Annotated in this window: 56 protein-coding genes and 1 tRNA gene (2 of these 57 only partly in view); 36 read left to right on the top strand and 21 right to left on the bottom strand. The window is 68.7% G+C overall.

Going from position 1 to position 54895, the window contains the following annotated elements; all coding sequences use genetic code 11:
• The 7 genes in view from ACM6LR_RS10995 to ACM6LR_RS10965 are tightly spaced (at most 21 nt apart) and all read left to right on the top strand, a layout consistent with a single transcriptional unit that may run on beyond the window.
• Window positions 1-962, top strand: the 3' portion of a protein-coding gene (locus ACM6LR_RS10995) for a C45 family autoproteolytic acyltransferase/hydolase (RefSeq protein ID WP_414938802.1). It extends 64 nt beyond the left edge of the window; the window shows 962 of its 1026 coding nt (coding positions 65-1026); its start codon lies off the left edge, out of view; the stop codon is at window positions 960-962.
• Window positions 963-982: 20 nt separating this feature from the next.
• A complete protein-coding gene (locus ACM6LR_RS10990) occupies window positions 983-1738 on the top strand; it encodes a thioesterase II family protein (protein ID WP_414938803.1) in 756 nt (251 codons plus the stop codon).
• Entirely contained in the window at window positions 1738-2661 is a 924-nt protein-coding gene (locus ACM6LR_RS10985; RefSeq protein ID WP_414938804.1) for a hypothetical protein, read from the top strand. Before ACM6LR_RS10990 ends, ACM6LR_RS10985 begins: the two co-directional genes overlap by 1 nt.
• Entirely contained in the window at window positions 2651-4876 is a 2226-nt protein-coding gene (locus ACM6LR_RS10980; protein ID WP_414938805.1) for an iron-containing redox enzyme family protein, read from the top strand. Before ACM6LR_RS10985 ends, ACM6LR_RS10980 begins: the two co-directional genes overlap by 11 nt.
• Window positions 4873-5913, top strand: a complete 1041-nt coding sequence (locus ACM6LR_RS10975) for a saccharopine dehydrogenase (protein ID WP_414943683.1) — start codon at window positions 4873-4875, stop codon at window positions 5911-5913. Before ACM6LR_RS10980 ends, ACM6LR_RS10975 begins: the two co-directional genes overlap by 4 nt.
• Window positions 5906-7036, top strand: coding sequence for a saccharopine dehydrogenase family protein (locus ACM6LR_RS10970; RefSeq protein ID WP_414938807.1), 1131 nt, complete (start codon window positions 5906-5908; stop codon window positions 7034-7036). The genes ACM6LR_RS10975 and ACM6LR_RS10970 overlap by 8 nt, the downstream gene beginning before the upstream one ends.
• Window positions 7037-7057: 21 nt before the next feature.
• Window positions 7058-8374 (top strand): ATP-grasp domain-containing protein, encoded by a 1317-nt coding sequence (locus tag ACM6LR_RS10965; protein WP_414938808.1) that lies wholly within the window; start codon window positions 7058-7060, stop codon window positions 8372-8374.
• A gap of 793 nt (window positions 8375-9167) precedes the next feature.
• Here the strand turns inward: ACM6LR_RS10965 and ACM6LR_RS10960 are convergent.
• The 4 genes from ACM6LR_RS10960 to ACM6LR_RS10945 form a co-directional block, all read right to left on the bottom strand.
• A tRNA-Pro gene (locus ACM6LR_RS10960) sits at window positions 9168-9241 on the bottom strand.
• Window positions 9242-9380: 139 nt separating this feature from the next.
• Entirely contained in the window at window positions 9381-9578 is a 198-nt protein-coding gene (locus ACM6LR_RS10955) for a hypothetical protein (RefSeq protein ID WP_414943682.1), read from the bottom strand.
• A gap of 648 nt (window positions 9579-10226) precedes the next feature.
• Window positions 10227-11243 (bottom strand): lactonase family protein, encoded by a 1017-nt coding sequence (locus ACM6LR_RS10950; protein ID WP_414943681.1) that lies wholly within the window; start codon window positions 11241-11243, stop codon window positions 10227-10229.
• Window positions 11244-11532: 289 nt separating this feature from the next.
• Complete coding sequence (locus ACM6LR_RS10945; protein ID WP_414943801.1) at window positions 11533-13701, bottom strand: glycosyl hydrolase family 18 protein; 2169 nt, start codon at window positions 13699-13701, stop codon at window positions 11533-11535.
• 269 nt (window positions 13702-13970) lie between these two features.
• On the opposite strand from ACM6LR_RS10945, the gene ACM6LR_RS10940 reads away from it, so the two are divergent.
• Window positions 13971-14573 carry an RNA polymerase sigma factor gene (locus ACM6LR_RS10940; protein ID WP_414938810.1) on the top strand — a complete coding sequence of 201 codons (603 nt, stop codon included), beginning with the start codon at window positions 13971-13973 and terminating at the stop codon, window positions 14571-14573.
• Window positions 14566-15474, top strand: coding sequence for a CU044_5270 family protein (locus tag ACM6LR_RS10935; RefSeq protein ID WP_414943680.1), 909 nt, complete (start codon window positions 14566-14568; stop codon window positions 15472-15474). The genes ACM6LR_RS10940 and ACM6LR_RS10935 overlap by 8 nt, the downstream gene beginning before the upstream one ends.
• Window positions 15475-15478: 4 nt before the next feature.
• On the opposite strand, the gene ACM6LR_RS10930 is transcribed toward ACM6LR_RS10935, so the two are convergent.
• Both ACM6LR_RS10930 and ACM6LR_RS10925 read right to left on the bottom strand, forming a co-directional pair.
• A complete protein-coding gene (locus ACM6LR_RS10930; RefSeq protein ID WP_414938812.1) occupies window positions 15479-16261 on the bottom strand; it encodes an enoyl-CoA hydratase/isomerase family protein in 783 nt (260 codons plus the stop codon).
• Window positions 16262-16296: 35 nt separating this feature from the next.
• A complete protein-coding gene (locus tag ACM6LR_RS10925; RefSeq protein ID WP_414938813.1) occupies window positions 16297-17187 on the bottom strand; it encodes a PaaX family transcriptional regulator C-terminal domain-containing protein in 891 nt (296 codons plus the stop codon).
• Between the two features lie 146 nt (window positions 17188-17333).
• On the opposite strand from ACM6LR_RS10925, the gene ACM6LR_RS10920 reads away from it, so the two are divergent.
• Window positions 17334-18971, top strand: coding sequence for an ABC-F family ATP-binding cassette domain-containing protein (locus tag ACM6LR_RS10920; RefSeq protein WP_414938814.1), 1638 nt, complete (start codon window positions 17334-17336; stop codon window positions 18969-18971).
• A gap of 28 nt (window positions 18972-18999) precedes the next feature.
• Here ACM6LR_RS10920 and ACM6LR_RS10915 read toward each other — a convergent pair whose 3' ends face one another.
• Both ACM6LR_RS10915 and ACM6LR_RS10910 read right to left on the bottom strand, forming a co-directional pair.
• A complete protein-coding gene (locus ACM6LR_RS10915; RefSeq protein ID WP_414943679.1) occupies window positions 19000-19239 on the bottom strand; it encodes a hypothetical protein in 240 nt (79 codons plus the stop codon).
• 541 nt (window positions 19240-19780) lie between these two features.
• Complete coding sequence (locus ACM6LR_RS10910; RefSeq protein ID WP_414943678.1) at window positions 19781-20728, bottom strand: methionyl-tRNA formyltransferase; 948 nt, start codon at window positions 20726-20728, stop codon at window positions 19781-19783.
• Window positions 20729-20864: 136 nt separating this feature from the next.
• Between ACM6LR_RS10910 and ACM6LR_RS10905 the strand changes: the two genes are divergently transcribed.
• Complete coding sequence (locus tag ACM6LR_RS10905) at window positions 20865-22208, top strand: lysine N(6)-hydroxylase/L-ornithine N(5)-oxygenase family protein (protein ID WP_414938817.1); 1344 nt, start codon at window positions 20865-20867, stop codon at window positions 22206-22208.
• Between the two features lie 67 nt (window positions 22209-22275).
• Entirely contained in the window at window positions 22276-22485 is a 210-nt protein-coding gene (locus ACM6LR_RS10900; RefSeq protein WP_400935820.1) for an MbtH family protein, read from the top strand.
• A gap of 108 nt (window positions 22486-22593) precedes the next feature.
• On the opposite strand, the gene ACM6LR_RS10895 is transcribed toward ACM6LR_RS10900, so the two are convergent.
• Window positions 22594-23487 (bottom strand): DMT family transporter, encoded by an 894-nt coding sequence (locus ACM6LR_RS10895; protein ID WP_414938818.1) that lies wholly within the window; start codon window positions 23485-23487, stop codon window positions 22594-22596.
• A gap of 92 nt (window positions 23488-23579) precedes the next feature.
• On the opposite strand from ACM6LR_RS10895, the gene ACM6LR_RS10890 reads away from it, so the two are divergent.
• The 3 genes from ACM6LR_RS10890 (at window position 23580) to ACM6LR_RS10880 (ending at window position 26099) form a co-directional block, all read left to right on the top strand.
• Window positions 23580-24104, top strand: a complete 525-nt coding sequence (locus ACM6LR_RS10890; protein ID WP_414943677.1) for a DinB family protein — start codon at window positions 23580-23582, stop codon at window positions 24102-24104.
• Window positions 24105-24124: 20 nt separating this feature from the next.
• A complete protein-coding gene (locus ACM6LR_RS10885; protein ID WP_414938820.1) occupies window positions 24125-24835 on the top strand; it encodes an MBL fold metallo-hydrolase in 711 nt (236 codons plus the stop codon).
• Window positions 24836-24989: 154 nt separating this feature from the next.
• Window positions 24990-26099: an LLM class flavin-dependent oxidoreductase gene (locus tag ACM6LR_RS10880; RefSeq protein WP_414943676.1), complete on the top strand. Its 1110-nt coding sequence runs from the start codon at window positions 24990-24992 to the stop codon at window positions 26097-26099.
• Window positions 26100-26531: 432 nt separating this feature from the next.
• On the opposite strand, the gene ACM6LR_RS10875 is transcribed toward ACM6LR_RS10880, so the two are convergent.
• Window positions 26532-27299: an IclR family transcriptional regulator gene (locus tag ACM6LR_RS10875; RefSeq protein WP_414943675.1), complete on the bottom strand. Its 768-nt coding sequence runs from the start codon at window positions 27297-27299 to the stop codon at window positions 26532-26534.
• A gap of 41 nt (window positions 27300-27340) precedes the next feature.
• Between ACM6LR_RS10875 and ACM6LR_RS10870 the strand changes: the two genes are divergently transcribed.
• The gene (locus ACM6LR_RS10870; protein ID WP_414943674.1) at window positions 27341-28243 is read left to right on the top strand and encodes an acetaldehyde dehydrogenase (acetylating); all 903 of its coding nucleotides are present in this window, start codon (window positions 27341-27343) and stop codon (window positions 28241-28243) included.
• Complete coding sequence (gene dmpG, locus ACM6LR_RS10865; protein WP_414938824.1) at window positions 28240-29274, top strand: 4-hydroxy-2-oxovalerate aldolase; 1035 nt, start codon at window positions 28240-28242, stop codon at window positions 29272-29274. Before ACM6LR_RS10870 ends, dmpG begins: the two co-directional genes overlap by 4 nt.
• Here the strand turns inward: dmpG and ACM6LR_RS10860 are convergent.
• A complete protein-coding gene (locus ACM6LR_RS10860; protein ID WP_414938825.1) occupies window positions 29265-29858 on the bottom strand; it encodes a TetR/AcrR family transcriptional regulator in 594 nt (197 codons plus the stop codon). The two genes, dmpG and ACM6LR_RS10860, sit on opposite strands and share 10 nt — an antisense overlap.
• 103 nt (window positions 29859-29961) lie before the next feature.
• Between ACM6LR_RS10860 and ACM6LR_RS10855 the strand changes: the two genes are divergently transcribed.
• From ACM6LR_RS10855 to ACM6LR_RS10810, 10 genes are all read left to right on the top strand, one after another.
• Window positions 29962-30882, top strand: coding sequence for an oxygenase MpaB family protein (locus tag ACM6LR_RS10855; protein WP_414938826.1), 921 nt, complete (start codon window positions 29962-29964; stop codon window positions 30880-30882).
• Between the two features lie 12 nt (window positions 30883-30894).
• Window positions 30895-31920, top strand: coding sequence for an LLM class F420-dependent oxidoreductase (locus ACM6LR_RS10850; protein WP_414943673.1), 1026 nt, complete (start codon window positions 30895-30897; stop codon window positions 31918-31920).
• 173 nt (window positions 31921-32093) lie between these two features.
• Window positions 32094-34127 carry a neutral/alkaline ceramidase gene (locus tag ACM6LR_RS10845; protein ID WP_414938828.1) on the top strand — a complete coding sequence of 678 codons (2034 nt, stop codon included), beginning with the start codon at window positions 32094-32096 and terminating at the stop codon, window positions 34125-34127.
• Between the two features lie 13 nt (window positions 34128-34140).
• The gene (locus ACM6LR_RS10840) at window positions 34141-35100 is read left to right on the top strand and encodes a sphingomyelin phosphodiesterase (protein WP_414938829.1); all 960 of its coding nucleotides are present in this window, start codon (window positions 34141-34143) and stop codon (window positions 35098-35100) included.
• A gap of 34 nt (window positions 35101-35134) precedes the next feature.
• Entirely contained in the window at window positions 35135-36439 is a 1305-nt protein-coding gene (locus tag ACM6LR_RS10835; RefSeq protein ID WP_414943672.1) for an MFS transporter, read from the top strand.
• Window positions 36436-37836, top strand: a complete 1401-nt coding sequence (locus ACM6LR_RS10830) for a pyridoxal phosphate-dependent decarboxylase family protein (RefSeq protein ID WP_414938831.1) — start codon at window positions 36436-36438, stop codon at window positions 37834-37836. The genes ACM6LR_RS10835 and ACM6LR_RS10830 overlap by 4 nt, the downstream gene beginning before the upstream one ends.
• A gap of 75 nt (window positions 37837-37911) precedes the next feature.
• On the top strand, window positions 37912-38343 hold the full coding sequence (locus ACM6LR_RS10825; protein WP_414938832.1) for an SRPBCC domain-containing protein: 432 nt from the start codon (window positions 37912-37914) through the stop codon (window positions 38341-38343).
• A complete protein-coding gene (locus ACM6LR_RS10820) occupies window positions 38333-38665 on the top strand; it encodes an ArsR/SmtB family transcription factor (protein WP_414938833.1) in 333 nt (110 codons plus the stop codon). The genes ACM6LR_RS10825 and ACM6LR_RS10820 overlap by 11 nt, the downstream gene beginning before the upstream one ends.
• Complete coding sequence (locus ACM6LR_RS10815) at window positions 38662-39354, top strand: DUF899 domain-containing protein (protein ID WP_414943671.1); 693 nt, start codon at window positions 38662-38664, stop codon at window positions 39352-39354. Before ACM6LR_RS10820 ends, ACM6LR_RS10815 begins: the two co-directional genes overlap by 4 nt.
• 33 nt (window positions 39355-39387) lie before the next feature.
• On the top strand, window positions 39388-39867 hold the full coding sequence (locus ACM6LR_RS10810; RefSeq protein WP_414938835.1) for a DinB family protein: 480 nt from the start codon (window positions 39388-39390) through the stop codon (window positions 39865-39867).
• Window positions 39868-39949: 82 nt separating this feature from the next.
• Here ACM6LR_RS10810 and ACM6LR_RS10805 read toward each other — a convergent pair whose 3' ends face one another.
• Genes ACM6LR_RS10805 through mrf form a run of 4 tightly spaced genes read right to left on the bottom strand, consistent with a single transcriptional unit; the run spans window position 39950 to window position 42712 of the window.
• The gene (locus ACM6LR_RS10805) at window positions 39950-41050 is read right to left on the bottom strand and encodes a GTP-binding protein (protein ID WP_414943670.1); all 1101 of its coding nucleotides are present in this window, start codon (window positions 41048-41050) and stop codon (window positions 39950-39952) included.
• Window positions 41047-41205: a 50S ribosomal protein L32 gene (gene rpmF / locus ACM6LR_RS10800; RefSeq protein WP_414938837.1), complete on the bottom strand. Its 159-nt coding sequence runs from the start codon at window positions 41203-41205 to the stop codon at window positions 41047-41049. The genes ACM6LR_RS10805 and rpmF overlap by 4 nt, the downstream gene beginning before the upstream one ends.
• Window positions 41205-41462, bottom strand: coding sequence for a type B 50S ribosomal protein L31 (locus tag ACM6LR_RS10795; RefSeq protein ID WP_410657886.1), 258 nt, complete (start codon window positions 41460-41462; stop codon window positions 41205-41207). The genes rpmF and ACM6LR_RS10795 overlap by 1 nt, the downstream gene beginning before the upstream one ends.
• Window positions 41459-42712 (bottom strand): ribosome hibernation factor-recruiting GTPase MRF, encoded by a 1254-nt coding sequence (gene mrf / locus ACM6LR_RS10790; protein WP_414938838.1) that lies wholly within the window; start codon window positions 42710-42712, stop codon window positions 41459-41461. Before mrf ends, ACM6LR_RS10795 begins: the two co-directional genes overlap by 4 nt.
• Window positions 42713-42796: 84 nt before the next feature.
• Between mrf and rpmB the strand changes: the two genes are divergently transcribed.
• The 6 genes from rpmB to cobA all read left to right on the top strand — a co-directional run bounded on the left by rpmB (window position 42797) and on the right by cobA (window position 45600).
• Complete coding sequence (rpmB, locus tag ACM6LR_RS10785; protein ID WP_005149951.1) at window positions 42797-43033, top strand: 50S ribosomal protein L28; 237 nt, start codon at window positions 42797-42799, stop codon at window positions 43031-43033.
• The gene (rpmG, locus tag ACM6LR_RS10780; RefSeq protein ID WP_005149953.1) at window positions 43033-43200 is read left to right on the top strand and encodes a 50S ribosomal protein L33; all 168 of its coding nucleotides are present in this window, start codon (window positions 43033-43035) and stop codon (window positions 43198-43200) included. The genes rpmB and rpmG overlap by 1 nt, the downstream gene beginning before the upstream one ends.
• Window positions 43200-43505, top strand: coding sequence for a 30S ribosomal protein S14 (rpsN, locus tag ACM6LR_RS10775; protein WP_414938839.1), 306 nt, complete (start codon window positions 43200-43202; stop codon window positions 43503-43505). The genes rpmG and rpsN overlap by 1 nt, the downstream gene beginning before the upstream one ends.
• Complete coding sequence (gene rpsR, locus ACM6LR_RS10770; protein WP_414939149.1) at window positions 43499-43732, top strand: 30S ribosomal protein S18; 234 nt, start codon at window positions 43499-43501, stop codon at window positions 43730-43732. The genes rpsN and rpsR overlap by 7 nt, the downstream gene beginning before the upstream one ends.
• Window positions 43733-43920: 188 nt before the next feature.
• A complete protein-coding gene (locus ACM6LR_RS10765) occupies window positions 43921-44328 on the top strand; it encodes an ankyrin repeat domain-containing protein (protein WP_414938840.1) in 408 nt (135 codons plus the stop codon).
• Window positions 44329-44382: 54 nt separating this feature from the next.
• Window positions 44383-45600 (top strand): uroporphyrinogen-III C-methyltransferase, encoded by a 1218-nt coding sequence (cobA, locus tag ACM6LR_RS10760; protein ID WP_414938841.1) that lies wholly within the window; start codon window positions 44383-44385, stop codon window positions 45598-45600.
• On the opposite strand, the gene ACM6LR_RS10755 is transcribed toward cobA, so the two are convergent.
• Together ACM6LR_RS10755 and ACM6LR_RS10750 are read right to left on the bottom strand one after the other, a co-directional pair.
• A complete protein-coding gene (locus ACM6LR_RS10755; protein ID WP_414938842.1) occupies window positions 45588-46148 on the bottom strand; it encodes a GNAT family N-acetyltransferase in 561 nt (186 codons plus the stop codon). The two genes, cobA and ACM6LR_RS10755, sit on opposite strands and share 13 nt — an antisense overlap.
• Window positions 46138-47025 carry an alpha/beta fold hydrolase gene (locus ACM6LR_RS10750; protein WP_414938843.1) on the bottom strand — a complete coding sequence of 296 codons (888 nt, stop codon included), beginning with the start codon at window positions 47023-47025 and terminating at the stop codon, window positions 46138-46140. The genes ACM6LR_RS10755 and ACM6LR_RS10750 overlap by 11 nt, the downstream gene beginning before the upstream one ends.
• A gap of 117 nt (window positions 47026-47142) precedes the next feature.
• On the opposite strand from ACM6LR_RS10750, the gene ACM6LR_RS10745 reads away from it, so the two are divergent.
• The 3 genes from ACM6LR_RS10745 to ACM6LR_RS10735 all read left to right on the top strand — a co-directional run bounded on the left by ACM6LR_RS10745 (window position 47143) and on the right by ACM6LR_RS10735 (window position 51221).
• Entirely contained in the window at window positions 47143-47985 is an 843-nt protein-coding gene (locus tag ACM6LR_RS10745) for a crotonase/enoyl-CoA hydratase family protein (RefSeq protein WP_414938844.1), read from the top strand.
• Between the two features lie 40 nt (window positions 47986-48025).
• Complete coding sequence (locus ACM6LR_RS10740) at window positions 48026-49729, top strand: AMP-binding protein (protein WP_414938845.1); 1704 nt, start codon at window positions 48026-48028, stop codon at window positions 49727-49729.
• Window positions 49730-50462: 733 nt separating this feature from the next.
• Entirely contained in the window at window positions 50463-51221 is a 759-nt protein-coding gene (locus tag ACM6LR_RS10735; protein ID WP_414938846.1) for a D-Ala-D-Ala carboxypeptidase family metallohydrolase, read from the top strand.
• Window positions 51222-51225: 4 nt separating this feature from the next.
• Here ACM6LR_RS10735 and ACM6LR_RS10730 read toward each other — a convergent pair whose 3' ends face one another.
• The 4 genes in view from ACM6LR_RS10730 to ACM6LR_RS10715 are tightly spaced (at most 2 nt apart) and all read right to left on the bottom strand, a layout consistent with a single transcriptional unit that may run on beyond the window.
• The gene (locus tag ACM6LR_RS10730; RefSeq protein ID WP_414938847.1) at window positions 51226-51858 is read right to left on the bottom strand and encodes an NUDIX hydrolase; all 633 of its coding nucleotides are present in this window, start codon (window positions 51856-51858) and stop codon (window positions 51226-51228) included.
• Complete coding sequence (locus tag ACM6LR_RS10725) at window positions 51855-53048, bottom strand: adenylosuccinate synthetase (RefSeq protein ID WP_414943669.1); 1194 nt, start codon at window positions 53046-53048, stop codon at window positions 51855-51857. Before ACM6LR_RS10725 ends, ACM6LR_RS10730 begins: the two co-directional genes overlap by 4 nt.
• Window positions 53045-54019 (bottom strand): hypothetical protein, encoded by a 975-nt coding sequence (locus ACM6LR_RS10720; protein WP_414943668.1) that lies wholly within the window; start codon window positions 54017-54019, stop codon window positions 53045-53047. The genes ACM6LR_RS10725 and ACM6LR_RS10720 overlap by 4 nt, the downstream gene beginning before the upstream one ends.
• Before the next feature lie 2 nt (window positions 54020-54021).
• Window positions 54022-54895, bottom strand: partial view of an adenylate cyclase gene (locus ACM6LR_RS10715; protein WP_414943667.1) — the 3' portion only. The gene runs 95 nt beyond the window's last position; 874 of the gene's 969 nt are visible here — the last part of the coding sequence; its start codon lies off the right edge, out of view; it ends in the stop codon at window positions 54022-54024.

Genomic DNA, 54895 nt, shown 5'->3' with positions numbered 1-54895 from the left:
CGCTCGCGACCGGGCTGCGGGGCTTCCTCGGCGACCGGCTCGCCCGCCTCAACGCGCTCTCGCCCGATCCGCTGACCCTCGACGCGCTGCGCCCGGACCTCGCCGCGTACGCCGACGCCATCGACGAACAGACCCCGGAACTGGGTGCGGAGATCCGCGGCCTGGCCGACGGTGCGGGCATCGCCCACGAGGAGGCGGTGCTGCTGCAGGTGCGCCGCGAGGTGCTCGGCTACCAGAAGCTGCCGACGATGGGCGACTGCACCACCTACGCGCGGACCGGAGCCGAACCGGTGCTGGCACAGACCGTCGACCTCAACGGCGACCTCGACGACCACATCGCCGTCCTGGACGTGCGAGCCGGGACGCGGCGGTCGCTGGTGCTCAGCTTCGGCGGCCTGCTCGGCTACCTCGGCGTCAACAACGCCGGGCTCGCCGTGGGGCTGAACCTGGTGCTGGCCGGGAAATGGCGGCACGGGCTGTCGCCGTATCTGGCGATCCGGCATCTGCTGGACACCTGCGACACCGTCGCCGAGGCACTGGACGCGCTGCGCGGCCTGCGGCTGGCCAGTTCGCGGTCGCTGACCTTGTGCGACGCGAAAACGACTGCCTGGGTGGAGGTCGCCGACGACGACGTCCGGGTGACCGAGGGTGCGGAATCGACGCATACCAACCATTTCCTGCATCCGGACCTCGCACCGCGCGACGAGCTGACCGTGTTCGCCCGCAACTTCTCCGTGCAGCGCCTGAAGGCCTGCCGCACGGGGCTCGACCGGCTTCCGGCGCGAGCGTCCACAGAGGACCATTTCGCGCTGCTGTCCCAGGATCCGGTGCGCGTCGCCGGGAACGGCGACATCCGCCGCGACCGAACCGTCGCCGCGGTGGTGCTCCGGCCGGGCCGGGGGGAACTGCACGTACGCCCCGGCGACCCGGCCGTCTCGGCCACCGAATCCTTCGCGCTCTGATCCCGAGAGGAGACACCCCGGTGCCCGACTGGTTCCTCACCCGCGGCGGTGATCGCCCCGCCCGGGTCTTCTGTTTCCCTTACGCGGGCGGCGATCCTCGCGCCTACCTCGACTGGCAACCGCGTCTCGACGACCACGCCGACGTCGTCGCGGTCTGCCCGCCGGGCAAGGCGCACCGCGCGCACGAACCGCTCCCGGTGTTCGACGACCTCGCCGACCGGATCGCCGACGCGATCGCCGACGAGGTCGGCCGGGACCCGCGGCCGGCGCAGCTGTTCGGCCACAGCTTCGGCGGGCTGCTCGCCTTCGAGGTCGCCCGCAGGCTGCGTGACGTCCACGCCGTCGGCCATCTCACCGCGTCCGGGATCTCCGGCCCCTCGCTGCTGCCCTCGGAACGGGTGCGCGGGATCGCCGGGCTCGAAGGCGCCGAATTCGCCGAGGCGCTGGCCTTCTTCGGACAGTTCCCGCCCGACGTCGTCGCCGACAAGGACGTGCTGGATCTGCTGCTGCCCGGTCTCAAGGCCGACTTCGACCTGGCCGTGGGCTACCGCTACCGGCCGGCGCCTCCGCTGGAGATCGGCGTCTCGGTCATCGTCGGCACCGAGGACCCGCACGTCGGCGACGCCCAGGTCGCGCCTTGGGACAAGGAGTGCGCCGAGCCGCCGGAGCAGCATCGCGTTCCCGGCGGGCACTTCTACTTCGATCCGGATCCGGAGCCGGTCGTGTCGCTGCTGCGCGCGCACGCCGAAGCCGCGACGCACGTGGAGGTGATCTGATGACGGTGTTCCTCAGCGATCCTCGATATGTGCTCGGGGAACAGGAGATCGACCACGCGGACCTGCCCGGTCTGGAAGCCAAGGCCGAGGAGTACGGGCTCGCCCTCGAACCCCGGATGTGGGGCTGGGGGAGCGTCTTCCGCACCGAACGCGGACTGGACGACCTCGCCGTCGACGCGGGCACGGAAGCCCTGCGCACCACCGGGACCGACCCGGGCGAGGTCGACGCCCTCGTGTTCTGCTCCACCTACCTGCCCGGTCCGGCGGAGGGGCACGGCGCGTTCATCCGCGGTGTGCTCACCCGGCTCGGTCTCGGCGACATCCCCGTCTACGGCGTGAGCATGGGCCGCTGCGTCAATCTGCTGTCCGGGTTGGACGTCGCCACCGCACTGGTCGCCGTCGGCCGCTTCCGCCGGATCCTGGTCGTCACCGCGGACAGGGTGTTCGACGAGAACACCCGGATCACCGGCTACGCGTTGTTCAGCGACGGCGCCGCCGCCTGCCTGGTCGGCGCCGAGAGCGACGCCTACGAGGTGCTCGGATGCGCGTCCGCCCAGGAAACCGCGTCGCTGGACTGGTCTTCGGAGATCAGTTCCGATCTCGCCAAGCAGGTCAACGAGCAGCTCCTCGGCACCCGCGGTATCGACACCCGGGACCTGGATGCCTTGCTGCACGCCAACATCTACCTGCCGCTGCTGGTGATGAAAGAACGGCAAGCCGGATTCGCCCCCGCCCAGCTGGACACCACGAACATCACCCGGATCGGCCACTGCTTCGCCGCGGACCCGCTGATCAACCTCGCCGACCGCGAGGCGGCGGGACGGGTCCGCCCCGGCGGGCACTACCTGCTGGCGTCGAGCGTCCCCGGCTCCCGCGCCGGGGTCCTGGTCCGCAAACCGGAAGGAGCGACCGATGGCCGTTGAGCCGACCCTCGTCCCCGACGACACCACGACGTCTTTGCCACGTAAGCCTTTCCACTTCACACCCGGCACCGGTGACGCCGTCGACGCGGTGATCGCCGCGGGCCCGCACGAGATCTTCCGGACCTTGTTGCAGGAGCGCGAATCCGAGGCGACACTGCTGCTCGCCCGCCGGGTCCTGCACGCTTTCCTGGGCCAGGCCCGCAGGGAGCCCGTCGAAGACCTGCCCGCGGCTGTCGCCGAACTCGTCGAACAGGCTCGCGCCGATCTCGCCCCGGTGCTGGACGCCGTCGCCACCGCCGAACCGGAGATCCGCGTGGATCTGCTGCGTCAGCGCGGCGTGCTCGCGTTGCTCGACGGCTGCTGGCTGGACACGGTCTCGCAACCGGCCACCCAGCCCGCCGTGGTGGTGAACCGCCTGTTCGCCCACCACTTCGACCTCGCCGGGGGCGGCGACCCGCTCGCATCCACCCAGCACCGCCGGGCCCGGGCGCTGGAAGACGCCGGAGCGGCGCTGCCGGACATCGCCGCCGCGGACTTCCTCGACCGTGCCGGGGCCCGGCCCGCGACAGTCCTGCTCGCCTGTTTCCCGCTGGCGCTTTCGGTGCTGCCTGGCAACTTCCTGCCCGAGGTCGTCGGCCTGCACCACGCCTTCCACCGGCTGGGCGTCGACGACAAGCTGCTGGGTACGCCGCCGCCGATCCGAGCGGGCGACCTCGACGCCCTGCTCGCCGAATACGCCGGGCAGGCGAGCCCGGAAGACCGCGAACGAGTACTGGCCGCGGTCGCGCTGACACTGTCACTCGAACGGGACCAGGCCGGCCTGCTCACCGAACTGGCCGAGTTCCGCCGCGCGCAAACGCTGGAGTCGCAGGTCGCCCAGGTGATCTCCCGGCACGCGCCGCTGGCCGGACGGCAGCACGGCCGGGTCGCGCTGGGCGAGCGGCGGCTGGTGGACGTGTTCGCCGAATTCGGCCGCGCCGCCGGTGGTGCCGACCCCGCCGTGCTCGCCGCGTTCCTCACCGACTTCCGGGAATCCCCGTACCTGGCCGAACAACCGGACGGGGACTGCTGGTTCCTCGCCGCGACCCGGTTCGGCGGGCCGATGTTCGGCATCTTCGACGAGCGGGAAGCCGCCGTGCTCGCCGAGTGGGTCGCGACCGTGCACAAGGGCGACCGGCCGTCGATCACCGTACGGCTCAACACCGTGGGCGACGACGCCGCCGCCCGCTGGTCGGCCGCGATCACCGAGGCCGCGCCGGACGACGTCGTGTTCGACGACTCGCCGCCGTCCGACGAACGCGACCTGTTCTACCGGCTGATCACCATCGAGAACCACGCCAACACGTTGCCCGTGGCGATCGAACGCGCGGAGCGGTGCTTCGCCGACGCTCAGGTGCTGTTCGTGCACGGCGCGGGCGGCCGCTACACCGACGCCAGCTTCTTCGACTACGACGCCGACGCCCTCTACGCGCGGGCGGAGAAGATCTACTGGGAGAAGCTGGTCGACCCGTACAAGCCGTTGGAGGAGGTCCCGGACGCCGACGAGGTGCTGTTCCGGCAGAGCACCTACCAGCTGACCTATCTGATCGACGGCGCCTGGCTGCACCGCGTCGGCAGGCTGGGCCGCCGCGAGCGGGAGAGCGACGGGATGCTGTTCCGCATCCACGCCGACGAGATGGGCAACGGCGACCTGCGCAAGAACCACCTCACGCTCACCCGCCGCGCGATGGTCAGCCAGGGCAGGGAGCTGCCGCATATCCGCACCGAGGAGTTCGCCGACCAGGACGAACTGCCCGACGACATGTACGGCTTCGCGTTGCAGCAGCTGTCGATGTGCTTGTTCCCGGACCGCTTCTACAACGAGATCCTGGGTTACAACCTGGCCATCGAGATGTTCGGCTCCGGCGAGATGCGGCTGCACGAGATCCAGAAGCTGCGCCACCACGGTTTCGACGACTGTTACGAACAGGCGCACCTGACCATCGACAACTTCTCCGCCGGACACGCCAAACAGGCCGCCGACATCATCGTCGCGTACCTCGACCGCGTGCGGCGCACCAGCGGCGAATCGGCCGTCGCGGGGGAATGGCACCGGATCTGGCGCGGTTACGCCTCTTTCGCCTACTTTCTGGAGCAGCCGCTGCTTCGCGACGTCGAAAACGACCTCGCGGCGGCCGAGTCCACCGAAGACGAGAGTGCGGAGCTGGTGTTGTGACCGAGTTGAAGTTGCTGATGCGCGAAGAGTTCCGGTCGACCGAGCGGCGCGCGCCGTTGTCCCCGGATTCGGCCGGGGACCTGGTCCGCGGGGGCGTCGCCGTCAGCGTGGAACGGTCGCCGCGACGGGTGTTCGCCGACGAGGAGTACGCCGCCGCGGGCTGCGCGCTCGTCCCGGCGGGAAGCTGGCCCGACGCCCCGGACGACGTCCATGTGCTGGGGCTGAAGGAATTGCCCGATCAGCCCGACGCGCTGCGGCATCGGCACATCTTCTTCGGGCACGCCTACAAGAACCAGCCCGGCGCGCGTGAGCTGTTGCGCCGCTTCACCGACGGCGGTGGGGCCCTGCTGGATCTGGAGAGCCTCGTCGACGACCACGGCCGCCGGGTCGCCGCCTTCGGGTACTGGGCCGGGTATATCGGCGCCGCGCTCGCCGTCCTGCGGCACCGCGGCAAACTGAGTAAGCCGCTGGAACCCGGCACCCGTGAGGACCTCGACAAAGCCCTGATCGCGGACGGGAAACCTGTGCGCGCCTTGGTGATCGGCGCCCTCGGCCGCTGCGGCCGTGGCGCCGGGGACGCGCTCACCGCGGCGGGCGCGGAAGTGACCCGCTGGGACCTGGAAGAGACCAAGGACCTCGACGTGACGGCCTTGCTCGACCACGACATCCTGGTCAACGCGGTACTCGCCACCGGCCCGATCACCCCGTTCCTGACCGCGGAGACACTGCGCCGCCCGCGGCGGTTGTCCATCGTCGCCGACGTCACCTGCGACGTCGGCTCGCCCGCCCACGCGCTGCCGATCTACGACGAAACCACCACCTGGGAGGAGCCGGTGCTCCGGCTCGACGGGCTGGACGTGATCGCCATCGACAACCTGCCGTCGCTGCTGCCCCGTGAGGCCACCGTGGACTTCGCCGCGGATCTGGGCCCGCATCTGACCGCCCTCGGCGATTCCGACGTCTGGCGGCGCGCCGTCACCGCGTTCACCACCGCCCGCGAAAGCCACGACCTCCATCGGAAGGAAGACCATGTCTGACACCCCGGCCGTGCACTGGGTCGGCACCGGACTGTCCACCGGACCCGGCCTGACCACCCTGGCCGAGCGGGCCCGCGTGCTGGTCTGGGGCCGCACCGAAGCCAAGGCCGCCGCCTGCCTGGACCGGCTCGGCGCTCAGGGCGAGCCGCGGGCGTTCACTCCCGAGGCGCTCGCCGCCGAGGTCACCGCGGGCGACGTCGTCGTCTCGATGCTGCCGGGCACCGAACACCCCGGGCTGCTGCGGATCTGCCTGGACAAGGGTGCGCACTTCGCGTGCAGCAGCTACGCGTCGGACGAGATCCGCGCCGACGCGGACAAGGCGTCCGGTGCCGGGCTGACCGTGCTCACCGAGATCGGACTCGACCCGGGCATCGACCATCTCTTCGCCGACGTCCTGGTCACGCGCGCGGCGCGGGCACTGGGCCAGGACTCGCGCGCCACCGCGGCGTTCACCTCCTACTGCGGCGGGGTGCCCGCGGAACCGAACGACTTCCGCTACCGGTTCAGCTGGGCGCCGCGCGGCGTGCTCACCGCGCTGCTCACGCCGGCGCACTACGTCGAGGCGGGGGACAAGCAGGTCGCCGACCGGCCGTGGGAGGTGGCGCGGCCGCTGGACCTCGACGGTGAGCGGTTCGAGGTCTATCCCAACCGCGACAGCCTGCCCTACATCCGTCAGTACGGGCTGCCGGAAACCTGGCGGCTGGACGCTTTCGTCCGCGGCACCTTGCGCTTGGACGGCTGGCTGGACGCGTGGGCGGACGTGTTCGCCGAACTGCGCGAGGGTGATTCGGACCGGATCACCGAGCTGGCCGCCGAACTCGCCGCCCGCTACCCGACGGGTGCGCAGGACCGCGACCGCGTCGTGCTGGCCGTGGAGCTTTCCGCCCGCGGCGAGGACGGGCGCGCCTGGTCCGGCCGGTACTCGCTGGATCTCGTCGGCGACCCCGGGGCCAGCGCCATGGCGCGCTGCGTGTCCTTGCCGCTCGCCCTCGGCATCGGCGAACTGCTCGACGGAAACCTGCCTGCGGGCCTGGTCCAGGGCGCACCCGATCCGGCAACCGCGGAACGCTGGCTGGATCGCCTTGCCGGGCAGGGCCTGCCGATCCACGTCACCGATTCCTGAACCGACCAGCGAGGAGGCAGTATGACCCCGTCCACCGACAAGCCCGGCGCCGTCATCCTCACCGGCTCGTTCCCGGTGATCCGGCGCAATCCGCTCTACCTCGGCGAGCTGACCCGGCGCGGCCTGCGTGTCCTGGTGATCACCGCCGAGTCCTACCGCGACCAGGCGACAGCGGCGGTCGGCGACCAGGACAACCCGGCCTCGCAGATCACCGAGATCGGCTACGTCTCCGGTGATTTCACCGTGCAGGGCGCCTTTCTCGCCGGCGCGGTCGCGCAGGCCACCGCCTGGCGAGCCAGGTACGACATCGTCGGCGCCTACGCCGTCGGCGACTACCTGGCCGAACCGACCGGCCTGCTGTGCGACGCGCTCGGCGTCCCGTCGCCCGGACTGCGCGCCAGCCGCGCGTGCCGCAGCAAGTTCCTGCAACGCTGGTACGCGCCGGAGCTGAGCCCGCCGTCGCTGACCATCCCGGCGGGCGACCGCGACACCACCGATCTGTCCGGCGTCACGTATCCGGCGGTGGTCAAACCCGCCGGCCGCGCGTCGAGTTCCGGGGTGGAGACGGTCCGCGACGAGGGTGAGCTGCGCCGTCGTCTCGCCGAGTACCCCGGGCACGAGGTCGTCCTGGTGGAGCAGAAGGTCGACGGCCCGGAGTACTCGGTGGAAAGCCTTGTGCAGCAAGGCGAAGTCATCTTCGCGTCGGTCACCGGCAAGGAGACCACCGATTCGCACGCCCGCACGTTCGTCGAACTCGCGCACAGCGTGCCCACCGCCGACGACGGCGTCCGCGACAGCGTGCTCGGCGCGAACCGCGCGCTACTGGGCAAACTGGCGTTCGCCGACGGCATCGCGCACTCCGAATGGCGGGTCGGCTCCGATGGCGTCCCCCGGCTGATGGAGATCGCCGGCCGCACTCCCGGCGACGGGCTCTTGGTGCTCTACCAACTGGCCACCGGTGCCCCGCTGGAACCGGAGATCATCCGCATCGCCCTCGGCGAGCAGGCGGCGTACCCGAGCCCGAGCCGCTACGCCCGGCAGGTCTACCTCGAGCACGAAACCGGCGAACTGGCCGACGTCCTCGTCGACTGGCCGGACGTCGACCCGGTGTGGATCGGCTCCAGCGGCGTCTGGCCGGACATCCTGCCTGGCGCCCCGGAGGACGCCCCCACCCTCCGCGCGGTCCTGGTCCACCAGCCGCGCGGCACGAAACTGAGGCCGCTGGCCAGTTCCGACGACCGCTCGGTGAGCTTCTTCATCGACGCCGTCACCCCCGGCGAACTGGACGAACTGGAGAAGAAGGTGCGGGCCGCGATCTCCCTCGACGTCCGCGCCTAGTGCTCGGGTCGTGAGTGGCGGTTCGGGTTGGCGTCAACCGCGCCTTGGCTACCTACTGCTGGGCGGTTTCGCGTGACTGGCGGGACCACCGGCCCGACCCGAGGGGTCGTGAGGGCGATTCGGGATATTGAGGGGTAAGTCAAACAGGGCATGGCGGGTTCGCGGCGGCAACGGGCTCGGTTGGGAGACCAGACCCTCCTTGACTATCCACAAAGGACACTTTCGGGACGCGGGTGTCTGATTCAAGCCATTTGCGCGGGTCTTGATCGAGCATTTGGCCACAAAATATGACCTTTGTAGATATTCAGGCCGCGCGTGAACGGGTCCCGAAGGCGTCCCTCGCCGCGTCAGACGAGGCGAGGGGAGCCTTCGGCCCACAGTCGACTCGCCCGCCAATCACGACACGTTTGCCCTTCCTCTCGATAGAGCAATGGCCGCGCATCGCGCGGCGTGGGCGGGCCAGGCAACTCGACCCGCCGATATCATTGCCATTCTCTCATGACGGCACGTGAACGTGTGGTGACAGTGCGTAGGAATTGTTCACCTCCGCGGGGAGACTGCCGCGTGCGGCGCCGACGTGGTTAATCACGCTTGATCAGCAGGATCCACCCGTTCGAAGTAGGCTCGCTGACTCCATCTTGCCTCAGTCAAGTGCGCCAGGAGCCCTGAAATCGATCTGGTCCCCACGTGGTCCCAAGCGCTTGCCTCGGTGTGCACCGTAAATCTCTTGCGGCATAACGAAAAATCCGCCTGACCCGAACTTTCGTCCAAATCAAGCGGTTCTTCGTTCCGGTCGGGCTGACAGGATTCGAACCTGCGACCCCTTGACCCCCAGTCAAGTGCGCTACCAAACTGCGCCACAGCCCGGACCCGCGCTCCGTGGAGTGCGATGTGAGTACTTTAGCGGGTCCCGAAACCGGGCTTGCAACCAGGGGTAACTGTATGTCTGACCTGCGAAAACGGACCGTGAGGGCCGCCCTGCCGCAATCAGGCGGCCCTCACGGAGTCACTGTGGGTCGTCCGCGTGCGAGAGGGTCTGCCAGGACACGAACAGGCCGTCGGGGCCCGCGGGGCGCTGGCGCAGGGTGAGGGCCTCGGTGTTGCTCATGGTGTGCCCGAGGTGGTTGTAGCCGACTTCGGTGATCGGGCCGAGGCCGAGCTTCAGGCTGCCACCGAACAGCCACGACGGGATGGCCGCGCCCATCTGGTACTTCGCGTGGAAGCCGAGGCCTTCGCGGAGGCGGTCGGCGATCTCCGGGTAGAGGTCCTGGCCCTGAATGCAAGTGGTCTCGGCGAAGTTCGCGACGGCGGCGAGACCGTAGCCGGTGTGGGTGAAGTCGCGACAGGTCTCCTGTGAGAGGCCGTTGACGAACGTCGTCTGGCTTTGCGGTATTTCGCGATCTTGTCGCGGGTGTGCAGGCCGCTGCCGATCGCGACCTCGGTCATGCTGAGTTCCCAGTTCCCGTTGCCGTGACTGCTGTTGATCACCTCGGGCAGGTACACGTTTCGGAGCATGGTGCCAAAGCGGCTCGGGTAAGTGGGCTCGACAGTCTCCGCCGCGCGCGGCAACGAGGAGGCCGACCACGCCGAGTGCAAGGGCGCGTTGCTGTTCGTGCGATCTTTCAGCACGGCGGATCAAGCGTCCATGATCCGGATCGCCTTGGTCGCGTATTTCACGTCGCGCGTGAGGTACCAGGCTAGGGAAAGTGAATACGCGGCGATCGCGTCTTGCCGTTCGTCGGTACAGCCGATGTTCGGAGTCGAATAGGGACCACATTCGACGACGGCACGCGGTTTCGGTGACCGGGACAGTGGAGCGTACGGGCTCGACATCATCGCGTCGTGGCCTGTTTCAGTGCCGCCAGGGGCCAACGAACGCCGGGCTCCCGATGGGATAACTGCCGATCAGAGTCCAGGTCGCGAGTTCGTAGGCCTGAATCATGTCGGCGCTCTGTGCCGCGACATAACAATGGTCGCCGACAACGGAGAAATGCCGCGGCCATGCGCCGGTCCTGTGGTCGGCGACAGTTACGCCGTCGAGACCGAACTCCGTGATCGTTTCGGGTCCCCGGTTCGACAAGAACAGCCGGTCTCCGGACAGTTCCAGTTGCGCCGGGAGGTTGTCGTGACCGGGCTCGAGCGTCGCGGGGACGGAGTTCTCCACGGTGAACGTGCCCGGCGGCTCTTCGCGCACCGTCACCAGCGACGCGGCCAGTTCGCCGACGACGTACGCGTGGTTCGTGCCCGGGCGCCGGACCAGCTGCCGAGGGCCGGTCCCCGCGGGCAGTGCCGACACCGCGACGGGGACCAGGTCCCCTTTCTCGCTGAGGCGGTAGCTGCGGATCTCGTCGGTGCCAAGGTCGACCGCGCTGACCAGCGTGCCGCTCTCGTCGACCACGGCCATGTGGACGTGAGCGGCTTCCTGCCGCCTGGCGTCGGGGCCGGTGCCTTCGTGCTGGACCAGCACCGTACGCACGGTGGGCAACCCGTCCGGACCCAGCGCGAACGCGGCCAGGTTTCCGCCGCCGTAGTTGGCGCAGAACAGGTACCGGCCGTCGGGAGTGATCGCCAGATGGCATGGATCCGCGCCGCCGGTCGGCAGCGAGTTCAGGGCCTCCAGGGTGCCGTCTTCGGCGACCGCCACGGCGGTGATCGCCCCTTCGGCCGTCTCGTTCACGGCGTAGAGCACTGGCAGTGTGGGATGCGGGGTCAGCCAGCTCGGCGAGTCCAGCGCGAGCGAGCCCGCCGGGGTCAGCGCCCCGGTCCGCCCGTCTCGCCAGAAGGTGCCGATACCTTCGCCGTTGCCGTCGCTCGCGGCGGTGTAGGAGCCGACGATGATCAGGATGCGGTCGTCGTTCGCAGGAGTCACAGGCACACTGTGCAGCAAACCGCGGAGAAGGTGAAGGCCCGGCGGGTCGCGGAGCTGCTGCTCTGCGCTGCTGTTGGTGATCCGGGCTTGGCATCGCTAGTGCCTGTAAGGGCCGAGTGGGGAGGATTCGGGAGGTCGAACGTCCCAAATCCTCCCCACTCGGGTGTGCGGCGGGGTATCTGATGATCGAGCTCCGCGACCGGTGTGCTCACGCAGCGACGAATCAACCGCCTGACCTGCAAGACCTCGACCCTGCCCTCATGGTAGGCAAGAAGGCCTTCAGTGATCACTACTTCAGCGAGTTGTCCACTGTGGTCATGAGGGATCCGGTGTCACCGGACATCTCCCATGCCATGACTCCAAGCAGTCCTCTGGTCTTGAGCCAGGCGACCTTCTGCTGGATGGACCAGGCGTCGTCGAAGGTCCACCATTGCCCGCCGTTGCCCGTGTAGCACGCTGTGGCCACGGCCGCGGTGTCGTGCTGGACGGTGCAGTTCGGGACACTGGCCAGGAGATTCGCGTAGCCACGGGTACCTGCTTCCTCGGGGAACTGGCCGGGCGCGGCTCCGGTCGCGCTCTGCCATTCACCGTTCTTCGCGCCGGCCGCGACCCCTTGCCACCCTCGCCCGTAGAAGGCGAGGCCGAGTGTCAGTTTCCGTGGATTGGCCCCGGCATTGGTGTAGGCGTTGATCGCCGACTCAACACTGAACTTGAAGTTGTACGGGTCGTCCGCGTCGGCGTACAGGTTCCCCTGATGGCCGGTGCGGTTCGGCTCCCACGAGTTGTCGCTGCCCGAGCCGTGGAAGTCGTAGCCCTGCACGTTGGCGACGTCGAGGTAGTCGAAGATCTTCGGGATCTCCCAGCCGCCGCTCACCTTCGCCGGGTCGGCGGGGGTGAACGCCTGCAGTTCGTACCGCTTGCCGGTGGTGGCGCCGTAGGCGTCCATCTGTGTGCGGAACTCGGCCAGCAGGGCGGTCAGGTTCGTCTTGTCGTTGGCACTCCAGTGGTTCCCGGGGTGCCCGTCGGGGCTGCCCGGCCACTCCCAGTCGATGTCGATGCCGTCGAAGATGCCCGCGGCCGTGCCCGGCCCGCCGGCGCCGCCGTACGCCTTCACGTTCCCCTTCAGGTACGTGTCGATGCACGACGCGACGAACTTCTGCCGTGACGCGGCCGTGGCCGCGACGTCGGAGAAGTACTTCGAGTAGGTCCAGCCGCCCAAGGAGATGAGAATCTTCAGGTTGGGGTTCTTGACCTTGAGCTTCTTCAGCTGGTTGAAGTTGCCGCGCAACGTTTCCCAGCCGGTGTCGCCGACACCGTCGACGGACTGCGCCGCGGACATCGGCCTCGAGTAGTCGGCTTCCGCGTCGCCCGCGCCGTCACCCTGGTTCGGGTCCTGGGGATTCGACGTCGTTCCCTTGGTGACACCCGAAAGACAGGTGTGGTTGACCGGGTCGATGTTCCCGAAGGCGTACAGCAGATGCGTCAGCTTGCTCGCGGATCCGTTGGTCACCAGGTTCTTGACGAAGAACTGGCGGCCGTAGATGCCCCACTGGACGAAGTAACCGACCCGGGCGTACCCGTTCACGATGTCGCCGGTGCGAGCGCTGACGGCGGCGCTCGCCGCGGAGACGTTGTCATAGCCGTCACGGGCTTTGACCGTGAAACTGTACGAAGTGGACGGTGAAAGACCGGTCACCGTCGCGGTCGTCCCGGTCACCGTGGTGGCGAGGGTCGTGCCACGGTAGACGTCATAGGAGACGACGCCGGTGTTGTCGGTGGAGGCGTTCCACGCCAAGGCGACGGAACTCGCCGTGACCGCGGTCGAGCGGAGGTTCGACGGTGCCGTCGGCGCCTGGGTGTCGTCGCCCGGGTTGTTGGTGGTGACCGCCAGGGCGGGGGTGGCCGGAGACTTGGCGTCCTTCCGGTCCTTGGCGACGACGGTGAAGCTGTACGCCGTGTTCGGCGTCAGCCCCGTGATCCTCGCTTCGGTGCCGGTGACCGAAGCCGCCAGCGTGGTGCCCTGGTAGACGTCGTAACGGGCGACGGGCAGCGAGCCCGGTACCGACGCGTTCCAGGCCAGCGCGGCGGTCGTGGTCGTCTTCGCCACGAGGCGCAGGTTGGCCGGCGTCGACGGCGGCGTGTCGCCCGAACCGTCACAGTTGGCGTCGTCGATCCGGCACGTGGTCGGGTTGACCGCGGAACTGAGCCTGAACGACGGGCTGTACGGGTAGGTCGAACGGCCCGGCGCGAGGGATTTGATGTAATACGCCGGAACGAGGGTGACCTGGTTGCCCGCTTGGGAAACCGTGGCGTTGGAGCCGCTCGTGGCGGTCACGCCGGCGGGGACGGTGAAGGTGATGGACCAGTCGGCGACGGTTTCGCTGCTGGGGTTGGTGACGGTGTACTCACCGGTGGTGCCGGTCAAGGTGAAGGCGGCGCGGAGGCGGCCCGCCGCCATCGCCGGACTTCCCGCGGCCACCAGGAGCCCGGCGGCGAGGAGTAGCACGGTAAGTGCGCTGAGTAGTCGTTTTCTGGTGCGTCTCATGGCGGTTCTCTCCAAAAGAGGCGGCGAGACTGACCTGCTCTGAACTGGCGCGCTGTGGTCTAGACCACACTTGAATGTAGCGCGGCTCGCATTAAAGGTCTAGACCGATTCGTCGGGCGTGAACCCATTCGACACCGGATGCGGACAACAGGGTGACACTGGCGAACGGCGAAGGGCGGTTCATGAGTTCATCGAGGGCGGATCCGAGCGATCTGGAAGACGCGGAAGTCATCGCGAGGTCGGTGACCAGTCCGGACTGGTTCTCCGCGATCTTCGACCGGCATGCCGCGCACATCCACCGCTACCTGGTCAGACGCATCGGTCCCGCCGCCGCGGAGGACGCGCTGGGGGAGACGTTCCTGGTGGCTTTCCGCAAGCGCGAGGGATATGACACCGAGCGCCGCGTCGCCCGGCCGTGGCTCTACGGCATCGCGACCAACCTGGTGGCCCAGCGGCGCCGGGACGAAGTCAGGGAACTGAAACTGCGGGAAGCCCTCGGTCCGCCGCCCGAGGAAGAGGGGCATGCCGAGCGCGTTGCCGACCAGGTGACCGCCGAGGCGATGGGAAAGCTGCTGGACTCAGCGCTGGCGGAACTGGCCGACGGCGACAGGGACACCCTCACGCTGTTCGCGGGGGAAGGTCTGAGCTACGAGGAGGTGGCCGCGGCGCTGGACATCCCGCTCGGCACCGTCCGCTCACGGCTCAACCGTGCCCGCCGGAAAGTCCGTGAGGCGCTGGAGCGTCCGGAAACCACGACTGCGAAGGAGATCGCCAACCATGGATGAGTTGAACCTGATCGCCGAGCGGACCGGCTCGGTGCCACTCGCGGAATCCGGTGTACTCAGCCCGGCGCGCGCGCGATTGCTGGCCGAGATCGCCGCCGCCGAGCCGGAAAACGTGGTGCCGCCGAAGAACCGGCGGCGCTGGGTCTGGACCGGGGTGGGGGCGGCGGGCCTGGCCGCGGCCATCACCGCCGTCGTGGCGCTCGCCCCGGCAGGACTGGAACCGCCCACAGCCACCGCGGATCCCGTGGCCGTGCTGCGCGGCGCCGCCGCCGCCGCGCTGAAAACACCGGACACGCCGCCGAAACCGGACCAGTTCGTCTACACGAAGACCAAGCAGCCCGACGGTGAGCGGGAATCGTGGCTTTCGGCGGACGGCACCCGTGACGGGTTGATCAAGATGGCGGACGGAAGTTTCTTCCCGCTTCCGGGCTGTCGGAACGGGCTGGCGCAGGCGTACAAGGGCGAAGAGCCGCTCAAGGGCGTCATGGAACCGTGCACGCCGCGGCCCCACTACCGGGCGGATCTTCCCACCGACGCGGACGCGATGTTCGCCTACCTCAATGCCGACAATGCCGACCACAGCGGTGAGAAGGGCGACTACAACGCGATGGGCAAGGACATCCTCGCGCTGGCGAACGAAAACCACCTTCCGCCCGCCGTTCGGGCGGCCCTGTTCGGCGCGGCGGCCAAGGTGCCCGGCCTGCGCGCCGTCGAACACGCCAAGGACGGGGCCGGCAGGCCCGGTGTGGGCATCACCTGGCCGCTCAGGCCGGAGGACGACCCCAAGGTGGCGAAACCGGATATGATCGTCTTCGCCGCTGACACGTTCCTGTACCTGGGCGGGAATGGGACGGCGGTGACCGCGTCCGGAGTGGTGGACGCGGTCGGCCAACGGCCGTAGCGGATCAGCGGCCGGTGAAGGTCGCCTTGCCGGGGCCGTCGGCGAGGAACGACTTCACCGCGCCGCGCAGGTCCTCGGTGTCGAAGAGACCGGCGGCGATCGTCGTGATGTGCTCGTTCGCCTCGGCGACACCGCCGTGCTCGTAGTGCTCGAGGACCTTCTTGGTGGCCGCGTGCGCCCTTGTGGGCCCGTGCGCGAGGTCGGTCGTGAAGGCGCGTACGGCCTCGTCGAAGCCGTCGATCGGGAACACGCGGTTCACCACGTTCCAGCGTTCCAGGGTCGCGGCGTCGTAGGTCGCGCCGGTCATCACGAACTCCTTGGCGCGGCCGACGCCGGCGCGGGCGGCGAGCCGCTGCGTGCCGCCCATGGTCGGGGTCAGGCCGACGACGCGTTCGACCAGGCCGAACTTGGCCCTCTCGGTCGCGAGGATGATGTCGCAGGCGACCGCGACCTCGAAGGCCCAGGTCAGACACAGGCCGTGGGCGGCGAACACGGTGGGGACCGGGAGTGCGGCGATCCGGTCGGGGATCGCCAGCATCCCATCGAAGAGCACCTTCGCCTCGGCCGCGGAGGACTGGGCGTCGAACAGGGAGACGTCGACGCCGCCGCTGACGATCTTTCCCTCGGCCCGGATGAGCGCCGCGCGTGGCGGTGTTGCCTCCAGTTCGCCGATCGCCTCGCCCAGTTCCCGCTGGAGTTCCGCGGTGTAGAGGTTCAGCGGCGGCGAAGCGATGGTCAGGACGGCGACGTCGTCGTCCTCGCGGTCGAGGCGGATCGAGGTGGCCAAGACGAGTTCCCTCCGCTAGATCGTTTTCCGTGACCCTAGCCGGAGGTGTCCGCGAGTTCGTCCCACTGGCCCTGTGCTTCTGGTCGCCATTCGACGTACTTGCGGTGGAACAGGTCCGCCGCGCGCACGCCGCTCCAACCGTCGGGGAGCAGTTTTAGCGGAAGCCGTGGATCGAGAAAGGGAAAACTACGCCATTCGTGGACGAGTTCGGTCTGTGCACGAAAAACGCCGCGTTCACCCGAAGGCCGTGAACCGGTGAAACGGTCGATGAAGTCCTCGTAGCGATCCTTGAGTTCGCTGAGATCCCAGGACCGCGCGACCATCGTCTCCTGATCGCCGACATCGCCGTAGGCGGCGGTGAACGACATAGCCTGCGCGTCGAGTCCGAGTTCCTGCACGATCTGCTGGGCTTCCCGCTGGCGGGAGAGGTCCGGGCTGACCCAGACGCCCGCCACCGGTGAACCGAACCCGGCCCACGTCAGGCGGGTGCGCAACCGGTGCCGGAGATCCCGCTTGGCTTCGGGCACCGAGACGATCAACATCAGCCAGTGGCCGTCCCAGGCCCGCTCGTCGTTGCCGAAGGCGTAAATCCGTTCCGCGCCTTCGGTCAGGAGGCGTCTTCCTGGTGGAGTGAGCGACCAGCGCACTCTTCGTCCGACGCGTTCGGAGACCACCCAGCCCTCGGCGGAGGACCTGGCCAGCGCCTGCCGTGCGGACTTCTCCTCGATGTCCAGCACTCGCAGGGCTTCGACCAGCGTGGACGTCCAGATCGGCAGATCGCGCGGCAGGACGTACTCGCCGAGGATGGTCATCAACAGCGAGCGCGCGCTGGCGTGGCTGACTTCCCGCCGCCTGCTCATCGTCGGCCTTCGGGTACCGCCTTTCTGCTGGTGGGCGACGGGGACCGGGGTGGCGGAGTCCGCCATTTGCTGTCACCGACCTCAATGCTCGGGGGTTCGTTCGGGTTCAGAAGAACAACCAGGTTACCCACGTTCCGTGATCGCTTGGATACTTGCCACTCTTCCGAGGGACCACAAGCTGTTCAATCGGTCCCCGTAGACTTACTGATCTCATGAGCGCCACACTCGTTGTCAAGGATCTCGCCGCCGGCCACGGCGACCGTGTTCTGTTCTCCGGTCTCGACCTGGTCGTCGCCCCGGGTGAAGTGATCGGTCTCGTCGGTGTCAACGGCGCGGGCAAGTCGACCCTGCTCGAGACCCTGGGCGGCCTCGTGCCGCCGGAAGAGGGCAGTGTCCGGCTGAACCCGCCGACGGCCACCGTCGGTCACCTCCCGCAGGAGCCGGAACGCCGCGAAGGGGAGTCTGTCCGTGGGTTCCTCTCACGCCGTACCGGTGTCACCGCCGCGCAAGCCGCCCTCGACGCCGCCACCGAGGCGCTCACCGCTGGTGAGCCCGGAGCGGACGACTCCTACGGTGTCGCCCTCGATCGCTGGCTCGCGCTCGGCGGAGCCGATCTGGACGATCGGGCGGGCGAGGTCGTCGCGGACCTCGGGTTGACCGTCAATCTCGACCAGCCGATGCTGTCGCTGTCCGGTGGGCAGGCGGCGCGGGCGGGCATGGCTTCGCTGCTGCTGAGCCGATACGACATCTTCCTGCTCGATGAGCCGACCAACGACCTCGACCTCGACGGCCTCGACCGGCTGGAGCGGTTCGTGACGGGGCTGCGCGCCGGGACGGTGCTGGTCAGCCACGACCGGGAATTCCTCGCCCGCACCGTGGACCGCGTTGTCGAACTCGACTTCGCCCAGCAGCAGGTGCGGACCTACGGCGGCGGTTACGAGTCCTATTTGGAGGAACGTGCCGTCGCGCGGCGGCACGCCCGCGAAGAGTACGACGAATACTCGAACACCAGGGCCTCGCTCGAATCCCGTGGTGCGATGCAGCGTTCGTGGATGGAGAAGGGCGTCAAGAACGCCCGGCGCAAGGCCACCGACAACGACAAGGTGGGCCGCAAGTTCCGCAGCGAGGCGACGGAGAAGCAGGCGTCGAAGGCCCGCCAGACCGACCGCATGATCGAACGGCTCGACGTCGTCGAGGAACCGCGCAAGGAATGGGAACTGCGGATGGAGATCGCCACGGCGCCCAGGGCGGGAGCGGTCGTGGCGACCCTGCGCGGCGCGGTGGTGCGGCGAGGCGAGTTCACCCTCGGCCCGGTGGACCTGCAGATCGACTGGGCGGACAAGGTCGCGATCACCGGGGTCAACGGCGCGGGGAAGTCGACGCTGCTCGCCGCCCTGCTGGGCCGGGTCCCGGTCGACGAGGGCGGCGCGTCGCTCGGCTCCGGTGTCGTGGTCGGAGAGGTCGACCAGGCGCGGAAGCTGTTCCTCGGCGATCTTCCGCTCTTTGAAGCCTTCGCCCGCGAGGTCCCGGAACTCGCCGACGCCGACGTGCGGACCCTGCTGGCGAAGTTCGGGTTGAAGGCCGCGCACGTGCTGCGGCCGGCGGCCACGTTGTCGCCGGGGGAGCGGACCCGGTCGGCGCTGGCACTGCTGCAGGCGCGCGGGGTGAACCTGCTGGTGCTCGACGAGCCGACGAACCACCTCGACCTGCCCGCGATCGAGCAGCTGGAGTCGGCGCTGTCGGAGTATCCGGGGACACTGCTGCTGGTGACGCACGACCGGCGGATGCTGGAGGCGGTGGCGACGACGCGGCGGCTGGAAGTGGCCGACGGGAAGGTCACCGAGGCTTGAGCAACTAGAGGACTAATTGCGGCAGGGTTCAGCCCTTGGTCGCCCCGCCGGTCCGCCCCTTCACGAACTGTTTCTGCAGCGCCAGATAGAAGATCAGCACCGGCAGCGTCGCCAGGAACATCAGCGCGAACAAGCTTCCGAGATCAGCCTGGTACCGCCCGATCGAACGGTAGATCCCGGTGGTGATCGTGGTCCCCTGGCTGGGGCCGGGGATGATCAGCGGGTCGATGAAGTCGTTCCAGATCCACACCCCGAGAAAGATCAGCACACTCGCTCCGCAAAGTGTTGTACACCACGATCACGGCCAGGATCGTGGTGACCCCGAGCGCGGTCAGGAACTGCTCGTCCTGGAAGAGCAGATAGTGGCCGGGGCTGTTTCCCATGTCCTGAAGGCCACCGCTCGACGGCGGCCTTCAGGACTTCGGCCGGGAGGCTGGCGTCACGTCCGTTCCGGTGTCACCGAGGATCACAACGGTGGGTGGTGACTCTTTCACTACCTTCAGGGTCAGGGTCCCGGCAAAGTCGCCGAGCTGCTGCTGGTGATCCGGGCTTGGCATCGCTAGTGCCTGGAGGGGCCGAGCGGGGAAGATTCGGGACGTTCACCGTCCGAAATCGTCCCCGCTCGGGGGCATGTCCGTGAACATCGGTCGATGCGGCTCCGCAACCGGTATGACCCCGCGACGATGAGCCGCCCGACCTGCAAGACCTCGACTTTGCCGAGACCCTGACCTCAGGGTAGGCAAGGAGGCCTTCACCGCCGGTGACCGCGTGCACGGGGCGGCCACACGCCACGTCGAGCAGCACGCAGGTCAGGGGCGAGCGGTGAGGTACCCGCCCATCGTGCGGAAGTAGTCGGTCGCGGCCAGTTCGGTGCCGTCCTCGGTCCGGACCCGCTCGATGACGAGCCCGTGCGACCGGCCGCGGCGCGCTTCGGGACCGGCCACGATCACGACACCTTCACCCTCGCGGATGAAGATGCGGCCCGGGGTGCCGCCGTAGTGACCCACCGACACCGAGGAGCGGACGACGCGCAACTGCTTCCCGCGGTGGTAGGTGAACGCGTTGGGGTAAGGGTCGGATTGCGCGCGCACCAGCCGCTCGATCTCGTCGGCGGGCCAGGACCAGTCGATGCGACTGTCTTCGAGGGCGCGCTTGTGGAAGAAGCTGGCCTTCGACCTGTCCTGTTTGACAGGCGTGTAGTCGCCCTTCGCGATCAGTTCGATGGCGTCGGTGGTGATCGGCGCGATGAGATCGACCGTCCGGTGAAAGAGATCGGTCGTCGTGTCCTTCGGCCCGACCTGGACGGACCGCTGCAGCACGATGTCGCCCGCGTCGAGGTCGGCGTCCATCAGGTGAGCCGTGACACCCACCTCCGGCTCGCCGTTGATGAGCGCCCAGATCAGCGGCGAGAAGCCGGCGTAGGCGGGCAGCAGCGAGTCGTGCACGTTCAGCGTGCCGTGGCGCGGCATCTCGAAGATCTCGGGCGGCAGCCAGGTACGCCAGTTGTTGGCCACGATCAGATCGACGTCGGCTTCCTTCAGCTCCGCCAGCAGTTCCGGGTCGTCGGGACGCTGACGCAGCAGCGCGCGGATCCCGTTGGCCTCGGCGAGATCGGCGACGGAGTCGGACCAGATCTTCTCGTAGGCGTGGTCACTCTTCGGGTGGGTGACGACGAGGGCGACCTCGTGCCCCGCGTCGATCAGCGCACGCAGGGTGCGGTGTCCCCAGGTCTGGTATCCGAACATGGCGACCCGCATGGGACCGGCCTCCTCCTGGTCGAGGGATGAACATCACCACTGAAAGTACTAGTTGAGCCTCACCTAACTTAGGTTAGGGTTCCCTGGTCTTATAGCGAAGTACCGAGAAGCGGCCCAGCCGCGCTAGGGGTTCAAGATGGCACGAGCAGTGGTCGGCGAACGGGTTCCGGTCTACGACGTGGTCGGGGTCGGGTTCGGACCGTCGAACCTGGCGCTCGCCATCGCCGTCACCGAGCACAACGCCGCGCCAGGAGCCGAGACCGTCACGGCCCACTTCCTCGAGCGCCAGGTCCGTTTCGGCTGGCATCGCGGGATGTTGATCGACAACGCCACCATGCAGGTCTCCTTCCTCAAGGATCTGGCGACGATGCGGAACCCGACGAGTTCGTTCAGCTTCCTGTCGTATCTGCACAGCAAGGGCAGGCTGGTCGACTTCATCAACCACAAGAACCTGTTCCCCTTGCGGATCGAGTTCCACGACTACTTCGAATGGGCGGCGGAAAAGGTCGACGACCTGGTTTCCTATGGCGCCGAAGCACTTTCCGTCACGCCGGTCTTCGATGGCGAAGAGATCGTGTTCTTCGACGTCCACGCCCGCATCGACGGTGAACTGGTGAACCTGCGCGCCCGGAATCTGGTGATGGGCACCGGGTTGCGGCCGAACCTCCCCGAAGGTGTGACGCCGGGTGCCCGCGTCTGGCACAACAGCGAACTCCTGCACCGCGTCGAGGGCATGGCCGCCGGGGAGCCGCGCCGGTTCGTCGTCGTCGGTGCCGGGCAGAGCGCGGCCGAGGTCAGCGCACTGCTGCACGATCGCTTCCCTCGGGCGGAGGTGTGCGCGGTGTTCGCACGCTACGGCTACAGCCCGGCCGACGACAGCGCGTTCGCCAACCGGATCTTCGACCCCGAGGCGGTCGGGCGGTTCTACGAGGCGCCGGAAGCGGTCAAGGAGCGCCTGATGCGCTACCACGGCGCGACCAACTATTCGGCCGTGGACATCGACCTGATCGACGAGCTGTACCGCCGCGTTTACCGCGAGAAGGTGCAGGGGATCGAGCGGCTGAAGCTGATCAATGTCTCCCGCCCCACCGAAGTCGTCGACACCGGCTCCGAGGTGCGGGTCACCGTCGAGGCGCTGGAGACCGGCGAGCGGACCCGCCTCAACGCCGATTTCGTCGTGTACGCCACCGGGTACAGCCAGGCGGATCCGACGCCGTTGCTCGGTGAGGTCGCCTCCGCGTGCCTGCGCGACGACGAGGGCAGGCTGCGCGTCGAACGCGACTACCGGATCGTCACCGAACCGCCGCTGGACGGCGGGATCTACCTCCAGGGCGGCACCGAGCACACCCACGGCATCACGTCGTCGCTGCTGTCCAACACCGCCGTCCGGGTCGGTGAGATCCTGCGATCCATTGTGGACCGGCGTGGCGCCGACGCGTCGCGGCCCGAGTACGCGGTCAGCGGATCCGGGCCCGTCTGACCCGGCCGGCACTGGACGCGCTCAGCCACCGAGCGAATACATCGGATACGCAGAAGGAGAACAAGGCATGACGAACCCGTTCGAGAACCCGGACGGCACGTACCTGGTGCTGGTCAACGACGAGGGACAGCACAGTCTGTGGCCCGAGTTCGTCGAGGTCCCGGCGGGGTGGGCCACGAAGTTCGGGCCGGCTTCGCGCCCGGAGTGCCTTGAGTATGTCGAAACCAACTGGACCGACCTGCGGCCCGCTTCGCTCGTCAAGGCCATGGAATCCTGACGTAGTCCGCGAGCGGAAAGCTCACGGCCCTGTTCTTCGCCGCGCCGGTCCGATCGCGTTCCTGGCGCTCGCCGCGCCTCGTGCTCCTGCTGGTGACGAGCGAGCTGATCACTCAGCAGGTGCTCGCCGGACTGGTGTCCCGGCGTGGGGTCGACCGAGCGGCGCGCTGACCGGTTCGATCGGGGCGGGCTCGCCGAAGCGGGCCAGCGCCAGTGCCGCCGAAACCGCGAGCGCGAATCCGACCGCCGCCACCGCCGCGAACCCGGGTCGCGTGGTGTCGCCCAGCACGAGAACCCCGATCAGGGAAGGGAAGACGGTCTCGCCGATCACCATCATGGCGGTCGAGGTGGTGACACTGCCGCGTTGCAGCGCGGTGGCGTAGAACAGCATCGCCAGCGCGCCCGCCACGGCCAGTGTGTAGGTGGCCGGGTCGCTCAGCAGGTCCAGCGGGGCGAGGCTGGTGAGCACGCGGCCGGACAGCGCGACCACGCCGAAGCACAGTCCGGCGATCAGGCCCAGCGCCGGTGTCCGGATCCGCCGTGACGCGCGACCGGCGAACATGCCGGCCGTGCCGAGCACGACGACCGCTCCGATCAGCACGAGCCGGAAGCCCATCCCGGTCGCCGACGAGCCTTCGCTCTCCGCCGACATCCCGAGCAGCGCGAGCCCGGCGCAGACGACCGCGACCGCCGTCCACTCGCGACGTCCCAATCGGACACCGAGCGTCCGCGCCGCGACCGCGGTCACGGCGAGGCTGCCCGCCAGCGCCGCCTGGACCACGAACAGCGGCAGCACCCGCAGGGCGACGAGCTGGGCGACGAACCCGACGACGTCCAGCGCGAGCCCCGCGACGAACTTCCACTGCCGCAACACCCGTACGAGAAGCTTGGGGTCGACACGGTCTTCGGCGCCCGAAGTCGCCTTCGCGGCGATCGCCTGCATCACCGAAGCGACGCCGTACGCACAGGCCGCGAAGAACGCGCACATCAATCCCCACCACATGACGCGTCAGCCTAGTGTCCTGCGGTTTCCACACGGCGGTCTCACGGGATCCGCCCCGATCACGCGAGTTCGCCGAGGTGTAGGGTGGTCGCATGTCGAACACGAGTTCGAGTGCTGCCGAGCCGGTGGCCCGAACCTGGCCGGACGGGATCGCCGAGGACGAAGCCGGGATCCAGTGGGACTTCCTGCACTTCCTTCGCGCCACCGCGGTGAACAAGGTCGCCGGGCTGACCAGGGAACAGGCGGCCGCGACACCGCTGCCGTCGTCCCCGCGGATGAGCGCGCTGGGAGTGCTCAAGCACCTGACGGCGGTGGAACGCTGGTGGCTCTCGATCGAGGCGGGCGGCGCCGAGCTGCCGTCGCTGTGGAAAGGCTCACCGGATCCCAGCTGGGACCTGACCGACGACGACGACCCGCGGTCGGTCGTCGAGGCCTACCGCGCGGAGTGGGCGCTTGCGGAGTCGTCGCTGGCCGGGATGTCACCGGGCGAGCGGGCACGACGGTCGGGGAAGTTCACCGTCCGCTGGGTGCTGGCGCACGTGGTCCAGGAGACCGCGCGGCACACCGGGCATCTGGATGTTCTTCGGGAGCTGGCCGACGGCACCGTGGGGGAGTAGAGCACCGTAAGGTGTGCGCCATGGCTGACAGGCTGTACTTCCGGCAGTTGCTCGCGGGCCGAGACTTCGCGGTGGGGGATCCGGTCGCGACGCAGATGGTCAACTTCGCCTATCTGATCGGCGACCGGGAGACGAACGAGGCCGTCATCGTCGACCCGGCGTATGCCGTCGGTGATCTGCTCGACCTGCTGGAAGCCGACGGCATGCGGCTGACCGGCGTCCTCGCCACGCATCACCATCCCGATCACGTCGGCGGCGAGATGATGGGCTTTTCGCTGCCGGGGATCGCGCAACTGCTGGAACGCGTCCAGGTCCCGATCCACGTCAACGGCGCGGAAGCCGAATGGGTCCGCCGGATCACCGGTGTCTCGGAGACCGACCTGCGCTCGCACGACCACGATGACGTCCTCGAGGTCGGCGCGGTGCCGATCCGCCTGCTGCACACGCCGGGACACACCCCGGGCAGCCAGTGCTTCCTCGTCGACGGCCGGCTCGTCTCGGGGGACACGCTGTTCCTCGAAGGCTGTGGCCGCACCGATTTTCCCGGCGGTGACGCGGAAGCGATCTACCGGAGCCTGCAGTGGCTGGCCGGGCTGGACGGGGATCCGGTTGTCTACCCGGGACACCAATACTCGGCCGAGCCGTCGGCGAACCTTTCGCGCGTGAAGGACACGAACTTCGTGTTCCAGCCGAAGTCGCTGGACGAATGGCGGCTGATGTTCGGCGGCTGAGCTCGTGACCCACCGCAAGTAGTCCTCTAGTTGCGGTCCTTGCGCGTGCAACTACCGCAACTAAAGGACTACTCGCGGCGGGGACGTGTCCAGATCGCGGGACGCGAGGCCCACCGATTGACCGGAGCCGCCTCCGAAGCCGAAGCTCGGACGGGTGACGGTCAAGCTGCATTGGTTCCTGCCCACCACCGGTGACGGCCGGACGATCGTGGAGCACTTCCACGCCAGTCGCGCCGCCGGCGCGACCGCCGCCCGTGAGCCGAGCCTCGACTACCTCGCCCAGGTCGCCCGCGCCGCCGAGGTCAACGGCTTCGAAGGGGTCCTGACCCCGACCGGGACCTGGTGTGAGGACGCCTGGCTGGCGACGGCCGCGTTGATCCGCGAGACGAGAACCCTCAAGTTCCTGGTCGCTTTCCGGCCGGGAGCCGTCTCACCGACGCTCGCCGCGCAGATGGCGGGCACCTTCCAGCGGATCTCGCGGGGACGCGTGCTGCTCAACGTCGTCACCGGCGGGGACGCGGTCGAGCAACGCCGGTTCGGCGACTGGCACGATCACGACCAGCGCTACGCCCGCACCGGCGAGTTCCTCGAGATCGTGCGCGGAGTGTGGAGCGGCAAGCCGTTCGACTTCGACGGCGAGCATCTCAAGGTCGAGGGCGCGACCACGCGAGCGGTGCCGGATCCGGTGCCGCCCATCTACTTCGGCGGTTCGTCCGCGGCCGCGCTCCCGATCGCCGCGCGGCACGCCGACGTCTACCTGACCTGGGGCGAGCCGCCCGCGCAGGTCGCCGAGAAGATCGCCAAGGTACGGGAACTCGCCGAGGAGCAGAGCCGGAAACTCCGGTTCGGCATCCGGCTGCACACCCTGTCGCATGACACGGCCGCCGAAGCGTGGGCCGAGGCGGGCAAGCTGCTGGAAGCGATCGACCCCGAGCGGATCGCCCACACGCAGAGACAGTTGTCCGCCAGCGAATCCGTGGGGCAGCAGCGAATGGCGACACTGCACGGTGGCAAGACCGTTGGTGGCGTCCGCGGTCTGGAGATCCATCCCAACCTTTGGGCGGGAATCGGGCTGGTGCGCGGCGGGGCGGGTACGGCGCTCGTCGGCAGCCATCGCGAGGTCGCCGACCTCATCGAGGAGTACCACGCGCGCGGCATCGGGGAGTTCGTCCTCTCCGGATACCCGCATCTGGAAGAGGCGTACTGGTTCGGCGAAGGCGTCCGGCCCGAATTGGTCCGCCGGGGTCTGGTCCCAGCGTTGTGAGGCGTAGACGACGACGTTGTCCCGATAGGACCGGTCACCGCGTCGAAGGTGCCACCGCAAGTGGTCGACCGGAGCGTAGTTCACGCAGCCGGTAGGACGGCGCGGGTCCCGAGACGGTGACGGCGTCCGGCCCTGAACCCAAGACGGCGACCTTGCGGTAAACGTGCCCGGTGACGCTGTCCGGACGTGGTCGGCACGGACCACTCCGGGATGTGCAGCCTGCCGAGCAGGCGCGATCGGGACCAGTACCCCCGGTGGGCCAGCCGTCCGCGGCGAGTGCGGTCCAGCTCTCGTCGTCGACCAGGACGACGGCGCCGAAGCGTTGGCCCGCAACCATTCTCGCGCCTGGGTGAGCGCGAGCCCGCCGGACAGGGGAGAGCACGTCGGGACCAGACGATGCCCGGCGAAAGCCTCGTCCGCGTGGAGAATTTCTCACAAAGTACGGGAGAGGGCCAAAGCGGCGGTCCGTACCGCGGGCGCGACGCGGTTGGTGTGCATGCGATTCGCCCAGCCGGAGATCGACAACGCCGCCACCGCGACACCTTTCGCGTCGAGTAGCGGGCTCGCGGCGCAGACGACGCCGACACCGGACTCCTCCCGCTCGAGCGCGATCCCGTCGCTGCGGACCTTCGCGAGTTGTCGGCGCAGCAAACCGGCGACGGTGATCGTCCGGACGCTGACCCGGGACAAACCGGCGTCGATCACCCGCGTCACCATGGATTCCGGAGAGAACGCGAGGATCGCTTTTCCGACACCGGTGGCGTGCGCGGGAAAACGGCCGCCGATCCGGGACGGCAACGACGGCGCGTCGGGTCCGCGCAGGATGTCGAGATAGACGACTTCGGTGCCTTCCAGTACCGCGAGATGTACGGTGTTGCGGGTCGCCTCGCGGAGATCGGCGAGGTACGGGCGCGCCGCCTCGACCAGTCCACGGCGCCGCACCGCCAGTTGGCCTATTTCGAACAGCTTCAGCCCGAGCCGCAGCGCCACGCCCTCGCGTTCGAGCAGTCCGGTGGCGACGAGGTGACCGGTGAGGCGGTGGACGGTCGACTTCGCCAGTCCGGTCCGCCGCGCCAGTTCGGAAACGCCGAGCGTTTCGTCGCCGGGCCGGAAGGCCGAAAGCAGCGCCGTGACCCGGGCGGCGACGAGGCCGTCCGCTCCGGTTCGTTCCGGGTCGTCGTTCCGCCCAGCGGCACGCATGGGTTGAGTGTGCCCTATCCGCTCGGGGAGCGTCACCTGACATGGCGCGACGGAAAGCGGTGGCCGCGATCGTCGGTCCCGGCAACATCGGAACCGACCTGCTCGCGAAGCTGAGGCGCAGCGAACACGTCGAGGTGCGCTACATGGTCGGCGTGGACCCGGACTCGGATGGGCTGGCCAAGGCCGACGAGCTGGGACTGGAGACGTCCGCGGGCGGTGTCGACTGGCTGCTGTCCCGTGACGAACTGCCGGACCTGGTGTTCGAAGCGACCTCGGCGAAGGCGCATCTGGCGAACGCACCGCGCTACGCCACCGCCGGGATCGGGGCGATCGACCTGACCCCGGCCGCGGTCGGCCCGTTCACCTGCCCGGCGGTGGGCCTGCCCGAACGGCTGGACGTGCCGAACGTCAACCTCATCACCTGCGGCGGCCAGGCCACGATCCCGATCGTGCACGCGGTGTCCCGGGTGACGCCGGTGCCCTACGCCGAGATCGTCGCCTCCGTCTCGTCACGCTCGGCGGGGCCCGGCACCCGGGCGAACATCGACGAGTTCACCGCGACGACGGCACGCGGGATCGAACTCGTCGGGGGAGCGAGCCGTGGCAAGGCGATCATCATCATCAACCCCGTCGAGCCGCCGATGATCATGCGTGACACGGTGTTCTGCGCGATCGACCCGGACGCGGACTTCGACGCGGTGACCGAATCCGTCCACCGGATGGTCGAGACCGTCCAGGCCTACGTGCCGGGTTACACGCTGAAGGCGGATCCCCAGTACGACCCGCCCCGGCCGGACTGGAGCGGGCAGGCGCGGGTCGCGGTGTTCCTGGAAGTCGCCGGGAACGGGGACTTCCTCCCGAAATACGCCGGGAACCTCGACATCATGACGGCCGCGGCCGCCCGCGTCGGCGATCTGCTGGCGACTCAGGAGGTGGCGGCGTGAAGTGGGACGAGATCGACCGTGAGGTCCGGCTGGTCGACACGAGTCTGCGCGACGGCAGTCACGCGATGGCGCACCGGTTCACCGAGAAGAACGTGCGCGACACGGTCCGGGCCCTGGACGACGCCGGAGTCTCGCTGATCGAGGTCAGCCACGGCGACGGGCTCGGCGGCTCGACGTTCAACTACGGCTTTTCCTTGGTCGACGAGCGGAAACTGATCGCCGCGGCGGTCAACGAGGCACGCCACGCGAAGATCGCGGTACTGCTCCTGCCGGGCCTCGGCACGGTCGGCGACCTGCGGGTGGCGGCGGACCTCGGCGCGGGCGCGGTCCGGATCGCGACCCATTGCACCGAGGCCGACGTTTCCGTCCAGCACTTCGGCGCGGCGAGGGACCTCGGGCTGGAGACCGTCGGTTTCCTGATGCTGTCCCATATGTCGACGCCGGAAGCGCTGGCGAAACAGGGCCGGATCATGGTCGACGCCGGTTGTCGGTGCGTGTACGTCGTAGACTCCGCCGGGGCGCTGATCCTGGAGGACGCGGGCGAACGGGTCGCCGCGCTGGTGGCGGAGTTCGGGGATCAGGCGCAGGTCGGCTATCACGGGCACCAGAACCTGAGCTTCGGCGTCGCGAACTCGGTGCTCGCCTATCGCGCGGGCGCCCGGCAGATCGACGGTTCGCTCGTGGCGCTCGGTGCCGGTGCGGGCAACGCGCCGACCGAAGTCCTCGCGGCGACGTTCGAGCGGCTCGGGATCCGCACCGGCGTCGACAAGGACGTGCTGATGGACGCGGCCGAGAACGTCGTGAAGCCCTACATCACGCGGTTGCCGGTGATGGACCGGTCGTCGATCGTGCAGGGATTCGCGGGGGTGTACTCGAGCTTCCTCCTGCACGCGGAGCGCGCCGCCGAGCGCTACGACGTCCCGGCGCACGAAATCCTCTACCGCGTCGGCGCCGCGAAGTACGTGGGCGGACAGGAGGACATGATCATCGACATCGCCCTGCGGCTGGTCGCCGAACGCGGTCAGGGCTGACGGTCGGCGCCGAGCACGAGGCGGACGCAGTGGTCGATCAGGCGGTCGCGGCTCACCTTGAGCGAGCCGTCGAGGTAGGCGATGAACACGTTGCTCAGCGCGCCGACCAGCCCGATCGAGGTCATCTGCCGCATCGCCGCGTCGCCGTGGGACAACTGCCCGCTGACCAGTTCGGCGAACGAGGGGAGGAGCGCGATCCCGCGTGTGGTCAGCGCGGGATCGGTGATCGGCGCGAGCAGGAGCACGCGGCCCTTGCGCGGGTCGTCGAGCATCAGTTCGACGAAGGCGCGGACGGCGGCCTTCGCCCGTTCGGCGGGTTCGGCCGTGTCGCTGACCGCGTCGACCAGTGCCTGCCGAGCCTGCGCGCCGATGTGCTCGTAGACCGCGACGACCAGTTCCTCGCGGTCGGTGAAGCTCTCGTAGAAGTACCGCTCCGTCAGCTTGGCGTGGCGGCACACCGCGCGGACGCTCACCCCGGCGCTGCCCTGGGTGCCGAGCAGGTCGAGGCCCGCGTCGACGAGCTGTTCCCGCCGCGCGGCCTTGCGGTCGTCCAGGGTCGTGCCTGCCCAGCTCCGGCCGGCCATGATCGGCTCCTCGTCCTGAATGCGACAGTTGACTACGGCTGTTGTCAACTTTAACCTGACAACAGGTGTGGTCAGTTTAACCAGCTCATTGAGGAGACCGGGGATGGCACAGCCGCGGCCGCTGGGACCGGATTCGCTGACCTGGAAGTATTTCGGCGACTGGCGTGGACTGTTGATCGCGCTCTGGGCCGGATCCATGCAGAACATGCACCCTGAGCTGGGCGCGGGCGTCGAGGAACATTCGCGGTTCTTCGAGGAGCGCTGGCAGCGGCTGTTCCGCTCGTTGTACCCGATCGGGGGAGTGATCTATGACGGGCCGCGTGCCCAGCGGACGGCGTCGGAGGTGCGCGGCTACCACGATCGGATCAAAGGCGTCGACAAGCACGGGCGGCGCTATCACGCGCTCGACCCGGACACCTTCTACTGGGCGCATTCGACGTTCTTCATGAGCGCGATCCTCATCGCGGACAACTTCGTCGGCGGTATCGGCGAGGCCGAGAAGCGGAAGCTGTTCGACGAGCACGTCCAGTGGTACGAGATGTACGGCATGAGCATGCGTCCGGTGCCGGAGTCGTGGGAGGACTTCCAGCTGTACTGGAAGCGCATGTGCGAGAACGTCCTGGAGGACAACAAGGCGACCCGCGACGTGCTGGAGATCAAGGACATCGCGAAGCCGCACTTCCTGCCATGGCTGCCGGATTTCGCCTGGAACCTCGTCCGCGGGCAGGTGGCGCGGAACTTCGTCTGGCTGACCGTCGGCCTGTACGACCCGCCGATCCGTGAGCGGCTCGGCTACACCTGGACCGACCGTGACGAGCGGCGGCACCGGCGGACCGGGAAGCTGATCAACGCGGTGTTCAAGCTGGTCCCGCGAGACCGTCGCTACCACCCGCGCGCTCGGGCGGGCTGGCGCCGGGAACGTGGCGAACTGGCCCCCGACACCCCATTGGTCGAGACTCCCGCGAGGAACCTTCCGCCGCTTTCGGAGCGGGGCAAACCGGAGCACTACTCACCGAACGTCTGACTAGGAGCCTCGATGAAGCTTGGTTACCACCTCGGTTACTGGTCCTCCGGTCCGCCCGAGGGTGCGCTGGACGCGGTGCTGAAGGCCGAAGAACTCGGCTTCGATTCCGTGTGGACCGCCGAGGGCTACGGTTCGGACGCGTTCACCCCGCTCGCCTGGTGGGGCGCGTCGACCAGCCGGATCAAGCTCGGCACCAACATCGTCCAGATGTCGGCCCGCACCCCGACCGCGACGGCCATGCACGCGCTGACCCTGGACCACCTCTCCGGCGGCCGGTTCGTGCTCGGGCTCGGCGCGTCCGGGCCGCAGGTGGTCGAGGGCTGGTACGGGCAGCCGTATCCGAAGCCGCTGGCCCGCACGCGCGAGTACGTCGACATCGTGCGGCAGGTCGTCGCGCGTGAGGCGCCGGTGACCCATGACGGGCAGCACTTCCAGCTGCCGCTGCGGGGCGGGACCGGGCTCGGGAAGGCGCTCAAGTCCACAGTGCACCCGTTCCGCGAGGAGATCCCGATCTTCCTCGCCGCCGAGGGACCGAAGAACGTGGCGCTGTCGGCGGAGATCTGCGACGGCTGGCTTCCGCTGTTCTTCTCGCCCAAGAGCGACGCCTTCTATCGGACTGCGCTCCAGGAGGGCTTCTCGCGCCCCGGTGCCAGGCACGGCTTCGACGAGTTCGAGGTCGCCGCGTCCGTGCCGGTGCTCGTCCACGACGACGTCGAGGAGGCCGCGAGCTGGATCAAACCGTCGCTGGCGCTCTACATCGGAGGTATGGGCGCGAAATCGGTCAACTTCCATCACGACGTCTTCGCCAGGATGGGGTACGAGGACGTCGCCGACAAGGTCCAGGAGTTGTACCTGGCCGGGCGCAAGGACGAGGCGACCGCCGCGATCCCGACGTCGTTGGTCGAGGACACCTCGCTGATCGGACCGGCGGGAAAGATCCGCGACGAACTCGCCGCGTGGAAGGAGACCGTGGTGACCACGCTGCTCCTGCGGGGTGACGCGGCGACGCTCGCAAAAGTCGCGGACACCCTTTCGTAGGGGCTGAAGGGGACTTTCCCCGCGTGCGATGCGGGGAAAGCGCCCTTCACCGCGTGAGACGCGGGGAAAGTCCCCTTCAGCTCCTTCGTGGGTTGCCAGAGTGAGCCCCATCACGTAGCGTCCCGCCCACGAACATGAAGTCCGTTCATGTTCGCGGCCGGGAGGTGCTACTCATGGCGGTGAGCCGGAGGCGGGTTCTTGCGGGTGCGGCGGCCTTGCCGGTCGCGGCAGGCGTGCTCGGCGCGCCGAGCGCTCAGGGCACGCAGGCGGCACAAACGCCGCAGCGGCAAGGTTTCCGCGTCGGTATCGGCATCTCCGACGTCACCGGTCCTGCCGCCGAGAACGGCATGATGGGTTACTCGATGCCGCAGCAGCAGACCGCCGGCATCCACCTCCGCACCCGGGCGCGGGCGTTCGTGGTCGACGACGGCGCCAAGCGGATCGCGTTCGTGACCGCCGACCTCGGCGCTCTGTTCCAGTCCGTGCACCAGGGCGTGATGCGCAAGCTCAAGGCCGCGTACGGCGACCTGTACTCCGAGCAGAACGTGCTCCTCAACGCCACGCACACCCATTCCGCGTGCGGCGGCGATTCCCATTACGCCGCCTACGATCTGGCGATCCTCGGCTTTCAGCAGGAGGTCTACGACGCCGTCGTCGACGGGATCTTCGAGGCGATCAGCCGGGCACACGCGAACGTCGCGCCCGGGTCGATCCGGCTCGGCCGTGCGGAACTGACCAAGGCGAGCGTCAACCGCTCCCGGAAGGCGTTCGACCTGAACCCGCAGGCGGACAAGGACCATTTCCCGCAGGCGATCGACCCGGCCGTCACCGTGCTGCGGTTCAGCCAGAACGGCGCCGACGTCGGCGCGATCAGCTGGTTCGCCACGCACGGTACGTCGATGAGCAACGGCAATCACCTGATCAGCGGCGACAACAAGGGTTACGCCGCCTACGAATGGGAGCACGACCACGCCGGCGTACGCTACCTCGACGGGAACCCGCGGTTCGTCGCCGCGTTCCCGCAGACCAACACCGGCGACATGAGCCCGAACCTGAACCTCTCGCCGGGGACGCCGGAGACGGAGTTCGAGAACACCCGCACCATCGGCGACCTCCAGTTCCGCGCGGCGAGGAGTGCCTTCGACGCGGCCGCCGAGGCCGTGACGGGCGGCGTCGACCATCGGATGTGTTACGTGGACATGTCCGATGTGGCGGTCGACGCGAAGTACACGCCGAACGGGCGGCCGCAGCACACCTGCACGGCCGCGATCGGGGTGTCGATGCTGGCGGGCAGCCGCGAAGACGGCCCCGGCTTGCCGCTGCCGGAAGGTGTGAAGAACCCGTTCATCGACTGGCTCGGCGGCATCGACGCGCCGATCCCGCAGGCACTCGCCGACGCGCAGGCGCCGAAGGTGGTCGCCGTCCCGTTCGGCGCGATGAAGCCGTATCCGTGGACGCCCGAGGTCTTGCCGCTGCAGATCGTCCGGATCGGACAGCTGCACCTGGTGGCCGTACCCGCCGAACTGACCATCGTCTCCGGCCTGCGGCTGCGCCGGACCGTCGCGGCGGAACTGGGTGTCCCACTGGAGAACGTGCTCGTCCAGGGCTACTCCAACGCCTACAGCCAGTACGTCACCACCCCGGAGGAGTACGACTCGCAGCAGTACGAAGGCGCGTCGACCCTCTACGGCCGGTACACACTTCCCGCCTACCAGCAGGAATTCGCCAAACTCGCGGCCGCGATGAAGGCAGGGAAGACCGTCCCGCACGGGCCGATACCTCGGGACCTGCGCGGCAAGCTGATCAACTTCCAGCCCGGCGTCGTCTTCGACAGCGCGCCCGCGTTCAAGAACTTCGGCGACGTCCTGGTCGACGCCAAGAGCACCTATGCGCGCGGTGAACAGGTCGCCGTCGAGTTCGTCACCGGGCACCCGAAGAACGACCTCCGGCGCGGAGGCACGTTCCTGGAGATCCAGCGGTTGCTCGACGGTAACTGGGTCCGGCACGCCGACGACGGCGACTGGGACACGAAGTACCACTGGGCACGGACTTTCGTCGCCGAATCGAAAGCCGTCGTCCACTGGAAGATCCCCCCGAACGCCCCGATCGGCAAATACCGCGTGGTCCACTTCGGCAACTGGAAGAACGGCTGGAACGGGGTGATCTCCGCGTTCAGCGGAACTTCGCGGACGTTCGTCGTCTCCTGAGGAAGGGTCTTTCGTGCGGAAGCTCGCCGTGCTCGCCATCGCCGCCGCCATGTTCGCCGGAACCGCCGTCCCCGCCCAAGCCGCGGTCTCGGTGAAGGTCATGGCGTTCAACATCTGGCAACTGCCGTGGGTCGCCAGTCCGAACACCGCCGACAAGCAGGCGAGGGCTCTCGCGGCGGAAGCCGTCATCCGCGCGAACGACGCCGACGTCGTCGTCCTGGACGAGGCGTTCAGCGCCCAGGCGGAGGAGACGCGGAACCGGCTGAAGGACGTCTGGCCGTACCAGACTCCGCTCGTCGGCCAGTACTGCAAGACCTCCGCGGGCTGGAACTCGGTGAACGGGAACTGCTCGAACTCGCCCATCGTGGTCAACGGCGGGGTCACCGTGCTGAGCAAGGCGCCGGTGACCGAACAACACCAGCTGGTCTTCCGCAATTCCCACTCGGGCACGGCGGATTACCTGTCCAACAAGGGCGCCGCGCTCGCCCGGCTGGTCGTGAACGGGAAGCCGCTCTGGATCGCGGGTACCCACATGCAGGCCGACGAGGGGCCGGAGACATTGCCGAAGGCGCACGAGGTCCGGATGGCGCAGCTCGGCGAGATCCGGGATCTGGTCACGAAATACGCGCCCGCGGGCGAGCCGGTCGTCATCGCCGGGGACTTGAACATCGAGTTCTGGGCGGGACAGGCGCGCAAGGACGCCCAAGGCCGGGCCCAGGTCCAGCAGGGAGAAGCCGCTCTCGGCGGCGTCCTCCGCACGACGGGCGAAGGCGCGTACACCTTCGACGCGGCGACGAACCCGCACGCCGCGAAGTCCGTTCCGGCGACCTACCGGGACTCGCTCGACTACGTCGGAGCCGTGCGTGCGGGCGGCCGCCCACTCGCCGCTGTCGGCCCGGTACAGCTCGTGCATCACGACGGTGGCACGATTCCCTCCGACCACTACCCGGTGGTGGCCAAGATCCAATACTGAGGCCTTCATCGGGAGAATCGCCTCGAGGAGGATCATGGCAGTCCTGCCAGCACGGACGAGGTACCGCTACTCGCTCGGCTCGTTCGTCACCGGCCCGTTCGGCACGGTTCCCGGCCTGCTCCTCCTGAAGTACCTCACCGACACGATGGGCGTCGCGGCGGGCGTGGCAGGCCTGATCGTGTTCGTGCCCAAGGCCTGGGACGTGCTTTTCAACCCGATCGCGGGCAGGCTCTCGGACGCGGACCTGGTCCGGACCGGCAGCCGCCGCCGATTCCTGCTCTTCGGCGGCATTGGCGTCTCGGTCTTCTTCGCGGCGCTGTTCGCACACCCGGGCTTCGGCGGCCCGGTGCCCGACGCGATCTACGTAGTCGTCATGTTCCTGTTGGGTGCCACCGCGTACGCGTTCTTCCAGGTGCCGTTCAACGCGCTGCCCGCCGAGCTGACCGATTCGGCCGAAGAGCGCACGAAGCTGACCAGCGTCCGGATCGGCTTCCTCGCCGTCGCCATCCTGATCGCCGGTGGCGGCGCGCCCGCGATCACCGAACTCGTCGGCGGCGTCTCGGGTTACCGCGTCATGGGCTTGTTCATCGCCGTAATCATCCTGCTCGCGACACTCGGTGTGTACTTCGGACTGAAGGACGCTCCCGTCGGCGCGCTGCGGCCGAACACGGTGAGCCCGCGCGAATTGTTCCGGACGCTCGCGCGGTGGCGGCCGTTCCGCTGGCTGCTCGGCATCTACTTCGTCCAGGCACTCGGCATCGGCACGGTGCTGGCCGCGATCCCGTTCTTCGCCGAGCGGATCCTCGGCAACTCCGCCTACTCGACAGTCCTGTTCGTCGGGTTCGTCGGCCCGGCGCTGCTGACCATGCCGCTGTGGCCGAAACTCGGGGCGAGCCTGGGGAAGCTGGCCGGTTTCCGCATCGCCACCGCCGCGTTCGGCGTCGGCCTGCTGGGACTTCTCGGTGCCCAGGTGTTCCCGTTCGCGATCACGATGGTGTTCGTCGCCTTCTGCGGTGTCGGGTACGCGGGGATCTCGGTGTTCCCGCTGGCGATCCTGCCCGACCTGATCAGCGACGAGGAGGAGCGGACCGGTGAGACCAGGGCCGGGGTCGCCGCCGGGGTCTGGACCGCGTCGGAGACGCTGGGACTCGCGCTCGGACCGGGGCTGTGGGGCCTCGTGCTGCAGTTCGGTGGTTACCAGTCCAGTCTCGGCGCCAACGCCGAGCAGCCCGACAGTGCGCTCACGGCGATCCTGCTTGGCACGTCCATCCTTCCGGCCGTACTGATCGTGCTGGGTATCCCGCTGCTGCGGAAGTCCGTGCTGGAGCGCCGGTCATGACCGCCGAAGACGTCCTCCGGGAGTTGCGCGAACTACGCGCGGGGGACCTGCCGACGCACGGAGGCCGGACACTCGCCTACGTCTACGACAGCGGTCTGTCCGAAGTGGACGAACTCGGCGCGGCGGCGCACGCGCTGGCGTCGTCGGCCAACGGCCTCGACCCGACCGCGTTCCCCAGCCTGCTGCGGATGGAGAACGACCTCGTCGGCACCGCCGCGCGGTTGCTCGGCGGCACGGCGGAGACGGTCGGTTCGGTGACCTCGGGCGGCACGGAGTCGTGCATGCTCGCCGTTCTGGCCGCCCGCGACGCGCATCCCGAAGTGACGTCGCCGAGCATCGTGCTGCCCACGACAGCGCACGCCGCGTTCCACAAGGCGGCGCATTTCTTCGGTGTCCGCGTAATTTCGGTACCGGTCGATCCGGTGACCTTCCGCGCGGTTCCCGAAGCGATGGCCGCGGCGGTCGATGACACCACGGTGCTCGTCGTCGCGAGCGCGCCGTCGTACGCGCACGGCGTCCTCGACCCGATCCCGGAGATCGCGGCGCTGCTGGACGGCGTCCGGTTCCATGTGGACGCCTGCATCGGCGGCTGGGTCCTGCCGTACCTGGATTTCGGTCCTTTCGGTTTCGACGTCCCCGGGGTCACCAGCGTTTCGGTGGACCTGCACAAGTACGCCTACTGCCCGAAAGGCGTGTCGGTTCTCTTGCACGCCAACGCAGGACTACGCCGCACGCACTACTTCGCCAGCGCCGACTGGCCCGGCTACACGATGCTGAACACCACGTTGCAGAGCACGCGGTCGGGTGGCCCGCTGGCGGCGGCGTGGGCGGTGGTGCGTCACGTCGGCGACGAGGGTTACGCGAAACTGGCTTCGGCCGCGCGTGAGGCGGCCGTGCAAATCCGCGCGGGAGTCGAGGCGCTGGACGGACTGCGTGTCCTCGGCGACCCGATCTCGACGCTGCTCGCCTTCACCGTGGACACCGGTGCGGGATTCGACCTGTTCACCGTCGCGGACGAGATGCGTGAGCGCGGCTGGTACGTCCAGCCCCAGTTCGCCCACGAGTCCTCGCCCGCGAACCTGCACCTGACCGTGACGGCCGCGAACCGGGGCAGTGAAACCGAATTTCTCGACAGCCTCGCCGCTTCGGTCGACGCCGCCCGTGAGTCCGGGCCGGTCGTCGTCGATCCGCAGGTGGCGGAGTTCGTGGCCGCGCTCGATCCCGCGACGCTGACCTCGGAGCAGTTCGCCGGGCTGCTGGCGGCCGCGGGTCTCGGCGGCGGCGCGGGCCTGCCGACCCGGATGGCCGAGATCAACGCACTGCTGGCCACCGCACCCGGCCCGCTGCGTGAACGTCTGCTGCTGGAGTTCCTCGGCGCGCTGTACTCGGCTTCCTGAGCCACCCTTGACGCAATCGTCTGGTTGCTATACAAAGATATGGCAACCGATTGATTGCTACTTGAGGAGGTCGTCGTGGGATTCCCCGACCGCATCGAACGCACCGTCGAGATCGCCCATCCGCCCGCGAAGGTCTGGGCCGCGTTGACCACGGCCGAGGGGCTGGGCACCTGGTTCGGGAACCAGGCGAGCATCGACCTGAGGCCCGGTGGTGACGCCGAGATGAAATGGGACGAGGGGCACAGGGCGAACATGCGCGTCGAGCGCGTCGAGGAGCCGGAGATCTTCGGCTTCACCTGGAACATCTACGGCCTGCCCGACGACGACCCGCGCCGCACCTATGTCGAGTTCACCCTCGAACCGGTCGGCGCGGGCACGCGGCTCACCGTCGTCGAGTCCGGCTTCTCCCAGCTTCCGGACGACACCCACAGCGTCGCGTTCGAAGGGAACACGAAGGGGTGGGCGGCCGAGTTGGGCGAACTGATCGAATACCTCGATGCCGTCTGACATCGAAGCGATCGCCGAACAGGTCTTCGTCGCACTGGCCGACCCGAGCAGGCGGAGCATCCTTGCCACCCTCGCCTCGGCAGGCCCCGCCACGGCGACCGATCTGGCCGAGCGGCTGCCCATCACCCGGCAGGCCATCGCCAAGCACCTCGCCGTGCTCACCGATGCCGGCCTGGTGACCCCGGAACAGGGGGAGCGGCGCCGCGTGCGCTATCGGCTGCACTCGGCCCCGATGCAGGTCGCCCAGCAGTTCCTCGCCGCGCTCGCCCGCGATTGGGACGGGCCGCTCGCGGCTCTGAAAGACCATCTGGAGGGATCATGAAGATCAACACGGTGTCCCCGGCCGAATGGGAAGAAGCGCGGCTCCGCCTGCTGGTCAAGGAAAAGGAGCTGACCCGCGCCCGTGACGCGCTCGCGGCCGAGCGGCGGCGGATGCCGTGGGCCGCGGTCGAGAAGCCGTACGAGTTCGAGGGACCGAACGGGGCGGTGAGCATGCTGGATCTGTTCGAGGGGCGCCGTCAGCTGATCGTCTACCGGGCTTTCTTCGAACCCGGCGTGGAAGGCTTCCCCGACCATGCCTGCCAAGGCTGCTCGCTGGTCGCCGATCAGGTCGCGCACGTCGCCCATCTGAACGCCCGCGACACCACGCTGGCCTTCGCCTCACGCGGACCGCAGCCGGATCTCGCGCGGATGAAGGCGCGGATGGGCTGGACGATGCCCTGGTACACGATCACCGGTGACTTCGACGTCGACTTCGGGGTCGGCGAATGGCATGGCACCAACGCCTTCATCCGCGAAGGCGACCAGGTCTTCCGGACGTACTTCGTCCACGATCGCGGTGACGAGGCGATGGGGAGCACGTGGAGCTACCTCGACATCACCGCGTTGGGGCGGCAGGAGGAGTGGGAGGATTCGCCGGAGGGGTATCCGCAGACGCCGCCGTACGAATGGTGGAACTGGCATGACGCCTACGAGGGCGCCGCGCCCGCCGGTGGCTGCTGCTCTGGCTGACTACTGATCGACTTGCGACGACAGGAGATTCGGATGGGTTCGTTCGCTGTGCCGCTGGACGACGAACGCACACAGTTCGACGCGTTCATCGAGGAACATCGCGGCGCCATCGAGACGACTCTCGACGGTCTTACCGAGGAGCAGGCCCGCCGCCGGCTCGTCACGTCGGCGACGACGTTGCTCGGGCTGCTCAAGCACGTGACGTGGATGCAGCGGGTCTGGTTCGAGGAGTGCGTCGGCGGCGCGTCCCGCCGGGAGCTCGGCCTGGCCCGGGATCCGGACGAATCCTTCCGGCTCGCCGACGACGACACCGTCGCCTCGATCACGGCGGCCCATCGGGAAGCTTGCGCCACGGCCAGGGCGGCGGTCGCGGACCTGCCGCTGGACACGGTCGTGACCGGGCACCGGATGGGGCCGCGGACGCTTCGCTGGGTGTACCTGCAAGTGCTGCGGGAGCTGGCTCAGCACTGCGGACACGCCGACATCCTGCGTGAACAAGTACTCGCCGACTGACCGCAAGTAGTCCTCTAGTTGCGGTAGTTGCACACGCAACGACCGCAACTAGAGGACTACTTGCGGTGGGGTAGCGACCAGATTAGTGGACGTGCACGGCTTCCCACGCAGGAAAAGGATCCGCCCCACCGAACTCCACAGTGGACAAACAGCCCTCGAGCGAGTCCAGCAAAGCGTTCTTCGCCAGCCCCACCCCGATGAACACGAGTTCCTGTCGCGGCGTGTCCTCGACACCCTGCGGCTCGAACCGGGCGACCGACCCGGCCTGCGACCACAGCCCGGTCACCCCGGGCCGTGAAGCCAGCGAGAAGAACCCCTTCGAGCGCAGGACCGTCCCGAACTCGCCGGAATCGAGCCTGCCGACGAAGTCCCACAACCGTTCGGCGTCGAACGCCCGCCCGGCGCGGAAGACCACGCTGGAGATCCCGTACTCCTCGGTCTCGGGGACGTGATCGCCGTTGAGTTCCGCCACCCAGCCGGGTGCTTCCTGCGCCCGCTCGACGTCGTAGCGCCCGGTGCCGAGCAGCCGATCGAGTGGGACTCGGCCGTGCGTCGAGATGATCACCTCGGCGGCCGGGTTCAGCCGCCGCAGCACCGCCGTCAACCGTTCGAGCGAAGCGGACGGCACGAGATCCGCCTTGTTGAGCAGGAGGACGTCCGCGAATTCGATCTGGTCCATCAGCAGATCGCTGACCGTCCGCTCATCCCCGTCGTACTGGTCTAGCCCGCGTTCGGTCAGTGCGTCCCCGGTCGACAGTTCTCGCTCGAAGTTCACCGCGTCGACCACGGTCACCATGGTGTCCAGGCACGCGGAGTCCAGCAGAGTGGCGCCGTCTTCACGGGCGAAGGAGAACGTCGCCGCCACGGGCATCGGTTCGGAGATCCCGCTGGATTCGATGAGCAGGTAGTCGAACCGCCCGTCCGCGCACAGCCGCGACACCTCTTCCAGCAGGTCGTCGCGCAGGGTGCAGCAAATGCACCCGTTGGTCATCTCGACGAGCCGTTCCTCGGTGCGGGAGAGGCTGTTCCCGTCCCGCACCAGCGCGGCGTCGATGTTGACCTCGCTCATGTCGTTGACGATCACCGCCACCCGAAGCCCCTCGCGATTGGCGAGGACGTGGTTGAGCACGGTCGTCTTGCCCGCACCGAGGAAGCCGGACAGCACCGTGACCGGCGTCGTCACTCTCCACCCCGATAGAAGTGCTTCATGAGTTTGCGCGGCACCAGTTTCGTCTCACCGTTCACCTTGATCGGCACCAGATCGGGCACGGCCGCCTTCCACTGCGAGCGCCGGGACCGGGTGTTGCTGCGCGACATCTTCCGCTTCGGGACGGCCATTACTTCGCACCCCCGCGGCGCCCGTATCGGCGATGGAACTTCTCGACCTGTCCCGCACTGTCCATGATCCGCTGGGTGCCGGTCCAGAACGGATGCGACCACGAGCTGATCTCGACGTTCACCACCGGATAGGTGTTGCCGTCGCTCCACTCGATGGTCTGCTCGGACGTGGCGGTGGACCGCGTCAGGAAGGCGTCCCCGGTGGAGAGGTCCTTGAACACCACGGGGTGGTAGTCGGGGTGGATGCCGGGTTTCACTGCGTTTCGTCCTTTCGGTTCGACACATTCGCGTCGTGTTTCGCCGGATCGATTTCCGTGTCCTCACACGGCTCTTCGTGCCACTCGCCGAACGGATCCGGGTAGCGGAGCCATTCCCGCTCCCCGGCGGCGAGTTCCTCGTCGGTCAGCAGCGCCCCGTTCAGGGCGGCTTCGACCTCGTCGGGGGTGGCCTGATCGGTGACGACGACCAGTTCCTGCGCGCGGTCGCCGTACAGCGGGTCCCAGCGCAGGGACGCGAGCGTGCGGCGTTCGGGGGAGACGTCGGCCCAGTCCGGCCCGCCGGGGGCGGCGAGCCACGGCCCGGCGTGCCCGATACCGAGCCCGCCGCCCGCCGACTCGATCCACAGCGCCATGTCCGGCTGGCTCGCCACCCAGAGCCGCCCCCGGCTCCGGACGACGCCGTCGAGCAGGACGTCGATCGCGTCGTGGAGGCGCTCCGGATGGAACGGGCGCTGCGAGGTGAAGGTGAGCAGCCCGATCCCGCAGTCGGTGTGCAACGGCGGTTCACCGCGCAGCAGCGGTCCGTGCATGTCGGTGACCTCGCCGCGCCGGGCTCCGGCGGGGACGGCGTCGAGCACGGTCTTTCCGTCCACGGCGGACAGTTCGACGCGGGGGATCGACGGCGCGACCCGATCGAGCACCGCCGACGCCTTCGCCGCCGACCAGGCGTCGGTCGCGGCGCCGGCGAGGACGACCAGGTCGGCGAATTCGACCTGTGCCAGCGCGACCTGGGCGACGGTGCGCTCGTCCTCCGGGCTGGCCTGCAGGTTCCGCTCGGCGAGAATGTCGTCGCCGGTGGTGTCGGCCAGCCAGCCGGCGCACTCGACGACGGCGAGTACGGCCTCGAGATCGACGTCCTCGATCACCGGTCGCTCGCCGACGAGGACGTTGTGCAGCGCCCAGCTGACCGGTTCGGGTTCCATGGCTTCGTCGAGCCGGACCACTATCCGCCGGACCTGTGGCTGCTGCGAGAGCTTGCGCAGCAGCGGCAACAGGTCTTCGCGCAGGGTGCACGAGACGCAGCCGTGCGCCAGTTCGAGGACGGTCAGCTGGTCGCGGTCGCCGAGCTGGATCCGCCGTTCTACCACTCCGGAGTGAATCTGCCTCAGGTCGTGGTGCACGACGGCGGTACCGAGCTTGGCCAGGCGCAGCCGCTCGGCGAGGTCGGCGTTCGGTCCCGGTGCGAGGCCACTGATCAGGACGAGGGGCACGCGCGGGTTTTCGGTCACTGAAGCTCCGGGGCGTCGATTGCGGGCTGGTTCGACTGTGTACAGTAAATGAAAACGACAACCGATATCAACTTAGGAGGGTGTATGTCAGCCGTGTGCCAGGTCACCGGCCGCAAACCGGGCTACGGGAAGCAGGTGTCGCATTCGCATCGGCGCACGTCCCGGCGCTGGGAGCCGAACCTGCAAGCCAAGCGTTACTTCGTGCCGAGCGAAGGGCGCTGGGTCCGGCTGCGGGTCTCGGTGAAGGGCATGAAAACCATCGACAAGCGGGGAATCGAGGCCGTCGTGGCCGAACTCCGCGCGAAAGGGGTGAAGCTCTGATGGCCAAGAGCACCGACATCCGGCCGATCATCAAGCTCCGTTCGACCGCCGGCACCGGCTACACCTACGTCACGAAGAAGAACCGCCGGAACGACCCGGACCGCATGGTGCTGCGCAAGTACGACCCGGTCGCGCGCAAGCACGTCGAGTTCAAGGAGGAACGCTGATGGCCAAGAAGTCCAAGATCGCCAAGAACGAGCAGCGCAAGGTCATCGCCGCGCGCCACGTCCAGCGCCGTCGTGAGCTGAAGGCCACCATCGCTTCGCCGTCCGCGTCGCCAGAAGAGAAGGCGGTCGCGGTGTCGGCCCTGCAGGCGATGCCCCGGGACGCCAGCGCGACCCGGATCCGCAATCGCGACACCGCAGACGGCCGCCCGCGCGGCTACCTGCGGAAATTCGGGCTCTCGCGGGTCCGGATGCGGCAGCTGGCGCACAACGGCGAACTGCCCGGCGTCACGAAGTCGAGCTGGTGAAGCCGAGCCGGGACCGCCCCGTCAAGCGGAAGACGAACCTGTTGCACGCCAACAAGATCACCGAGGTCGACTGGAAGGACGCCGACCTGCTGCGGAAGTTCGTCTCCGACCGCGGCAAGATCCGCGCCCGCCGGGTCACCGGCCTGACGCCGCGGCAGCAGAAACAGGTCGCCACGGCGATCAAGAACGCCCGTGAGATGGCCTTGCTGCCCTATCCGAACGCGTGAACCCGCCCGGCCGAAGGCCCCGCTATCGCGGTGGCAGGGCGCCCTATTCGCCCACCGTGACGTGATCTGCCAGGCAGCGCCCTGCCACCGCGATAGCGGTCGAGGGTTCACCGACAGACACTGAGCCCGCCGGTCCGGGCGGTGTGACACGCCGTCCGGACCGCGGTTCCTGTGGGAGAATCGGCCGCATGACGGAGAACTCCGGACAGGCCGAGGAATTCGATCCCGAACTGCTGGCGCTGTGGGCGAAGGTGTTCGCCTTCGCCAGGGCGGGCGCGACGGCCGATCTCGCCGCGTACGTCGACGCGGGCGTTTCGGCGAATCTGACCAACGACCGGGGCGACACGCTGGTCATGCTCGCCGCCTATCACGGCCACGCGGAGACGGTCGCGGCGTTGCTCCAGCGCGGAGCCGACCCGAACCGCGAGAACGACCGCGGTCAGAGCCCGCTCGCCGGCGCGGTCTTCAAGAACGAGCCCGCCGTCGTGAAGGCGCTCCTCGAAGGCGGCGCGGACCCGGCGGCGGGGGAGCCGTCGGCGATCGACGCGGCCAAGATGTTCGGCAACACCGAACTCCTGGCCCTGCTGGAGCGCTGAGGCGGTTCTCACTCGGATCGCGGTCCGGGCCGATGGATCCTTACACTGCCCCGCATGGATGACCCGCATTACCTCTCCGGCCTCGACCTGGCAGGCCGTCGTGTCGTGATGATCGGCGGCGGGACGGTCGCCCAGCGCCGTCTGCCCCGGTTGATCGGTGCCGGCGCGCGGGTCGAGCTGGTCTCGCCGCACACGACGCCGTCGGTGAGCGCCATGGCCGACGCCGGGGAGATCGTCTGGCACGAACGCCGCTACGCCGAGGGTGACCTCACCGACGCCTGGTACGCGTTGGCGTGCACCAACGACCCCGAGGTCAACGCCGCCGTGTGCGCCGAGGCCGAACGCGTACGGGTCTTCTGCGTTCGCGCCGACGACGGTGACCTCGGCAGCGCGGTCACCCCGGCCTCGGGCAGGCACGGCGGACTGCTGGTCGGGGTCCTCTCCGGTGGCGAGCCGCTGCGGTCGGCCACGGTCCGGGACAGCATCCTCGACGGCCTGCGTGCCGGTACCGTCGCCGACGGCCGCGTGCCGGACGCTCACGACGACCTTCCCGGCGTCGCACTGGTGGGCGGTGGCCCCGGCGATCCGGAACTGATCACCGTCCGCGGCCGCCGTCTCCTCGCCAGGGCCGACGTCGTCGTCGCCGACCGGCTGGCCCCGCGCGAACTGCTCGACGAACTTTCTCCCCACGTCGAGATCGTCGACGCCGCGAAAATCCCTTACGGTCGTGCCGCCAGCCAGGAAGTGATCAACTCCACCCTGATCGACCGGGCCAAGGCGGGCAAATTCGTCGTGCGGCTCAAGGGCGGCGATCCGTATCTGTTCGGCCGCGGCTTCGAGGAAGTCCTGGCCTGCGCCGAAGCGGGCATCCCGGTGACGATGGTTCCGGGCATCACCAGCGCGTTCTCCGTACCCGCCGCCGCGGACGTCCCGGTGACCCATCGCGGCGTCGCCCACGAGGTCGTGGTGGTGACCGGCCATGTCGCGCCGGACGACGAGAAGTCGCTGGTGGACTGGGATCTGCTGGCGAAGATGCGCGGGACGATCGTGCTGATGATGGGCGTCGAGCGCCTTCCGCTGTTCACGAAGGCGCTCCTGGAGGGGCGGCCGGGGGACACGCCGGTGGCGATCGTCGAGGACGGCACGATGCGTACGCAGCGGGTTCTTCGCTCCACTTTGGACAGTGTGGTCGAGGACGCGGCGGCGGCCGGGGTGCGGCCGCCAGCGGTGATCGTCTTCGGCCCGGTGGCGGGGCTGGCTCAGTCTTCCTGATCGTCTTGGGAGCAGTAAAACCAGTCGGCCCCGTCATCGCCGGGGGTGTCGAATTCGTCTGCCCGGAGCAGACCGGCCCGGAGCGCCACCCGCTGTGACGCGACGTTCTCCGGCCGGACGCGGGCGATCACGACGTCGTCCGGCCGGTGGGTGCGCGCCCAGTCCACTGCCGCGGTGGCTGCCTCACTCGCGTACCCGGCGCCCCAGGAGAACGGAAAGAACCGGTAGAAGAGGTTCAATACCGCGTGCCGCCGGAAGCCGACGATCTTCACCCCGCAGAACCCGAGCGGCTCCGGTGAGTCCTGCCGCCGGACCGTCCAGTACCCGAATCCGTACCGGTCCCACTGGTGCGACCAGCGGAGCAGCAGCAGTTCCGCTTCCTTGCGGGTCTCGATCAGGTCCGAAGGGTTGTGCTCGCAGGCCACCGGATCGGTGTGGAGAGCGAAGATCGCGTCGAGGTCTTCGGGCGCGGGACGGCACAGCAGCAGCCGTTCCGTCCGCAGTTCCTCCGCGCCCGAGTTCCGGGTCGGCGCCGGCTCAACGGTCATGACAGCGCGCGGAGAAGTCGACGATGGCTTCGGTCAGGCGGCTCGGGTCGAAGCGTAGTTCGACCGGGCTGCGGGCCTGGACGAACTCGGCGGCAGGCATGTCCGCGGCCAGTGTGTCCGCGTCACCGAAAGGATGGATCGGGTCGCGCTCGTGCCCGATGACCAGTGCTGGGGTCTCGATCTTCCGCCGGATCGACTTCGGCGGCGCGATCCGGCCGAAGAGCACGCCGTGCAGGAGCGCGGCCATCGGCGCGGGCTGCTGGGAAAGCGTGTCGGTGACCACGTCGACCCACTGGTTGCCGTGCGGGACGAGTTTCGCCGCCAGCGCCACCCCCTGCACGGTCACCGGCAGGAACCGGGCGGCCATCAGCAGTGGCGTGAACGTGATCAGCCCGGAGACGATCGCGTTGTCCAGCACGGGCATCTCGACGATCAGCCCGAGCGCGCGGTCCGGAGCGGCGACGCCCACCTCGAGGGCGACATTGGCGCCCAGCGACGTCCCGCCGATGACGGCGGCGTCGATGTCCAGGTGGTCGAGAAGCGCGACGGTCTGCTCCGCGAACGCGGGCATCGAGTACAGCCACGACTCGGTGGGCCGGTCCGAGTCACCGTGACCGAGCAGGTCGAGCGTCACGGCCCGGAAACCCGCTCGCGCCAGCTTGCGGGCGAGCGGGGCGTGCATCCGCCGGGTCAGCATGATGCCGTGGGTGAGGATGACGACCCGGTCGCCGGAGCCGAACTCGGTGTAGGTGAGCCGGTGACCCTCATGGGTGAAGGACCCCGACAGTTCGATCGGCCGGGAGGATCGTTCCCGTCGTCGTCCGGGGGTCGGTATGGGCAGGTCGGCGACCGCGGTGGCGCTGCTGGCCGGGCTCATATCTCACCGTCCTTCGTCGATCGTCGGTACTCGCCGGTATTTCCAGGAAAGCATCTCAGAGCGGCCGGGCACAGTGGCCATTGGCAGCCTGTCGATCACATGAGTCAAGATGACCTCATGACCGCTACAGCTGACAGTCTTCCCGATCTCGTTTCGCTCAAGGTGGACATCGACGGGCACGTCGCCGAAGTAACGCTGCTCGGTCCGTCCAAAGGCAACGCGATGGGCCCGGATTTCTGGCGTGAGCTGCCGATCGTCTTCGGCGCGCTCGACGCGGACCCGCAGGTCAGGGCGATCGTGCTGACCGGCGGCGGCAAGCACTTCTCCTACGGGCTCGACCTTCCCGCGATGATGCCCGGCTGGGGCGAAATGCTCGGCGGAGACGCGCTCGCGGGCCCGCGGTCGAAGTTCCTCGACGAGGTCAAGACCCTCCAGGCGAGCGTGTCCTCGGTCGCCGAATGTCGTAAACCGGTCATCGCGGCCATTTCCGGCTGGTGCATCGGCGGTGGTGTCGATGTGATCGCGGCCGCCGACATCCGCCTGGCGAGCGCGGACGCGAAGTTCAGCGTGCGCGAGGTCAAGGTCGCGATCGTGGCCGACCTCGGCAGTCTGCAGCGGCTCGCGCCGATCATCGGCGAGGGGCACCTGCGAGAGCTGGCCTACACCGGCAAGGACGTCGACGCCGCCCGCGCGGAGAAGATCGGCCTGGTCAACGACGTCTTCGCGGACCAGGAGACGCTGCTGGCCGAGGCCCGCAAGCTGGCCGGGGAGATCGCCACCAATCCGCCGCTGGTCGTGCAGGGCACCAAGAACGTCCTCTCGGTCAACACCGAACGCCAGGTCGCCGAAGGCCTGCGCTACGTGTCGGCCTGGAACGCCGCGTTCCTGCCAAGCAAGGACCTCGCCGAGGCCGTGCAGGCCTTCCTCGAGCGGCGCGCGCCCGAGTTCAAGGGAGAGTAGAAAGAACCGGCGGCCATCCAGCGGACCAGGGAGGACGATCGTGAGCGCTTCGGAGGCACATCGCACGTTCCGCGAGGCGCGGGACTATCTGCAGACCCATCGCGAGGACTACGAAACCGCGTATCGCGACTTCACCTGGCCCCGGCCCGCCGAGTTCAACTGGGCGCTGGACTGGTTCGACGTCGTCGCGGCCGATCCGGCCAATCAGGACCGGTACGCGCTGTGGATCGTCGAAGAGACCGGCATCGAGAACCGCTGGACCTACCCGGAGATGGCGCGCCGGTCCGATCAGGTCGCGAACTGGCTGCGCTCGCTCGGTGTGGCCAGGGGCGACCGGCTGATCCTGATGCTGGGCAACCAGGGCGAGCTGTGGCAGACCATCCTCGCGGCGATCAAACTGGGCGCGGTCATCATCCCGGCCTCGACCCTGCTCGGCCCGGCGGACCTCACCGACCGGGTCGAGCGGGGCGCGGCGAAACACGTCGTGATCCGCTCCGCCGACGCGCACAAGTTCGAGAACGTCGGCGGCGACTACACCCGGATCGCCGTCGGTGAACCGGTCGAGGGTTGGCAGTCCTTCGTGGACGCCTACGAGCAACCGGAGGACTTCACCCCCGACGGCCCGACGGCGGCGGACGACCCGCTCCTGTTGTACTTCACCTCCGGCACGACCGCGAAACCGAAACTGGTGCGGCACACCCAGGTCTCGTATCCGGTCGGCCATCTGTCCACAATGTACTGGATCGGTCTCGAACCTGGCGACGTCCACCTCAACATCTCCTCGCCAGGCTGGGCGAAACACGCGTGGAGCAACGTTTTCGCGCCATGGAACGCCGAGGCGACGGTGTTCCTCTACAACTACGCGCGCTTCGACGCGGTATCCCTGATGGCACAGATGGAACGCTGCGGCATCACCAGCTTCTGCGCCCCGCCGACGGTGTGGCGGATGCTCATCCAGGCGGACCTGACCGTGCTGAAGACCCCGCCGGGCAAGGTGGTCGGCGCGGGCGAACCGCTCAATCCCGAAGTGATCGACCAGGTCGAGAAGGCTTGGGGCGTCACGATTCGCGACGGCTTCGGGCAGACCGAGAGCAGCGTCCAGATCGCCAACACCCCCGGACAGGACGTCGTACCGGGATCGATGGGCCGCCCGCTGCCCGGCTTCACCGTCGCGCTCGTGGATCCCGTCACCGGCGAGCGTGCGCGGGAGGGCGAGATCTGCCTCGACCTCGCCAAGCGGCCGGTCGGGCTGATGACCGGATACGCGGACGACGACGAGCGCTCCGCCGCGGCCTTCGCGAACGGCTTCTACCACACCGGGGACGTCGGCTCGGTCGACGAACGCGGCTACATCACCTACGTGGGCCGGACGGACGACGTCTTCAAGGCGTCGGACTACCGGATCTCGCCGTTCGAACTGGAAAGCGTGCTGCTGGAACACGACGCGGTCGCCGAGGCGGCCGTGGTCCCCGCACCCGACCCGATCCGGCTCGCCGTGCCGAAGGCGTACGTCGTCCTCGCGAACGGGCACGAACCCACAGCCGAGACCGCGGTGTCCATCCTGGCCTTCTGCCGCGAGCATCTCGCGCCGTACAAGCGGATCCGGCGGCTGGAATTCGCGGAGCTGCCGAAGACGATCTCCGGCAAGATCCGGCGGGTCGAACTGCGAGGACGCGAGAACGACGCGGGTGAGCGGCCGGCGGGGGAGTTTCGCGAGGAGGACTTTCCGCAGCTGAAGGGCTGAGTGTCCGGCGGGTCTTGAGTGGTAAGGACGGTTCTAGCCGTTTTTGCCACTCACGAGACCCGTCCCGACGTCCATCGGCCCCTCTATGCGTGCGTGGGGTATGGGGATACTTCCGTGCGGTGGGTGAGGGGCTGGGTGGATTTTGGGACGTCAGATGCCCAAATCCACCCAGTCAGGAGCGAGGGTGCCGGTGATCGTTCGGGCGCTCCAGGCAGCGAAGGCTCCTTCCCCACTTTGAGAGTCAGGGACACCGGTTGCGCAGCTCGATCAGCAGAGTTTCAGAGACATGCCTCCCCGGCACACGCCCGAGCGGGGAAGATTTCGGACGTTCACCGTCCCAAATCCTCCCCACTCGACCCTTGCCGGCACCAGAAATGTCAAGCCCGGACTACCATTAGCAGCTCTGCGACTTGCCGGGACCCTGACCTCGACAGTAGGCAAGGAGGCCTACACGTACTGGGGAAGGGAGCCTTCCCGCGCCGCCGTTGTGGCTGGTGTTGCAGCCGGGGCCAGGGTGGCGTTCCGGCGTGAATGAAGGGAACTTTGAGAGACCCAGGGTCCCTCGAGGAGTCCTTTACGGACCGAAGCCTCCGGGACCCGCCCAGCCGCTCCTGTGGGTCGAATGACCCACAGGACGCCACCCGGAACCGCGTTAGCATCCAAGCCAGTGAATCGTTGACAACCCGTGGGGGTCACGGGTTTCACCTTCCCTGCCCTGAAAGGTGTTCCTGTCATGCGCATTCGTCTTTTACTGCCGATGCTCGCCCTCGTGGCCGGGCTCGGTACCGCGGTGGCCGCTCCGGCCGGCGCCGACCCGGGCCCGGTGACGGCGGGAGATGTGGCCGCCGCCGACGCCTGCTATTCCTGGGGACGCACGCTGTCCGAGGGCGCGTCCGGTGAGGACGTCCGTCAGTTGCAGATCCGCGTGGCCGGTTATCCCGGTTTCGGCGGCGTGCTGGCGATCGACGGCCAGTTCGGCGCGGGCACCAAGGCCGCGGTGACCCGGTTCCAGCAGGCGTACGGGCTCGGCGCGGACGGTGTCGCCGGGCCGGCCACGTTCACGAAGATCTACGCACTGCAGGACGACGACTGCACGCCGGTCAACTTCACGTACGCCGAACTGAACCGGTGCAACTCGGACTGGTCCGGTGGCAACGTTTCCGCCGCGACGGCGAAGGCCAACGCGCTGGTGTCGATGTGGAAGCTGCAGGCGATGCGTCACGCCATGGGCGACCGGCCGATCGACGTCAACGGCGGCTTCCGCAGCGTCTCCTGCAACAACGCGGTCGGCGGGGCGGCCGCCAGCCGTCATCTGTACGGCGACGCGGTCGACCTCGGGGCGGGCGCGCAGGGTTTCTGCGGGCTGGCGCAGCAGGCCCGCAACCACGGGTTCAGTGAGATCCTCGGCCCGGGTTACCCCGGCCACAGCGATCACACGCACGTGGCGCACCGGTCCAGCCGGTTCTGGTCGGCGTCCTCCTGCGGGATCTGATCCGTCACTCCCAGCGCCACAACGAAGGCGGCCGTCCTCCCTTGGGGAGGGCGGCCGCGTGCTCGGTGGTCCGCCGCAACCCGGGGACCCGCTCCATGATCCGGCCCAGATTGGCCGGATAGGGGCGGTCCCCGGTCAGTGCTTCGGTCGCGTCCAGGGCTTGGGCCGTCGTGAAGGTCGATCCCAGCAGCCCAGCGGTGAAGGCGACGTCTCGCCACAGCCGCTCGGCCAGCAGCGGACGGCAATCCGCCACGATCCGGTCGTGGTCGAAAGCCAGCGGGGGGACCGCGTCCAGCGGCGCCCACACCACGTTTCCCGGATCGTCGAGCGCGGGGTCCGTGGTGGCCCACAAGGCGATGGAGAGGGTGGGCCCCCGGGGATCACGGTTCGGCTCGTCGAACGTGGTGAGCTGCCCCGTCGCCGAGAGCGCGTCCAGCGGCAGCCCGAGTTTGGTGACGGCCGCCCGGCTCGCCGCGTCCCGCAGCCGCTCCCCGAGCCCGAGCAGCACCCCTGGCAGGGCGAGTTCCCCTTCGAACGGCTCGGCGGCTCGCGCCGCGACTCCCAGCAGCACGGTCCTGGTACCGGGGGCGAACCTCACCACGAGCACGTCCACGGACACCGGCGTCGACTCGATCACGCGTTGATTGTCGACCTTGCCTCCGCGACCCGGTAACCGGCCCTGTCCGGGCCGTACCCGGCGACGGCCACCGGCAGCCGGGCGCCGAACCACGCCAGCGGGTCCGGCAGTTCGACGGCGGGGGAGCCGTCACCGGGCACGACCCGCAGGCCGGTCGCGTCGAGGTGGGTCACCGCGAGCGCGTCCACGCCGTCGCAGGCCGCGATGGCGTACTCCAGCAACGCCGCGTCGAGATGGCCCGCCCGCCACGCGCCCTGGAATTCACCGGTGTCGTTGTGCGCCTCGGGAAACCGGGCGAGCACGGAGGCGGACTCGGTGGGAAGCGGGCCGGCGCCGTGCCGGGTGAGGTAGGTCCGCGTGACACCCAGTACGGCGTGCGGGCGCCCGTCCAGCAGTGCGCGGGCGTTGTGCGGCGTGGTGGTGGACCAGGTCGTATGCGGGTGGAACCCGTGGTGCTGGTCGAGGAGAGCCCCCTGCGCTCCCTCGAAGACCAGCCGTCCGGAGTCCGCGAGCCGACCTGTTTCGGCACCGTCGGTGATCCGCACCGCGTCCGCGAAATCGCGGTACAGCGCCACCAGCTCGTCCACGCTGTGCGGCGGGGTGGCGAGCGGGGCGTAGAACCGTGCGAGCGCGTCGAGCTTGCGCCGCAGCACCGACGGCCGGGCGCAGTCGGCGACCGTCGGCGCGTCATCCGGCGTCCCGAGCACCTCCTGGCTCTCCACCACATCACCCGGCACGGCCCCGGGCAGAAGCGAGTACCAGACGGTCTCGCCGATCCCCTTTCCGCACGAGCCATGCCGTTTCGTGCCGCGCGCCTCCTCTCTCGTCCGGTTGGCGTGGATGTGGAACGGGGTCGTGAGCAGTGCCCGCCCGTCCACGCTCAGCAGTGAGAGCGGGTTCCGGACGCCGCCGGTTTCCAGTTGCCGGGCTTCGGCGGCCAGCGCGAACGGCTCGACCAGCACGAACCGCGACAAATGGGTGGGCACACCGGCGAACGTGCCCGCCCCGAACTGGCTGAAGGTGTGATGCCGCCCGTTCACGACGACGTTGTGCGCGGCCTGCGCGCCCCCGTTGAACCGGACGACAGCCGTGGTGGGCCGGTCGGCGCAGAGGGCGTCGACCACGGCTCCCTTGCCTTCGTCGCCGAAACCGAGCCCGACCACCACCACATGCCCGTCCAGGAGACTCATCGCAGCACCACGTCGTCCGGGCCGGTGAGCTCGGGCACCGCCGACGTGACGACGGTCCTGGTGCTCAAATTCGCCAGTGCCTTGCCGACCGCCGCGCTCTCGGCCGCCGAACCGACGTCCGCGAGGTCGGCGAGCGCCCGGTCGACGTCGACGACCTGTTCCTTCAGCCCGATCGTGGCCGCGATCAGTTCGCACACCGCGCCGGGATCGTCGAGTTTGAGGAAGTTCTGGCCGAGCAGACCGCTCCAGTGCTCGCCGATCTCCGGGTCGTTGTAGTACGACGACTGGTTCGGCAGCACGAAGTAGACGTGCCACTTGCGGGCCAGCTCGCGGTACACCGACGCGGGGTCGATGTCCTCCCGCACGTCGTCACCGATCACCCGGCGGATGTGGCGGGCCTCCAGCGCGGGCTTGTTCAGCTCGTCGCCGATGAGGAACAGATAGCCCTTGCGGCCGCGGTTCTGCCACGCGTCGGTGACCACGTGCCGGGCCATGAAATAGGCGGCCAGTTCGTAGGACTCGCTCTTCTGTCCGCCACCACCGCCTTCGAGGAAGATCGTGCGCAGCTGCTCGTCCATCCGGTTGTCCGACTCGAACTGCCCGATCTGCAACGGCACCCGGTCGCTGTCGGCGTCGCCGATCGCACCGAAGAGGACCTGCGGGTCGGCCAGGTAACCCCGGCGTTTCAGCAGGCCGTGCAGTTTGCCGAGCTTGCCCTGCATGATCCGGGGCACCCGGCGCATCGAGCCGGTGACGTCGAACAGCACCGCGATCGGCGTCGAATCGGCGTGGTCGGCCGAATCCCGGCACTCCCGGACGGCGTTAGCCGGGTTGAGCGCTGCCGCCGCCTTCCATGCGGAAGCGGGCTTCTTGCGGAGACCGGCGCTGTAGCCGAAGTCGTCCTCCCCCTTGGCCGCGCGGAAAGTCTTCGCGGCGGCGTAGGCGTTGTCGTCCCAGTGTCCGTGTCCCATGGTCAGGCTCCTGTCTCGGGGATGGTGAAGGATCGGAAGGTGCGGGGGCCGTACAGCTCGGCGAGCAGGTTGTCGTACTCGTCGAGCAGATCAGCGGCGTCGGGCCGCTGTCCCGGGGCTTCCTGGGTGCACCACGTTGCGAACTCGCGTTGACGGGTTTCCCGTGGTGCCAGCAGCGAAAGCATCAATCTGTGCAGCATGTGGACGTCGGTGGCCGCGGTCATCGGCAGTCCTTTGTGGACCTCCGGCGGGTAGTCGATGGACTTGTCCGCCGCCAGCGGGAGCACACCTTCCTCGACGGCGAAGGACCAGCCTGCCAGGACGATGCCGTGTCGCTCGGGGTGGACCAGCACGTTGTCCGCGGTGAGGTGGCCGTGGACGACACCCGCGCGGTGCGCGCCCGCCACGGCGCGCAGTAGGCGCCGGTGCATCCAGGCGTAGTCGCGGCCGTCGAGCCCGTCCGGGAAGGCTTTCGCGATGTCGGCGAGGGTGGTGAACCCGTCGACGAGCGGGTCGAGGACGCTGAACGCGCGGTCGCCCCGCGCCACCGGGCCCGAGGTGTCGATCAGGCGTGGATAGTACGGGCGCAGCCAGCGGTGCCGTTCGGTGAAGCCGTCGAGCGTGCGCAACGCCGCCCACTCGGCGTGGATCAGCGGGTTGAGCGCCGGATCGCGCACGATTTTGACCAGGTGAGGGCTGGTGGTGCGATAGGTCGTCGCGACGCTGCCCACCGCGTGCGGCCGGGTCAACGGATAAGCCGCCGTCGCGGTGGTGACGGTTTGGTGCCGGGATTGCTTCCAATCGGCATAGAAGCGATTGAGGGTGGCGGCCGCCTTATGGGCTCGAGGGTCGCCGGGATTCCGGTCGGGGTGGAGG

Source organism: Amycolatopsis sp. cmx-11-32 (assembly GCF_047608695.1).
In the GTDB taxonomy this organism is placed as follows: Bacteria; Actinomycetota; Actinomycetes; order Mycobacteriales; family Pseudonocardiaceae; genus Amycolatopsis.
The sequence above is the reverse complement of the archived record's forward strand: the minus strand, read 5'-3'. Positions and strand labels throughout refer to the sequence as shown.

What these genes read in the sequence shown, in the direction of transcription:
- rpmG (WP_005149953.1), top strand. Translation starts at nt 43,033, where the DNA reads ATGGCCAAGAGCACCGACATCCGGCCGATCATCAAGCTCCGTTCGACC.
- ACM6LR_RS10870 (WP_414943674.1), top strand. Translation starts at nt 27,341, where the DNA reads ATGGCGCGACGGAAAGCGGTGGCCGCGATCGTCGGTCCCGGCAACATC.
- cobA (WP_414938841.1), top strand. Translation starts at nt 44,383, where the DNA reads ATGGATGACCCGCATTACCTCTCCGGCCTCGACCTGGCAGGCCGTCGT.
- ACM6LR_RS10765 (WP_414938840.1), top strand. Translation starts at nt 43,921, where the DNA reads ATGACGGAGAACTCCGGACAGGCCGAGGAATTCGATCCCGAACTGCTG.
- rpmB (WP_005149951.1), top strand. Translation starts at nt 42,797, where the DNA reads ATGTCAGCCGTGTGCCAGGTCACCGGCCGCAAACCGGGCTACGGGAAG.
- ACM6LR_RS10980 (WP_414938805.1), top strand. Translation starts at nt 2,651, where the DNA reads ATGGCCGTTGAGCCGACCCTCGTCCCCGACGACACCACGACGTCTTTG.
- ACM6LR_RS10845 (WP_414938828.1), top strand. Translation starts at nt 32,094, where the DNA reads ATGGCGGTGAGCCGGAGGCGGGTTCTTGCGGGTGCGGCGGCCTTGCCG.
- rpmF (WP_414938837.1), bottom strand. Translation starts at nt 41,205, where the DNA reads ATGGCCGTCCCGAAGCGGAAGATGTCGCGCAGCAACACCCGGTCCCGG.
- ACM6LR_RS10830 (WP_414938831.1), top strand. Translation starts at nt 36,436, where the DNA reads ATGACCGCCGAAGACGTCCTCCGGGAGTTGCGCGAACTACGCGCGGGG.
- ACM6LR_RS10860 (WP_414938825.1), bottom strand. Translation starts at nt 29,858, where the DNA reads ATGGCCGGCCGGAGCTGGGCAGGCACGACCCTGGACGACCGCAAGGCC.
- ACM6LR_RS10720 (WP_414943668.1), bottom strand. Translation starts at nt 54,019, where the DNA reads ATGGGACACGGACACTGGGACGACAACGCCTACGCCGCCGCGAAGACT.
- ACM6LR_RS10855 (WP_414938826.1), top strand. Translation starts at nt 29,962, where the DNA reads ATGGCACAGCCGCGGCCGCTGGGACCGGATTCGCTGACCTGGAAGTAT.
- ACM6LR_RS10820 (WP_414938833.1), top strand. Translation starts at nt 38,333, where the DNA reads ATGCCGTCTGACATCGAAGCGATCGCCGAACAGGTCTTCGTCGCACTG.
- ACM6LR_RS10745 (WP_414938844.1), top strand. Translation starts at nt 47,143, where the DNA reads ATGACCGCTACAGCTGACAGTCTTCCCGATCTCGTTTCGCTCAAGGTG.
- ACM6LR_RS10835 (WP_414943672.1), top strand. Translation starts at nt 35,135, where the DNA reads ATGGCAGTCCTGCCAGCACGGACGAGGTACCGCTACTCGCTCGGCTCG.
- ACM6LR_RS10965 (WP_414938808.1), top strand. Translation starts at nt 7,058, where the DNA reads ATGACCCCGTCCACCGACAAGCCCGGCGCCGTCATCCTCACCGGCTCG.
- ACM6LR_RS10900 (WP_400935820.1), top strand. Translation starts at nt 22,276, where the DNA reads ATGACGAACCCGTTCGAGAACCCGGACGGCACGTACCTGGTGCTGGTC.
- ACM6LR_RS10955 (WP_414943682.1), bottom strand. Translation starts at nt 9,578, where the DNA reads ATGGGCGCGGCCATCCCGTCGTGGCTGTTCGGTGGCAGCCTGAAGCTC.
- ACM6LR_RS10895 (WP_414938818.1), bottom strand. Translation starts at nt 23,487, where the DNA reads ATGTGGTGGGGATTGATGTGCGCGTTCTTCGCGGCCTGTGCGTACGGC.
- ACM6LR_RS10890 (WP_414943677.1), top strand. Translation starts at nt 23,580, where the DNA reads ATGTCGAACACGAGTTCGAGTGCTGCCGAGCCGGTGGCCCGAACCTGG.
- ACM6LR_RS10850 (WP_414943673.1), top strand. Translation starts at nt 30,895, where the DNA reads ATGAAGCTTGGTTACCACCTCGGTTACTGGTCCTCCGGTCCGCCCGAG.
- ACM6LR_RS10735 (WP_414938846.1), top strand. Translation starts at nt 50,463, where the DNA reads ATGCGCATTCGTCTTTTACTGCCGATGCTCGCCCTCGTGGCCGGGCTC.
- ACM6LR_RS10755 (WP_414938842.1), bottom strand. Translation starts at nt 46,148, where the DNA reads ATGACCGTTGAGCCGGCGCCGACCCGGAACTCGGGCGCGGAGGAACTG.
- ACM6LR_RS10810 (WP_414938835.1), top strand. Translation starts at nt 39,388, where the DNA reads ATGGGTTCGTTCGCTGTGCCGCTGGACGACGAACGCACACAGTTCGAC.
- ACM6LR_RS10875 (WP_414943675.1), bottom strand. Translation starts at nt 27,299, where the DNA reads ATGCGTGCCGCTGGGCGGAACGACGACCCGGAACGAACCGGAGCGGAC.
- ACM6LR_RS10940 (WP_414938810.1), top strand. Translation starts at nt 13,971, where the DNA reads ATGAGTTCATCGAGGGCGGATCCGAGCGATCTGGAAGACGCGGAAGTC.
- ACM6LR_RS10970 (WP_414938807.1), top strand. Translation starts at nt 5,906, where the DNA reads ATGTCTGACACCCCGGCCGTGCACTGGGTCGGCACCGGACTGTCCACC.
- ACM6LR_RS10725 (WP_414943669.1), bottom strand. Translation starts at nt 53,048, where the DNA reads ATGAGTCTCCTGGACGGGCATGTGGTGGTGGTCGGGCTCGGTTTCGGC.
- ACM6LR_RS10920 (WP_414938814.1), top strand. Translation starts at nt 17,334, where the DNA reads ATGAGCGCCACACTCGTTGTCAAGGATCTCGCCGCCGGCCACGGCGAC.
- ACM6LR_RS10925 (WP_414938813.1), bottom strand. Translation starts at nt 17,187, where the DNA reads ATGGCGGACTCCGCCACCCCGGTCCCCGTCGCCCACCAGCAGAAAGGC.
- ACM6LR_RS10815 (WP_414943671.1), top strand. Translation starts at nt 38,662, where the DNA reads ATGAAGATCAACACGGTGTCCCCGGCCGAATGGGAAGAAGCGCGGCTC.
- ACM6LR_RS10910 (WP_414943678.1), bottom strand. Translation starts at nt 20,728, where the DNA reads ATGCGGGTCGCCATGTTCGGATACCAGACCTGGGGACACCGCACCCTG.
- rpsN (WP_414938839.1), top strand. Translation starts at nt 43,200, where the DNA reads ATGGCCAAGAAGTCCAAGATCGCCAAGAACGAGCAGCGCAAGGTCATC.
- ACM6LR_RS10945 (WP_414943801.1), bottom strand. Translation starts at nt 13,701, where the DNA reads ATGGCGGCGGGCCGCCTCCGCGCCGCCTTCACCTTGACCGGCACCACC.
- ACM6LR_RS10985 (WP_414938804.1), top strand. Translation starts at nt 1,738, where the DNA reads ATGACGGTGTTCCTCAGCGATCCTCGATATGTGCTCGGGGAACAGGAG.
- ACM6LR_RS10750 (WP_414938843.1), bottom strand. Translation starts at nt 47,025, where the DNA reads ATGAGCCCGGCCAGCAGCGCCACCGCGGTCGCCGACCTGCCCATACCG.
- ACM6LR_RS10885 (WP_414938820.1), top strand. Translation starts at nt 24,125, where the DNA reads ATGGCTGACAGGCTGTACTTCCGGCAGTTGCTCGCGGGCCGAGACTTC.
- ACM6LR_RS10905 (WP_414938817.1), top strand. Translation starts at nt 20,865, where the DNA reads ATGGCACGAGCAGTGGTCGGCGAACGGGTTCCGGTCTACGACGTGGTC.
- ACM6LR_RS10935 (WP_414943680.1), top strand. Translation starts at nt 14,566, where the DNA reads ATGGATGAGTTGAACCTGATCGCCGAGCGGACCGGCTCGGTGCCACTC.